This is a genomic window from Mesorhizobium amorphae (assembly GCF_014843845.1).
In the GTDB taxonomy this organism is placed as follows: domain Bacteria; phylum Pseudomonadota; class Alphaproteobacteria; order Rhizobiales; family Rhizobiaceae; genus Mesorhizobium; species Mesorhizobium amorphae_A.
Genome location: NZ_JHQS01000017.1, coordinates 114353 through 172023 on the forward strand (window position 1 = coordinate 114353; position 57671 = coordinate 172023).

General features: G+C 63.7%; 51 protein-coding genes and 1 tRNA gene (2 of these 52 running past the window's edge). 29 read left to right on the forward strand and 23 right to left on the reverse strand.

Translation table 11 applies throughout. The features are described 5' to 3' along the window. The 4 genes in view from DH08_RS10880 to DH08_RS10895 are tightly spaced (at most 18 nt apart) and all read left to right on the forward strand, a layout consistent with a single transcriptional unit that may run on beyond the window. A protein-coding gene (locus DH08_RS10880) for a carbohydrate ABC transporter permease (protein ID WP_192179311.1) crosses the window boundary here: on the forward strand, positions 1 to 126 show its 3' portion. The gene continues 804 nt to the left of window position 1, outside the view; 126 of the gene's 930 nt are visible here — the last part of the coding sequence; its start codon lies beyond the left edge, outside the window; it ends in the stop codon at positions 124 to 126. 10 nt (positions 127 to 136) lie between these two features. Next, entirely contained in the window at positions 137 to 976 is an 840-nt protein-coding gene (locus tag DH08_RS10885; protein ID WP_192179312.1) for a carbohydrate ABC transporter permease, read from the forward strand. Continuing rightward, the gene (locus tag DH08_RS10890; RefSeq protein ID WP_192179313.1) at positions 973 to 2034 is read left to right on the forward strand and encodes a Gfo/Idh/MocA family oxidoreductase; all 1062 of its coding nucleotides are present in this window, start codon (positions 973 to 975) and stop codon (positions 2032 to 2034) included. The genes DH08_RS10885 and DH08_RS10890 overlap by 4 nt, the downstream gene beginning before the upstream one ends. Before the next feature lie 18 nt (positions 2035 to 2052). Then, a complete protein-coding gene (locus DH08_RS10895; RefSeq protein ID WP_192179314.1) occupies positions 2053 to 3051 on the forward strand; it encodes an ATP-binding cassette domain-containing protein in 999 nt (332 codons plus the stop codon). Positions 3052 to 3258: 207 nt separating this feature from the next. On the opposite strand, the gene DH08_RS10900 is transcribed toward DH08_RS10895, so the two are convergent. The 5 genes from DH08_RS10900 to DH08_RS10920 all read right to left on the reverse strand — a co-directional run bounded on the left by DH08_RS10900 (position 3259) and on the right by DH08_RS10920 (position 9653). Then, the gene (locus tag DH08_RS10900; protein WP_192179315.1) at positions 3259 to 4104 is read right to left on the reverse strand and encodes a fumarylacetoacetate hydrolase family protein; all 846 of its coding nucleotides are present in this window, start codon (positions 4102 to 4104) and stop codon (positions 3259 to 3261) included. Between the two features lie 160 nt (positions 4105 to 4264). Then, positions 4265 to 4996, reverse strand: coding sequence for an SDR family oxidoreductase (locus tag DH08_RS10905; RefSeq protein ID WP_192179316.1), 732 nt, complete (start codon positions 4994 to 4996; stop codon positions 4265 to 4267). Positions 4997 to 5186: 190 nt separating this feature from the next. Then, on the reverse strand, positions 5187 to 7559 hold the full coding sequence (locus DH08_RS10910) for an aldehyde dehydrogenase family protein (RefSeq protein ID WP_192179317.1): 2373 nt from the start codon (positions 7557 to 7559) through the stop codon (positions 5187 to 5189). 51 nt (positions 7560 to 7610) lie between these two features. Then, entirely contained in the window at positions 7611 to 8660 is a 1050-nt protein-coding gene (gene deoC / locus DH08_RS10915) for a deoxyribose-phosphate aldolase (protein WP_192179318.1), read from the reverse strand. A 165-nt stretch (positions 8661 to 8825) separates the two neighbouring features. Continuing rightward, positions 8826 to 9653 (reverse strand): ferredoxin--NADP reductase, encoded by an 828-nt coding sequence (locus DH08_RS10920; RefSeq protein WP_192179319.1) that lies wholly within the window; start codon positions 9651 to 9653, stop codon positions 8826 to 8828. Between the two features lie 210 nt (positions 9654 to 9863). Between DH08_RS10920 and DH08_RS10925 the strand changes: the two genes are divergently transcribed. After that, positions 9864 to 11936: a hydantoinase/oxoprolinase family protein gene (locus DH08_RS10925; protein WP_192179320.1), complete on the forward strand. Its 2073-nt coding sequence runs from the start codon at positions 9864 to 9866 to the stop codon at positions 11934 to 11936. Position 11937: 1 nt separating this feature from the next. Beyond that, positions 11938 to 13635 (forward strand): hydantoinase B/oxoprolinase family protein, encoded by a 1698-nt coding sequence (locus DH08_RS10930; protein WP_192179321.1) that lies wholly within the window; start codon positions 11938 to 11940, stop codon positions 13633 to 13635. 464 nt (positions 13636 to 14099) lie between these two features. Here DH08_RS10930 and gyrB read toward each other — a convergent pair whose 3' ends face one another. The 4 genes from gyrB to DH08_RS10945 form a co-directional block, all read right to left on the reverse strand. Then, complete coding sequence (gene gyrB, locus DH08_RS10935) at positions 14100 to 16571, reverse strand: DNA topoisomerase (ATP-hydrolyzing) subunit B (protein ID WP_192179322.1); 2472 nt, start codon at positions 16569 to 16571, stop codon at positions 14100 to 14102. 287 nt (positions 16572 to 16858) lie between these two features. After that, a complete protein-coding gene (locus DH08_RS10940) occupies positions 16859 to 19180 on the reverse strand; it encodes a caspase family protein (protein ID WP_246800772.1) in 2322 nt (773 codons plus the stop codon). Beyond that, positions 19165 to 19320 (reverse strand): hypothetical protein, encoded by a 156-nt coding sequence (locus tag DH08_RS36185; RefSeq protein WP_246800773.1) that lies wholly within the window; start codon positions 19318 to 19320, stop codon positions 19165 to 19167. The genes DH08_RS10940 and DH08_RS36185 overlap by 16 nt, the downstream gene beginning before the upstream one ends. 86 nt (positions 19321 to 19406) lie before the next feature. Continuing rightward, positions 19407 to 19976, reverse strand: coding sequence for an NADPH-dependent FMN reductase (locus DH08_RS10945; RefSeq protein WP_192179323.1), 570 nt, complete (start codon positions 19974 to 19976; stop codon positions 19407 to 19409). Between the two features lie 201 nt (positions 19977 to 20177). On the opposite strand from DH08_RS10945, the gene DH08_RS10950 reads away from it, so the two are divergent. Next, positions 20178 to 21545: a cytochrome P450 gene (locus DH08_RS10950; RefSeq protein WP_192179324.1), complete on the forward strand. Its 1368-nt coding sequence runs from the start codon at positions 20178 to 20180 to the stop codon at positions 21543 to 21545. 158 nt (positions 21546 to 21703) lie between these two features. Here the strand turns inward: DH08_RS10950 and DH08_RS10955 are convergent, their stop codons facing one another. From DH08_RS10955 to DH08_RS10985, 7 genes are all read right to left on the reverse strand, one after another. Further along, positions 21704 to 22678: a complex I NDUFA9 subunit family protein gene (locus DH08_RS10955; protein WP_192179325.1), complete on the reverse strand. Its 975-nt coding sequence runs from the start codon at positions 22676 to 22678 to the stop codon at positions 21704 to 21706. Between the two features lie 186 nt (positions 22679 to 22864). Then, positions 22865 to 23317, reverse strand: a complete 453-nt coding sequence (locus DH08_RS10960) for a DoxX family protein (RefSeq protein ID WP_192179326.1) — start codon at positions 23315 to 23317, stop codon at positions 22865 to 22867. A gap of 387 nt (positions 23318 to 23704) precedes the next feature. After that, positions 23705 to 24706, reverse strand: coding sequence for an Ldh family oxidoreductase (locus DH08_RS10965; protein ID WP_192179327.1), 1002 nt, complete (start codon positions 24704 to 24706; stop codon positions 23705 to 23707). Between the two features lie 91 nt (positions 24707 to 24797). Next, positions 24798 to 25607 carry an ABC transporter permease gene (locus DH08_RS10970; RefSeq protein WP_192179328.1) on the reverse strand — a complete coding sequence of 270 codons (810 nt, stop codon included), beginning with the start codon at positions 25605 to 25607 and terminating at the stop codon, positions 24798 to 24800. Then, positions 25607 to 26317 carry an ABC transporter permease gene (locus DH08_RS10975; protein ID WP_192179509.1) on the reverse strand — a complete coding sequence of 237 codons (711 nt, stop codon included), beginning with the start codon at positions 26315 to 26317 and terminating at the stop codon, positions 25607 to 25609. Before DH08_RS10975 ends, DH08_RS10970 begins: the two co-directional genes overlap by 1 nt. Before the next feature lie 168 nt (positions 26318 to 26485). Further along, the gene (locus DH08_RS10980; protein ID WP_192179329.1) at positions 26486 to 27280 is read right to left on the reverse strand and encodes a transporter substrate-binding domain-containing protein; all 795 of its coding nucleotides are present in this window, start codon (positions 27278 to 27280) and stop codon (positions 26486 to 26488) included. A 56-nt stretch (positions 27281 to 27336) separates the two neighbouring features. Beyond that, positions 27337 to 28149 carry an ABC transporter ATP-binding protein gene (locus tag DH08_RS10985; RefSeq protein WP_006204010.1) on the reverse strand — a complete coding sequence of 271 codons (813 nt, stop codon included), beginning with the start codon at positions 28147 to 28149 and terminating at the stop codon, positions 27337 to 27339. 222 nt (positions 28150 to 28371) lie between these two features. On the opposite strand from DH08_RS10985, the gene DH08_RS10990 reads away from it, so the two are divergent. The 3 genes from DH08_RS10990 (at position 28372) to DH08_RS11000 (ending at position 31682) form a co-directional block, all read left to right on the forward strand. Continuing rightward, positions 28372 to 29220 (forward strand): dimethylarginine dimethylaminohydrolase family protein, encoded by an 849-nt coding sequence (locus tag DH08_RS10990; RefSeq protein ID WP_192179510.1) that lies wholly within the window; start codon positions 28372 to 28374, stop codon positions 29218 to 29220. After that, positions 29217 to 30797 carry a 5-guanidino-2-oxopentanoate decarboxylase gene (locus DH08_RS10995; RefSeq protein ID WP_192179330.1) on the forward strand — a complete coding sequence of 527 codons (1581 nt, stop codon included), beginning with the start codon at positions 29217 to 29219 and terminating at the stop codon, positions 30795 to 30797. Before DH08_RS10990 ends, DH08_RS10995 begins: the two co-directional genes overlap by 4 nt. 177 nt (positions 30798 to 30974) lie before the next feature. After that, complete coding sequence (locus tag DH08_RS11000) at positions 30975 to 31682, forward strand: SDR family NAD(P)-dependent oxidoreductase (protein ID WP_192179331.1); 708 nt, start codon at positions 30975 to 30977, stop codon at positions 31680 to 31682. Positions 31683 to 31758: 76 nt separating this feature from the next. Here DH08_RS11000 and rpsA read toward each other — a convergent pair whose 3' ends face one another. The 3 genes from rpsA to aroA form a co-directional block, all read right to left on the reverse strand. Continuing rightward, positions 31759 to 33456 carry a 30S ribosomal protein S1 gene (rpsA, locus tag DH08_RS11005; RefSeq protein ID WP_006204006.1) on the reverse strand — a complete coding sequence of 566 codons (1698 nt, stop codon included), beginning with the start codon at positions 33454 to 33456 and terminating at the stop codon, positions 31759 to 31761. Positions 33457 to 33662: 206 nt separating this feature from the next. Further along, positions 33663 to 34313, reverse strand: a complete 651-nt coding sequence (gene cmk, locus DH08_RS11010) for a (d)CMP kinase (protein WP_192179332.1) — start codon at positions 34311 to 34313, stop codon at positions 33663 to 33665. A gap of 260 nt (positions 34314 to 34573) precedes the next feature. Next, positions 34574 to 35932, reverse strand: a complete 1359-nt coding sequence (gene aroA, locus DH08_RS11015; protein ID WP_192179333.1) for a 3-phosphoshikimate 1-carboxyvinyltransferase — start codon at positions 35930 to 35932, stop codon at positions 34574 to 34576. 193 nt (positions 35933 to 36125) lie between these two features. On the opposite strand from aroA, the gene DH08_RS11020 reads away from it, so the two are divergent. From DH08_RS11020 to DH08_RS11035, 4 genes are all read left to right on the forward strand, one after another. Further along, positions 36126 to 36518: a TIGR02300 family protein gene (locus tag DH08_RS11020; protein ID WP_192179334.1), complete on the forward strand. Its 393-nt coding sequence runs from the start codon at positions 36126 to 36128 to the stop codon at positions 36516 to 36518. 172 nt (positions 36519 to 36690) lie between these two features. After that, a tRNA-Ala gene (locus DH08_RS11025) sits at positions 36691 to 36766 on the forward strand. Between the two features lie 150 nt (positions 36767 to 36916). Beyond that, a complete protein-coding gene (locus DH08_RS11030; RefSeq protein WP_246800774.1) occupies positions 36917 to 37252 on the forward strand; it encodes a hypothetical protein in 336 nt (111 codons plus the stop codon). Between the two features lie 133 nt (positions 37253 to 37385). Beyond that, positions 37386 to 38405 (forward strand): LLM class flavin-dependent oxidoreductase, encoded by a 1020-nt coding sequence (locus DH08_RS11035; protein WP_192179335.1) that lies wholly within the window; start codon positions 37386 to 37388, stop codon positions 38403 to 38405. Between the two features lie 81 nt (positions 38406 to 38486). Here the strand turns inward: DH08_RS11035 and DH08_RS11040 are convergent, their stop codons facing one another. After that, complete coding sequence (locus tag DH08_RS11040) at positions 38487 to 38894, reverse strand: Ros/MucR family transcriptional regulator (protein ID WP_192179512.1); 408 nt, start codon at positions 38892 to 38894, stop codon at positions 38487 to 38489. A gap of 581 nt (positions 38895 to 39475) precedes the next feature. On the opposite strand from DH08_RS11040, the gene DH08_RS11045 reads away from it, so the two are divergent. The 6 genes from DH08_RS11045 to DH08_RS11065 all read left to right on the forward strand — a co-directional run bounded on the left by DH08_RS11045 (position 39476) and on the right by DH08_RS11065 (position 45193). Then, entirely contained in the window at positions 39476 to 40345 is an 870-nt protein-coding gene (locus tag DH08_RS11045) for a DUF6502 family protein (RefSeq protein ID WP_246800775.1), read from the forward strand. Continuing rightward, entirely contained in the window at positions 40342 to 41424 is a 1083-nt protein-coding gene (locus DH08_RS11050; protein WP_192179336.1) for a DUF5666 domain-containing protein, read from the forward strand. Before DH08_RS11045 ends, DH08_RS11050 begins: the two co-directional genes overlap by 4 nt. 441 nt (positions 41425 to 41865) lie before the next feature. Beyond that, positions 41866 to 42075 carry a hypothetical protein gene (locus tag DH08_RS35795; protein ID WP_210328631.1) on the forward strand — a complete coding sequence of 70 codons (210 nt, stop codon included), beginning with the start codon at positions 41866 to 41868 and terminating at the stop codon, positions 42073 to 42075. A 27-nt stretch (positions 42076 to 42102) separates the two neighbouring features. Beyond that, positions 42103 to 43542: a glycosyltransferase gene (locus DH08_RS11055; protein ID WP_192179337.1), complete on the forward strand. Its 1440-nt coding sequence runs from the start codon at positions 42103 to 42105 to the stop codon at positions 43540 to 43542. Between the two features lie 31 nt (positions 43543 to 43573). After that, positions 43574 to 44392, forward strand: a complete 819-nt coding sequence (locus DH08_RS11060) for a hypothetical protein (protein WP_192179338.1) — start codon at positions 43574 to 43576, stop codon at positions 44390 to 44392. Positions 44393 to 44479: 87 nt separating this feature from the next. Then, positions 44480 to 45193 (forward strand): DUF2161 family putative PD-(D/E)XK-type phosphodiesterase, encoded by a 714-nt coding sequence (locus DH08_RS11065; RefSeq protein ID WP_192179339.1) that lies wholly within the window; start codon positions 44480 to 44482, stop codon positions 45191 to 45193. A 499-nt stretch (positions 45194 to 45692) separates the two neighbouring features. Here the strand turns inward: DH08_RS11065 and DH08_RS11070 are convergent, their stop codons facing one another. Then, positions 45693 to 46637, reverse strand: coding sequence for a GlxA family transcriptional regulator (locus tag DH08_RS11070; RefSeq protein WP_192179340.1), 945 nt, complete (start codon positions 46635 to 46637; stop codon positions 45693 to 45695). Between the two features lie 88 nt (positions 46638 to 46725). Between DH08_RS11070 and DH08_RS11075 the strand changes: the two genes are divergently transcribed. The 7 genes from DH08_RS11075 (at position 46726) to DH08_RS11105 (ending at position 53811) form a co-directional block, all read left to right on the forward strand. Beyond that, the gene (locus tag DH08_RS11075) at positions 46726 to 47433 is read left to right on the forward strand and encodes a DJ-1/PfpI family protein (RefSeq protein WP_192179341.1); all 708 of its coding nucleotides are present in this window, start codon (positions 46726 to 46728) and stop codon (positions 47431 to 47433) included. Positions 47434 to 47555: 122 nt separating this feature from the next. Further along, on the forward strand, positions 47556 to 48287 hold the full coding sequence (locus DH08_RS11080) for a FadR/GntR family transcriptional regulator (protein WP_192179342.1): 732 nt from the start codon (positions 47556 to 47558) through the stop codon (positions 48285 to 48287). Continuing rightward, positions 48284 to 49486 (forward strand): PLP-dependent transferase, encoded by a 1203-nt coding sequence (locus DH08_RS11085; protein WP_192179343.1) that lies wholly within the window; start codon positions 48284 to 48286, stop codon positions 49484 to 49486. The genes DH08_RS11080 and DH08_RS11085 overlap by 4 nt, the downstream gene beginning before the upstream one ends. A 29-nt stretch (positions 49487 to 49515) precedes the next feature. Continuing rightward, positions 49516 to 50793, forward strand: a complete 1278-nt coding sequence (locus tag DH08_RS11090) for an ABC transporter substrate-binding protein (RefSeq protein ID WP_192179344.1) — start codon at positions 49516 to 49518, stop codon at positions 50791 to 50793. Positions 50794 to 50968: 175 nt separating this feature from the next. Then, on the forward strand, positions 50969 to 51892 hold the full coding sequence (locus DH08_RS11095) for a carbohydrate ABC transporter permease (RefSeq protein ID WP_192179345.1): 924 nt from the start codon (positions 50969 to 50971) through the stop codon (positions 51890 to 51892). Continuing rightward, positions 51892 to 52740 (forward strand): carbohydrate ABC transporter permease, encoded by an 849-nt coding sequence (locus tag DH08_RS11100; RefSeq protein WP_192179346.1) that lies wholly within the window; start codon positions 51892 to 51894, stop codon positions 52738 to 52740. The genes DH08_RS11095 and DH08_RS11100 overlap by 1 nt, the downstream gene beginning before the upstream one ends. 3 nt (positions 52741 to 52743) lie before the next feature. Further along, positions 52744 to 53811 (forward strand): ABC transporter ATP-binding protein, encoded by a 1068-nt coding sequence (locus DH08_RS11105; RefSeq protein ID WP_192179347.1) that lies wholly within the window; start codon positions 52744 to 52746, stop codon positions 53809 to 53811. A gap of 1 nt (position 53812) precedes the next feature. Here the strand turns inward: DH08_RS11105 and DH08_RS11110 are convergent, their stop codons facing one another. Further along, positions 53813 to 54664 (reverse strand): TIGR01459 family HAD-type hydrolase, encoded by an 852-nt coding sequence (locus DH08_RS11110; RefSeq protein ID WP_192179348.1) that lies wholly within the window; start codon positions 54662 to 54664, stop codon positions 53813 to 53815. Beyond that, positions 54661 to 55935 (reverse strand): FGGY-family carbohydrate kinase, encoded by a 1275-nt coding sequence (locus DH08_RS11115; RefSeq protein ID WP_192179349.1) that lies wholly within the window; start codon positions 55933 to 55935, stop codon positions 54661 to 54663. Before DH08_RS11115 ends, DH08_RS11110 begins: the two co-directional genes overlap by 4 nt. Before the next feature lie 218 nt (positions 55936 to 56153). On the opposite strand from DH08_RS11115, the gene DH08_RS11120 reads away from it, so the two are divergent. After that, on the forward strand, positions 56154 to 56930 hold the full coding sequence (locus DH08_RS11120) for a DeoR/GlpR family DNA-binding transcription regulator (RefSeq protein ID WP_192179350.1): 777 nt from the start codon (positions 56154 to 56156) through the stop codon (positions 56928 to 56930). After that, positions 56927 to 57671, forward strand: the 5' portion of a protein-coding gene (locus tag DH08_RS11125) for an FGGY-family carbohydrate kinase (protein WP_192179351.1). Its footprint extends 596 nt past the window's final position; the window shows 745 of its 1341 coding nt (coding positions 1-745); its start codon is at positions 56927 to 56929; its stop codon lies off the right edge, out of view. Before DH08_RS11120 ends, DH08_RS11125 begins: the two co-directional genes overlap by 4 nt.

The following is a 57671-nucleotide window of genomic DNA, read 5'->3' on the forward strand; positions in this document are numbered from 1 at the left end:
CAGCTCCAGATCGGCGATCCCAACATGGGCGCAGCGATTGCCACCATGATGTTCCTGATCATCCTCGGCGGTGTCTGCGTCTATCTCTTCCTCGTGCAGACGCGCCTGCGTCGCTATCAATTCTGAGGAGCGAGCGATGAGCACAGCAACCCGTTCGCTGCCCCGCACTATCGGCGCCCACGCGATCCTGCTGACCTATACGGCGATCGCGCTGTTTCCGGTCATCATCGTGATCATGAATTCGTTCAAATCCCGCGCTGGCATCTTCGGCGCGCCGCTGACGCCGCCGACGCCCGAAACCTTCGACCTGATCGGCTATACGACCGTTATCGGCCAGGGCGACTTCATCCACTATTTCCAGAACAGCCTCGTCGTCACCGTTGCCTCGCTGTTCTTCGTGCTGTTGTTCGGCGCCATGGCCGCCTTCGCGCTGTCGGAATACCGCTTCCGCGGCAATACTTTGATGGGGCTTTATCTGGCGCTCGGCATCATGATCCCGATCCGCCTCGGCACCGTCGCCATCCTGCAATTGATGGTGGCGAGCGGACTGGTCAACACGCTGACGGCGCTGGTCCTGGTCTATACGGCGCAAGGCCTGCCGTTGGCCGTGTTCATCCTGTCGGAGTTTATGAAGCAGGTGTCCGACGATCTGAAGAACGCGGGCAGGATCGACGGCCTATCCGAATACACGATCTTCTTCCGGCTGGTGCTGCCGCTGGTCAGGCCATCGATGGCGACGGTCGCCGTCTTCACCATGATCCCGATCTGGAACGATCTGTGGTTCCCGCTGATCCTGGCGCCGTCCGAGGAGACCAAGACGGTGACGCTCGGCGCGCAACTGTTCCTTGGCCAGTTCGTCACCAACTGGAACGCCATCCTGGCAGCACTCTCGCTGGCGATCATGCCGGTGCTGATCCTCTACGTCATCTTCTCGCGGCAGCTGATCCGCGGCATCACGTCTGGAGCCGTCAAGTGAGTTCGCAAAAACCCCTTCGCGTTGTCGTCGCCGGCCTCGGCAATATGGGCCGCAGCCATGCGCTCGCCTATCACAACAATCCAGGCTTCGAGATCGCGGCACTGATCAACCGCTCCGACGTGCCGCTGCCGGAAGGCCTTTCCGGCTATGGCATCAGGCGCTCCTTCGACGAGGCGCTGCGCGACGAAAAACCCGATGTCGCCTGCATCGCCACCTATTCCGACAGCCATGCCGACTATGCGGTGAAGGCATTCGAAGCCGGTTGCCACGTCTTTGTCGAAAAGCCGCTGGCAACGACGGTCGCCGATGCCGAGCGTGTCGTCGCCGCCGCCAAGGCCAACGGCAAAAAGCTGGTGATAGGCTACATCCTTCGCCATCACCCGTCCTGGATCAGGCTGATCGCCGAGGCGCGCAAGCTTGGCGGCCCCTACGTGTTCCGCATGAACCTCAACCAGCAATCCTCGGGCCATACCTGGGGCACGCACAAGCAGCTGATGCAGACGACCTCGCCGATCGTCGACTGCGGCGTGCACTATCTCGACGTGATGCTGCAGATCACCGACGCCAGGCCGGTCGAGGTGCGCGGCATGGGGGTGCGGCTGACCGAAGAGGTCGCGCCGACTATGTACAATTACGGCCACCTGCAGGTGCTGTTCGATGACGGCTCGGTCGGCTGGTACGAGGCCGGCTGGGGGCCGATGATTTCGGAGACCGCCTTTTTCGTGAAGGACGTCATCTCGCCAAACGGCTGCGCGTCGATCGTCATGAAGGAAGGCGTCAAATCCGATGACATCGACACCCACACCAAGACCTCGACCATCCGCCTGCACAGTGCCGCGACCGGGCCGGACGGCAAGTTCGCCAGGCCCGACGAGATGCTGTCGATGGAAGGCGAGCCGGGCCATCAGGACCTGTGCGATCTCGAGCAGGCCTTTGTGCTGAAGGCGATCCGCGAGGATATCGATCTCAACAGGCATATGGACGACGCGGTGAAGTCGCTCGCCGTCTGCCTCGCCGCCGACGAGAGCGTGCGCAGCGGCGCCGCCGTCAAACTCTAAAAGCTAGGAACCAATATTGTGGGCTCGCTGAAGATCGAGAATGTGAAGAAGGCTTTCGGGCCGGTCGAGGTGCTGAAGGGCATTAACCTCGAAGTGACGGACGGCGAGTTCGTGGTCTTCGTCGGCCCGTCCGGCTGCGGCAAGTCGACCCTGCTCAGGGTCATTGCCGGGCTGGAGGATTCGACCTCGGGCCGTGTCGTCATCGACGGCGAGGACGTATCAGTCACACCTCCGGCCAAGCGCGGCATCGCCATGGTGTTCCAGACCTATGCGCTCTACCCGCATCTGACGGTGAAGAACAATATGGGCCTCGGTCTGAAGCAGGCCAGCACGCCGGCGGCCGAGATCGACCGCCGCATCGGCATTGCCTCCTCGATGCTGTCGCTGGAGCCCTATCTCGAAAGGCGGCCCGCCGAACTCTCCGGCGGCCAGCGCCAGCGCGTCGCCATCGGCCGCGCCGTGGTGCGCGAGCCCAAGCTGTTTCTCTTCGACGAGCCCTTGTCCAACCTCGACGCCGCGCTGCGCGTCAACACCAGGCTGGAGATCGCGCAACTGCATCGCCGGTTGAAGGCAACGATGATCTACGTCACCCACGACCAGGTCGAGGCGATGACGCTGGCCGACAAGATCGTCGTGTTGAATGCCGGGAGAATCGAGCAGATCGGCGGTCCGATGGAGCTCTACAATTCGCCGGCGAACGAATTCGTCGCCGGCTTCATCGGCTCGCCGAAGATGAATTTCATCGACGGCGCGAGGCTGGGCGAGACAGCCAAGACCATCGGTGTGCGGCCCGAGCACCTGACCGTCGACACGAAATCCGGCGCCTGGAAGGGCACGGTGGTGCATGCCGAGCATCTCGGCGCCGACACCAATCTCTATCTCGACTGCGAAAAGGCCGGGCTGATCACGGTGCGCATCTTCGGCGTCTACAATGCCGAACCGGGTGCAACGCTTTACGCAACGCCCGAGCCGGGGAAGACGTACCGGTTTGGGGCGGATGGGAAGGTGTTGAAGTAGCTTCGCATTGGCCGGCGCTGCCCCTCATTGCCCTGCCGGGCATTTCTCCTCGTAAACGGGGAGAAATAAGCTGGCCGCATCCTCGGCGCTTATTCTGCAACGTCGGTGTTTGGCGAACGCTGCGATAATAGCGTCCTTCTCCCCGTTTACGGGGAGAAGATGGCGGCAGCCAGATGAGGGGCGGCGCAGCCCTTCGTTTTGATTCGCCTATTCGTCCGCCTTGAACGTCTGCTTCTGCTGCCCCAGCCCTTCGATGCCGAGCTCCACCACATCGCCTGCCTTGAGGAACACCGGCGGCTTCATGCCCAGACCGACGCCGGGCGGCGTGCCGGTGGAGATGATGTCGCCGGGATGCAGCGACATGAACTGGCTTAGATAAGAGACCAGATAGGCGACACCGTAGACCATGGTCTTGGTCGAGCCGTTCTGCATCGTCTTGCCGTTGACCGTCAGCCACATCTTGATGTTCTGCGGGTCGGCCACTTCGTCCTTGGTGACTAGCCAGGGGCCGATCGGACCGAAAGTGTCGCAGGACTTGCCCTTGGTCCACTGGCCCTGCCGCTCGGCCTGGAAGGCGCGCTCGGACACGTCATGCGAGACGCAGTAGCCGGCAACATAATCCAGTGCGTCCGCTTCGCTGACATATTTCGCCGTCTTGCCGATGACCACGCCGAGCTCGACCTCCCAGTCGGTCTTGACCGAGCCGCGTGGGATGAGCACGTCATCATCCGGTCCAACGATGGCCGAGCTTGCCTTCATGAAGATGATCGGCTCCGGCGGCACCGTGGCGCCGGTCTCGGCGGCGTGGTCGGAATAGTTCAGCCCGATGCAGATGAATTTTCCCGTGCCGGCGACGCAGGCGCCGATGCGCGGGCTACGGGAAACCGCCGGCAGCGATTTCGGGTCGAGCTTCGACAGCATGTCCAGCGAGGCCGGATGAAGCACCGTGCCGGCGATGTCGGCGACATAAGCGGAGAGGTCGCGGATCGTCCCATCCGCATCGAGCAGGCTGGGACGTTCGCTCCCCACCTCGCCATAGCGCAGCAGTTTCATGGAGTCTTTCTCCTAACTTGCGGCCAGAGGCCATTTGCAAATTCGCTCCGCCGAGGCGAGTGACGTGGTTTCGGAAACCGGACGGAACGTACCGAATGGGTCTATCCCGGGGCAAGCACGGAAGCTGGCCAGATGCCCGGGGGCGTTGCTTTTCAGACTGCTAGATCGACCAGCCCCCGTCGATATTGTAGGCCTGTCCCGACGTGTAGGTGGCACCGGCGAGATAGACGGCGAGGTCGGCGATTTCCTCCGGCGTGCCGAGGCGGCCCATCGGCTGGCGGGCGATGAAGGCCGCGCGGGCTGCCTCATAGTCGCCCTGCGCATGCATACGGTGCTGTAGCGACGGGCTTTCGACGGTGCCGGGGCAGATGGCGTTGCAGCGTATGCCCTTGCCGACATAATCGGCGGCGATCGCCTTGGTCAGGCCGATGACCGCAGCCTTGGTGACGCCATAGGCGAAGCGGTTGGGCACGCCTTTGCCGGCGCCGGCGACCGAAGACATGTTGACGATCGATCCGCCGCCACGCTCCAGCATTCCCGGCAGCACGGCGCGGATGGTGCGGATCATTGCGCGCACATTGAGGTTGAAGGCGAAGTCGAGATCGGCATCCGCCATTTCGAGGATCGAGCCGGAATGGACGAAGCCGGCGCAATTGAACAGCACATCGACAGGGCCGATCTCGGCGAAGCCCGATTTCACCGCCTCGTCGTTCAGCACATCGAGCTTGCGGGTGTTGATCCCGCTTGTCTTGCCGAGCTCGGCCAGCAGCACCTCGTTGATGTCGGTGGCGTGCACCACCGCACCCGCCTTGGCGAAGGCCAGCGCACTTGCCCGGCCGATGCCTTGCGCCGCTGCGGTGACGACAACCACCTTGCCCGCCAGATCCGCCATGCTGTTCTCCTCGACTGTCTATCGCCGCCCGGATTTCTAAGGGCATTCGGCCAAGCTGCAATGTGCCAGGCAGGCACTATCGTGCCGCCTGTGCGGGCGCTTACCTGCAGGCCAATTGTTTTTTCTCGTTAAAGAACATCCATTGACCCGTCAAGCCCGAACGTCGCCTGCTGGACGCTCGGGTGGACCGTCAGTCGCCGTAAGGCACCCAGACGTTCTTGACCTCGACGGCCCGGCGCAGGAAGGCGTCCCCCGCGGCTTCGCTCGAAGCCCAGTCGAGGCTGCGGCCATTGCCGGTCCACACGCGCTTGAGGTTGCCGATCGAGTCGGCTTCCGCCTTGGCGCAAGTCTCGGCATCGGCGAACACCCAGAGCCCGTCGACGTCGTCATGCTTGGCCAGCACACCGGCAAGCTCGGCGCTGCGGCCGGTGACGATGTTGATGGCGCCGGCCGGAACGTCGGAATATTCGATGACCTGATAGAGATCGGTGGCAAGCAGCGGATATTTTTCCGAAGGCACCGCCACCACCGTATTGCCCATGGCGAGCGCCGGTGCGATTAGCGAGATCAGGCCGAGCAAGGGTGCCGCGTCGGGTGCGACGATGCCGACGACGCCGACCGGCTCGTGCAGGGCAAGGGTCACGGCGCGGGCAGGCGGCTGGTGCACCCGGCCCTCGAACTTGTCGGCGAGGCCAGCATAGAGAAATAGCCGCTCGATCGACTGCTCCACCTCCTCGCGCGCGGCTTTTGTCGCCACACCCGTGAGCTGGACGAGGCGGGCGGCGAACTCGTCGGTGCGGCCGGAAAGGTTCTCGGCCATATAGTAGAGCACCTGGCTGCGGTTGTAGGCGGTCGCTTCCGGCCAGCCCTTGCAGGCGCGGGCAGCAGCGACGGCGTCGCGGATGTCCTTGCGATTTCCAAGACCGATCTCGCCGGCAAGCCTGCCCTTGGCAGTGGCAATACCAAGCGAATAGTTGCCGTCCGGCCTGACCTGCTTGCCGCCGATGAACAGCTTTGCCGTCCGGTCGATGGCGTCGCCTTCCGATCGCTCGACAGGCGGCGCGGAAGATGTCGCAGGTTTGATCACAGGGCCGAGCGGCAGCGTTGCCGCGAGATATTCGAACATGCCCTCGCGGCCGCCTTCGCGGCCAAAACCGCTCTCGCGATAGCCGCCGAAGCCGCAGGCGGCATCGAACATGTTGGTGCCGTTGACCCAGACGACGCCGGCCTTCAGCTGTGGCGCGACATGCAGGGCCAGATTGACGTTCTCGCTCCACACCGAGGCGGCGAGACCATAGCGCGTGTTGTTGGCGAGCTCGATCGCTTCCTCGGTGTTGCGGAAGGTCATGGTGGCCAGCACCGGGCCGAACACCTCCTCCTGCGCCAGGATATTAGCCGGAGAAACACCAGTCGCGAGCGTCGGCAAATGGTAATAGCCGGAGGACGGCAATGCCGCGTCCGGCTGCCAGCAGACGGCGCCCTGCTTTGCCCCTTCCGCGACCAGACCCTTGACGCGCTCCAACTGCGTGAGGTCGACCAGCGGGCCGATATCGGTGTTCTTGTCGAGCGGGCTGCCGACGCGCAGCCGGCCCATCCTGGTCTTGACCTTGGCGATCAAGGCATCGGCGACGCCTTCCTGCACCAGCAGCCGCGAGCCGGCGCAACAGACCTGGCCCTGGTTGAACCAGATGCCGTCGACCAGGCCCTCAACGGCGCTGTCGAGATCGGCGTCCTCGAAGACGACGAAGGCCGACTTGCCGCCAAGCTCCAGCGACAGTTTTTTTCCAGATCCGGCGGTGGCCTTCCTGATGATCTTGCCGACCTCGGACGAACCGGTGAAGGCGATTTTCTGGATGCCGGGATGGTTGACGATGGCCGCACCAGCCTCCGATCCGCCCTGGACGATGTTGACGACGCCCTTCGGTACCCCGGCGCGTTCGCAGATTTCGGCGAACAGGATGGCGGTCAGCGGCGTGAACTCGGCCGGCTTCAGCACCACCGTGCAGCCGGCGGCGAGTGCCGGCGCGATCTTCCAGGCCAGCATCAGCAGCGGAAAATTCCACGGGATGATCTGGCCGACGACGCCGACGCCCTTGTGATCAGGAAAATCCTTGTCCAGCGCCTGTGCCCAGCCGGCATGGTGGATGAAATGGCGGATCGCCAAAGGCACGTCGATATCGCGGCTTTCGCGGATCGGCTTGCCGTTGTCGATCGATTCCAGCACCGCGAACAGGCGCTGATGGCGCTGCATGGCGCGGCCGATGGCGTAGAGAACCTTGGCTCGGCTGTAGCCGGAGGAAGCACTCCATTTTGGCAGTGCCTTGGCGGCGGCCGATACGGCCGCATCAATATCGGCAGCACCCGCATCGGACATCTTGGCCAGCAGCTTGCCGGAGGCGGGGTCGCTGGTGTCGAAGGTCTTGCCGCTGCCGGCCGCCTTCCACTCGCCGCCGATGAACAGCGCCTTGCCGAAATCTCGCGCGGCAAGCCACGCATCCGCCTCGTTGCGAGCCTCCGGCGCCGGGCCGTACTCCATGGCGTGATAGCGTTCGAGAATGTTCATCGGGCGTCTCCGCTAGGAGGAAATTTGTTCTGAGCGGCGCGACGTAGCGCCTCACGCCATCGCGTGGCGATGATTGGCCGAATAATGGCCGGTCAGATGATGCTCGAGTTGGCGCTCGATGTCGGTCAGCAGGCTCGATGCGCCGAAGCGGAACAGGTCGGGCTCCAGCCATGGCCGGCCCAGCTCTTCCTTCATCAGCACCAGCCAGTCGAGCGAAGCCTTGGCGGTGGATATGCCGCCGGCCGGCTTGAAGCCGATGAGATAGCCGGTCTCCTCGAAATAGGCGCGGATGGCGCGCACCATGGCGAGGCCGACGGGCAGCGTCGCGTTGACGCTTTCCTTGCCGGTCGAGGTCTTGATGAAATCGGCGCCCGCCATCATCGCCACCATGGAGGCCAGCATAACGTTTCGCAGGGTGGCTAGGTCGCCAGTGCCCAAAATGACCTTGAGATGCGCCTCGCCGCAGGCTTCGCGCATCGAGACGATCTCGTTGTAGAGTTCCTGCCATTTCGCCCCGAAAACCAGGCCGCGCGGGATGACGACGTCGATCTCGTCGGCGCCATCGCGCACCGAAGCCTCGATCTCCTGCAGGCGCGTCGACAGCGGCGCGAGACCGTGCGGAAAGGCGGTCGAGACGGCGGCGACATGGATGCCGGTGCCGCGCACGGCATCGACAGCGGTGGCGACGAAGGGATGATAGACGCAGACCGCCGCCGGGCGGATGGTCTCCCCCGCTATGCCCAGGCCTTCGACGATGTCGCGGCGGAACGGCGAGATCGCCTTGGCGCAGAGCCGGCGCACGCGTTCCTCGGTGTCGTTGGAATTCAGCGTCGTCAAATCCATGCAGGCGACGGCTCGCAACAGCCAGGCGGCCTGGTTGTCGGCCTTGATCGAGCGCCGCTTGGTCAGGCTGGCAACGCGGCGCTCCAGCGCCGAGCGGTTCACGCTGCGCACCGATTCCATGAAGCCGAGATCGAGCCGCATGCCGGGATTACGGGCAATGGCATGGTCCGGCAGTACGGGCGTGTTGGCGGCGGTGCGCGCCGGCAGCGGCGTGACCTTGGACGCGCCGACGTCGGCTTCACGGATGGTGCTGCTCATCTCCTGCCCTCTTCATTCAGCGGCGTGCGCCGAAGATAGCCCGTGAAGATGCACTTCACGAGTCCTCAAGCGGCTCATAGCGGAAAAAGGTAGCGAAAGCAGCAGATTTTTGACCGCGTGGTCAAAACATGCGTGCGGAGGCTGACGCCGAAGCGTCGCGACGTCTTAGCCGACGAAGGCGCGCTCGACGACGAAACTAGACGGATGATGCAGCGAGCCTTCCTCGAAGCCCAGGCTTTCGGCCAGTTCCTTGACGTCCTTGAGCATGTGCATCGAGCCGCAGATCATGATGCGGTCGGTCTCGGGGTTGAGCTTGTCGATGCCGAGGTCGGAATAAAACTTGCCCGAGCCGATCAGCGCGGTGATGCGGCCCATGCGATCAGAGTCTTCGCGCGTCGTCGAATTGTAGAGGGTGACGCGGCCGCCGGTCAGCTCGCCGATCAGCGGGTCGTCCTCAAGTGCCGCTACCAGTTCCTGGCCGTAAACCAGCTCGGCATTGTCACGGCAGGTGTGGGTCAGGATGACCTGCTCGAATTTCTCATAGGTGTCGGGATCGCGCAGCAGGCTGGCGAAGGGCGCGATGCCGGTGCCGGTCGAGATCATGAACAGGCGCTTGGCGGGGGTCAGCGCGTCGAGCACCAGCGTGCCGGTCGACTTCTGGCGCATGATGACGGTGTCGCCAACCTGGATTTTCTGCAGTTCCGAAGTCAGCGGGCCTTCCGGCACCTTGATCGAGAAGAATTCCAGTTCGTCGTCCCAGGACGGGCTGGCGACCGAATAGGCGCGGTACACCGGCTTCTCGGCATTGGGCAGTCCGATCATGACGAACTCGCCGGAGCGGAAGCGCAGCGACTGCGGCCGGGTGATGCGGAACGAGAACAGGCGGTCGGTGTAATGCTTCACCGAGACGACCGTTTCGGCATAGACATTGGCCGGAATCGGAAACTGCAGCGGTCGGGCGCCAGCGGTGTTGAACGCGGATGTGGTGTTCATCAAACCTAACCTTCTAGGACGCCGACGCCAAACTCTCTCCTGCGCGCCCGAACCAGTCAGGTTCCGGCGTGCCCTTTGCACACTGCGAAGCGGTAAGCTCTTGTGTCCCGAATTTATTAGTATACAAATGATATTTGCGTCAAGAGACCAGCGTAAAACACCTTTCCAAACTGAGACATATCCGTAGTCCGGGCATTTCGGGTTTCGACAATGAAAGAGAATTTTTCGGCGTTGCCGGGCAATGTCGTCGCCGGCATCGATGTTGGCGGAACCTTTACCGACCTGCTTCTGATCGACGGCAAAGACGGTGGCAGGGTGCATATCGCCAAGACCCCGACCACGGTCGACAACCAGGCCTTCGGCGTGGTTTCAGCGCTTGGCGCCACCGGATTTCCCATCGACGGCATCGACCTCATCGTGCACGGCACGACTACCACCACCAACGCCGTGCTGGAGCGCCGGCTGGCGAAAACCGGCATGATCACCACGCGCGGCTTTCGCGACGTGATCGAGCTGGGCCGCCGCACGCGGCCGCAGCCCTATGGCATGACGGGAACTTTCGTGCCGGTCATTCCGCGCAATTTGCGGCTTGAGGTATCGGAGCGGGTCGAGGCCTCAGGCGCGGTTCGGGTTCCGCTCGACGAAGCCGAGATGCGCACGGCCGTCTCACAGCTGATCGACGCCGGCTGCGAATCCCTCGTCATCCATTTCCTGCACTCCTATGCCAATCCGTCGCATGAGCGTCGCGCCGCCGAAATCGCCGCCGAACTTTGGCCGAACGGCTACATCACCACGGGCCATGCGCTGCTGTCGGAAGCGCGCGAGTTCGAACGCGGCGTGACGGCTTCGGTCAACGCCTCGGTGCAGCCGATCCTCGAGCGCTATGTCGAGCGCCTGCGCAAGGAACTCGCGGCAAAGGGCTATGCCCGCGATTTCCTGATCATGAACGGCAATGGCGGCATGATCTCGGCCCGCTTCGTCACCCGTGAATCGGCAAAGACGGTGATGTCGGGACCGGCCTCGGGCGTCATCGCCGCCGCCTACACGGGCAAGCGTGCCGGCTTCGAAAACCTCGTCACCTACGACATGGGCGGCACCTCGACCGACGTGGCGCTGATCCGCAACGCAGAACCGGCCGTGTCGAACGAGATCGAGATCGAATATGCGATGCCGATCCATGTGCCGATGGTGGCCGTGCATACAGTGGGCGCCGGCGGCGGCTCGATCGCCCGTGTCGATGCCGCGGGCCTGATCCAGATCGGCCCGGAAAGTGCGGGCGCCAATCCCGGCCCGATCTGCTACGGGCGCGGCGGCAATGAGCCGACCATCACCGACGCCAATCTGGTGCTCGGGCGGCTGGCGCCGAAGAAATTGCTGGCGGTCGAAAATCCGGTCACCGTCGAGCGCGTCACTGGTATTTTCGAGGACAGGATCGGCAAGGCCACCGGCCTGTCGGGTGTCGAAGCGGCCGGCGCGGTGCTGCGCCTCGGCAATATGAAGATGGCCGGCGCCATCCGCATGGTCTCGGTGTCGCGCGGCCACGATCCACGCGATTTTGCGCTGTTCGCCTTCGGCGGCGCCGGGCCGCTGCACGCGACAGCGCTGGCACGCGAGCTTGGTCTGCCCAAGGTGCTGGTGCCGGCGCGGCCGGGCATCACCAACGCGCTCGGCTGCGTCGTCGCCGACCTCAGACATGACTTCGTCAACACGGTCAACCAGCCGGTGGCGCTGCTCGATGAAGCCTTGCTTCACGAGTTACTGGAACGGCACCGGAACGAGGGCGAGGAGTTGATCGGCAAGGAGGCGGTGAAGCCGGAGACGATCCGCGTCACCCACTCCGCCGACATGCAGTTCGTCGGCCAGACCCATATCATCAACGTGCCGCTGCCTTCCTCTTCCGTCACACGTGAAATGCTGCAGCTTCTGTTCGAAAAGGCCTATTTCGCCCGCTTCAAGGTCGAGTTGCCGGAGATCCGCGCCAATCTGGTCAATCTCAACACTTCGGTGACCGGTGTCAGGCCAGCAATCGATCTTTCCCGCCTGATCGACCCGGCAGGGCGCGCGAGAACACTCGACGAGGCACGGCGCGAAATTCGGCCGGTCTGGTATGCCGGTACCTGGTACGACACGCCGGTCTACGCACGCGAAAAACTGCCGTTCGATGCGGTGATTGAAGGTCCGGCGATCCTCGAGCAGATGGACGCCACCACGGTGCTCGAACCTGGCGACTGGGCGCGTTCGGACGCCGACGGCAACATCATCATCGATATCGGCGAGGCCTGAGATGGCAAAGCTCGACACCATTACGCTTTCGGTACTTCAGGCCGCCCTGCAGCAGGTCTGCGACGAGATGGACCTGACCTTTTCGCGCGCCGCCTTCTCGCCGGTCATCGCCGAGGCCAACGACCGCTCCGACGGCATCTATTCGGCGCTCGACGGCTCGCTGATCGCGCAAGGCAGCCAGGGCCTGCCGGTGTTCGTCGGCGTCATGCAGTATTCGACCAAGACGGTCATCGAGATGATCGCCGACGGCCGCTGCCTGCCGCCGGAGCCAGGCGACATCTACATCGTCAACGATCCCTATCTCGGCGGCACCCACCTGATGGACGTCCGCTTCGCCATGCCGGTCTACAGGGAAGAAAAGATATTCTGCTGGCTGTCGAACACCGGCCATTGGCCCGACATTGGCGGTTCGGTGCCGGGCGGCTTCTCGGCCTCGGCAACCGCCGTCGAGCAGGAAGGGCTGCGATTGCCGCCTGTCAAGCTGTTCAAGAAGGGCGTTCTCGATCCGGAAATCTACGCCATCATCTGTTCGAATATCCGTGTCGCCGACCAGCGCATCGGCGACATCAGGGCGCAGGCCGCGGCACTGCTGATCGGACAGGACCGCCTCAATGGAATCCTCGATCGTTACGGCGATGAAACGGTTGTCGAGGCGATCGCCGAATTGCGCCGCCGCGCCGCCGAGCAGATGCGCGCCAACATCGCCGCCATCCCGGATGGAACCTACAGCGCAAAAGCCTTCGTCGATTCCGACGGGGTGGTGAACGAACCGCTGACCATTGCGCTCGCTGTCGAGAAGCAAGGCGACACGCTGACCTTCGACTTTACCGGCTCATCAAAGCCCTGCGCCGGGCCGATGAACAGCGTGCTGGCGACGACCTTGTCGTCGGTCTATCTCGCCATGCGCCACATCTTCCCGGATGTGCCGATCAGCGCCGGTGCCTTCGAGCCACTCATCGTCAAGCGGCCGGAGGGCACCTTCCTCGACGCCCGATATCCGCGCCCGGTGTCGGGCTGCGCCGCCGAAGTGTCGCAGCGCATCGCCGAGGCGGTGTTCGCGGCCATGGTGCAGGCGCTGCCGGACAAGGTAACGGCGGCTCCCGCCGGCTCCAGCGGCAATTTCGCGCTTGGCGGCAACGACCCAGTGCGCGGCCGCGACTACGTCATGTACCAGATCTCCGGCGGTGGCTATGGCGGCAATTCAGGCCATGACGGACTGACCAATGGCTGCTCGACGATTGGCATCTCCAAATCGCCGCCGGTCGAGATCATGGAGCAGGCCTTCCCGGTGCTCTACCGGCACTATGCCTTGCGCGAGGGCTCGGGCGGCGCCGGCAAGCAGCGCGGCGGTTTCGGGCTCGCCTATGAGGTTGAGATACTGCGCGGCGACGCCCGCGCCTCCTTCGTCATGGATCACGGCCGCTTCGGCCCGCAAGGCGCGCTCGGCGGCAAGGACGGCGCGGTCAACACGGTGACGGTGTTCCGCAGCGGCGAGGAACATGTGCCGCCGCACCTGTCCAAGGAACAGGACATCGCGCTCAAGGCCGGCGACCGCGTCCGCGTCGGCACGCCGGGCGGTGGCGGCTATGGCGATCCGTTTGAACGCGACCCGGCGCTGGTCGCGCGCGACGTGGCGCTCGGCTACTATACGCCAGAACAGGCCAAAGAGCTGTTCGGAGCCACCGTCGATGCAGGATAGCTCCAGGTGCCGTGTCTGCGGGCTGGATCAATTCCCAGATTTGCCTTGGGGCGAATCCGGCGAAGAACCCAGCCATAGCATATGCGTCTGTTGCGGCGTCGAGTTCGGCTACGAAGATGACGGACTTGAAAACTGTCTGTTGATCCGGCGCCACTGGGTGGAAGTCAACCGGTGCAAATGGTTCGCACCGAAGCATCGTCCAACCGATTGGGATATGGCGGCCCAAATCAGAGGCATCCCGAGAGCATACAAGTCCGACGATGATGATGAGAGGCTGATCCAAGCCTATCTTCAAGCAGGTGAGCCGCCTCCACAAGGCTTGGCGGCCTTGAGCGCAGTCGAGAGGCCGGACCGCTAATCAGTCCGCCATGGCGGGGGCATTTTGCCGACAGCGTCACGCCGGCCCTTCATGGCTTGATGAAGCAGGATGGCTCCATCAAGGCGTGGCTCTAAGCCGGCTCTAGCTAAATATCCAGATTGGCAACCGACAGCGCATTGTCCTGGATGAATTCGCGCCTCGGCTCCACCTCGTCGCCCATCAGCCGCGAGAACAGGCTGTCGGCATCGGTGGCGTCGTTGACCTTGACCTGCAGCAACGAGCGCACATTCGGGTCGAGCGTGGTTTCCCAGAGCTGTTCGGCGTTCATCTCGCCAAGGCCCTTGTAGCGCTGCATGGTCAAGCCCTTGCGGCCGGTCGCGAACACCGCGTTGAGCAGCGCCAGCGGTCCCGAAATGGTCTCGGAGACATCCTTGCGGCGCAGCACCGGCGGCGTGTCGTAGACTTCGGTCAGGCGCGGCGCATAGCGATCGAGCTGGCGGGCGTCGGCCGAATTGATCAGCCCGAGATCGAGCTGCGCGAATTCCTTGACGCTACGCACCGTGCGCTCGAACACATAGCCGCCGACGCCTTCGTTCGAGGTCGACATGCGGCCGGTCCAGCCGCGCTCGGTGTCCTCGGCGATGATGTCGAGGCGCTTGGCGACGCGCTCGGCCATGGCGTTGGCACGGCCAAGATCGCCAAGAACATCCGGGTTGAGCGCGCCGGCGATCGCCGCTTGCTCGACCACGCCGCGGTTGTAGCGCGTGTGCAGCCCGTTGATCAGCTGCCGCACCGCCAGTGCGTCGTCGATGGCGCTGCGCAGATCCTGTCCGGCCCGCACCTCGCCGGAACCCAGCGAAAGCGACGCTTCCTCAAGCCCCGAGCCGATCAGGAATTCCTCGAACGCGCCTTCGTCCTTGATGTATTGCGAACTCTTGCCGCGCGTCACTTTGTAGAGCGGCGGCTGGGCGATGTAGAGATGGCCGCGCTCGATCAGCTCCGGCATCTGCCGGAAGAAGAAGGTGAGCAGCAAGGTGCGGATGTGGGCGCCGTCGACGTCGGCGTCGGTCATCAGGATGATCTTGTGGTAGCGCAGCTTGTCGGCGTTGAACTCGTCCTTGCCGATCGAGGTGCCGAGCGCGGTGATCAGCGTGCCGATCATGTCGGAGCCGAGCATGCGGTCGAAACGCGCCCGCTCGACATTGAGGATCTTGCCGCGCAACGGAAGAATCGCCTGGTTCTGACGCGAACGGCCGCCCTTGGCAGAGCCGCCGGCCGAGTCACCCTCGACGATGAAGATTTCGGACTTGGCCGGATCGCGTTCCTGGCAGTCCGCCAGCTTGCCGGGCAGCGAGGTGACGCCGAGCGAACTCTTGCGGGTGATGTCGCGCGCCTTGCGCGCGGCTTCACGCGCCGCTGCGGCCTGGATCACCTTCTCGATGACCACCTTGCCCTCGGTCGGGTGTTCTTCCAGCCAGGTGCCCAAAGCCTCGTTGACCAGCCCTTCCACCACCGGGCGGACCTCGGACGAAACCAGCTTGTCCTTGGTCTGCGAGGAGAATTTCGGGTCCGGAACCTTGACCGACAGGACCGCGGTCAACCCTTCGCGGCAGTCGTCGCCGATCAGCGACACCTTCTCCTTCTTGGTCTGGCCGGAGGATTCGCCGTAGCCGGTGATCTGGCGCGTCAGCGCACCGCGGAAGCCGGCCAGATGCGTGCCGCCGTCGCGTTGCGGGATGTTGTTGGTGAAGGCCAGCACGTTCTCGTGGTAGCTGTCGTTCCACCACATCGCTACCTCGACGGTGATGCCGTCGCGCTCGGCCTTGATGGCGATCGGCTTGTCGATCAGTGGTTTCTTCACGCGGTCGAGATATTTGACGAACTCCTCGAGCCCGCCGTCATAGTGCAGCTCGTGGCGCACGATGTCGGCGTGGCGGGCATCGGTCAGCACGATGCGCACGCCGGAATTCAGGAAAGCGAGTTCGCGCAGCCGGTGCTCCAGCGTGCCATAGTCGAACTCGACCATGGTGAAGGTTTCGGACGACGGGAAGAAGGTGATCTCGCTGCCGCTGCGTCCGTCATAGGTGCCGGCGGTCTTGTTCTGCTCGTAGCTGCCGGTGACCTTCAGCGGCGCGTCGGCATTGCCATGGGTGAAGCTCATCTCGAAGATCTGGCCGTTGCGGCGGATCCTCAGTTTCAGCCATGCCGACAGGGCGTTGACCACCGACACGCCGACGCCGTGCAGGCCGCCCGACACCTTGTAGGAATTCTGGTCGAATTTGCCGCCGGCATGCAGCTGCGTCATGATCACTTCGGCCGCCGAAATGCCTTCGCCGGTGTGGATATCGGTCGGAATGCCGCGGCCATTGTCGATGACGGTGACCGATCCGTCGGGATTGAGCGTCACCGTGACGAGGTCGGCATGGCCGGCCAGCGCCTCGTCGATGGCGTTGTCGACCACCTCGTAGACCATGTGATGCAGGCCCGAGCCGTCATCGGTGTCGCCGATATACATGCCTGGCCGCTTGCGGACGGCATCCAACCCCTTCAAAACCTTGATGGAATCGGCGCCGTATTCGGCTTCCGCGCCATTGGCGCTTTCAGTCTGATCGCTCATGAAAACCTGTCTGATTGATGGCGCTGGCCCGGTGCCGGAAATTGGCTCCGAATCGCGCCGTTTTGATGTCCTAGATATAGGCGCAAAAGGCGGTTTTTCCAAGGTTTGCGGGGATTTCCGGGGCGCAAGAGCCGGCTATCGGCGGCGGGCCTCGGCCAGGCCTATTTCACGCGGGCCAATCGATCCTTGAGAAACTTGATCATGAACTTGTAGCGCGGCGCCAGCCGGCCGCTGCGGTCGAGCTCCAGCGTCATCTCCAGCGCCTCGGAAAGAACCGCCTTAGGGTTCTAGGCGACCTGGGAATAGTCGATCATCGCAACCACCAGATCGCGCTGCCAGGTGGCGTTGTCGGGGTCGGATCGGGCAAGCTGCTGGCGGATGTCCAGGCTGTCCTGGAACGCCTGCCGCGCACCCTTGATGTCGCGCTGCTTGACCTTGAGCATGCCGATCTCCGACAGCGTTATCGACAGGTCGCGCTGCCAGTCGAGATTGGCCGGGTCCAGCTTCGCCAGCCTGTCGACGATGACGAAACTGTCGAGATACAGTTTGAGCGCGCCCTTGCGGTCGCCCTGGATGGCAAGCACGCCTGCGACCTTTTCGAGGCTGACCGACAGGTCGCGCTGCCACTCCGTGTTTCCGGGGTCGCCGTCCGCGAGCTGACGGGCCTGCGCCAGCCCTTGTTGATAGGCCGCAAGCGCAGCCGGCCAATCCTCCTGATCCTTTAGCGCATTGCCGATCTTGGTGTTGCCGACCGACAGATCGCGCTTCAGCTCGGTGTTATCGGGATCGCGGCTCAGCAGCCGTTCGACGATTCCTAGGCCTTCGCGGTAGGCGGCAAGCGCGCCGGCGGCGTCGCCCCGCTCGCGCTTGAGGTCGCCGATCGTGTCGTGGCTGACCGAGACGTCGCGTTGCCTTTGCGCGTCGTCGGGCGCCTTCACGGCCAAGGCAAGGCGGATCGTCAGGCTTTCTTCAAAGGCCGCCTGCGCATCGTCCAGCTGTCCCGCGGCACGCGCAAGGCGGGCGATCTCGTCATAGGAAATGGTCAGGTCACGCTGCAGGTCGGCGCGCTCCGGCTCGTTGGCGGCGAGCACTTTCTTGATCGACAGGCTTTCCTGGTAGACTCGTGAGGCGCCGGCCAGATCGCCGTTCGTCACCAGCACGTCGCCGATCTTGTCGTCGTTCATGGCCAGATCGCCGAACCATTCCAGCCGGCCCGGGTCGGCCGAGGCCACCTCATGCAGCATCGCGCGCGCCGTCTGGTAGTTCTGCAGGGCCGCCGGCAGATCGCCTTGCGCCATCCTGATGTTGCCGAGCTTGGTGTGGCTGATGGCGAGATCGCGCCGCACGCCCGGATCGGTTTCCTGCCGCGACCTCTGTTCGAGATTGGCCCGCAGCGCCTCGAAGGCACGGCCGGCGGCGGTGATGTTGCCAACGGTGGTGTAGAGTTTGCCCAGCTCATCCTGGGTGCGGATCTGGCGGTCGAAATCGTCGGGCTCGAGCGCCGACTGCCCGGCCTCGCCATAGAGTGCCAGCACCGCCTCATAGTCCTTGATGGCGGCGGCATAGTTGAGGTCGGCGCGGGCCGCACCGCCCGACAGAAAGCGCGTCGCGGCTTCGGACAGTGTGCGACTGGCGAAATTGGCCTTCAGCGCCTTGCGCGACACACTGTCGATGCCGGCGGCCTCGGCGAGTTTTGCCCGCGCGGCATTGAAAGCGCCGAGCGAAAGCTGCTCTTGCGCCTGCTGGCGCAGCGCGCTCACCTGCGGATCGCTGACGCCGAGAACCTTCATTTCGCTGCGCACCTTGACGAAGGCGTCGGCGGCCTCGCGCAGCTTGGTGTTCAGGCTTTCCGCCGAAAGATGGCTGGCATCGGCGCTGATCAGCGCACCATAGAGCGGCGCCAGCGGCATGTCGGCATCGCTGGCGATCCGCTCGACCTCGTCGCGCATTTGTGGTGTCACCTCGGCCATGGCCAGCAGCAGCCGCTCGCGCTCCGGCAACTGCTCTCTGGTGGATGCGGCGAAGAACAGTTGCGGCAGGCCGCTCTCGACATAGGGCAGTTGCTTGCCGCGCGTCAGGTCGTAGACCTCCTGCTGCACCAGCGTCAGCACCGAGCGGATTTCGAGCCCGTCGGTGCCGAGATATTTCGCCAGCGCCGCCGCAAAGGGCGAGTTCTGGCCCGTGCCGTCGGCGGCCGTCTCGCCGGGCGCGGCGGAAAAGGCAAACAGGGTATTTTCTGCCTTCCCGATACGGCCGAGACCGGGCCGCACCTTGTCCGAGACATTCTTGGCCAGCGCTGTCGCGCCACGGCCTTCGCCGGCACTTGCCGTGAACGGATCGCTGCGGCAGGCGTTGAGCACGATCAGCCCGACCTTGGCCGTTGCGGCGACGGCCTCGCGCACCTCTTCCAGCGGCAGGCTGGTCCTTTCAGCGCATCGAGCGAGGAAGCGTCGGCATCGACCGGCAGCAGCCGGTTGTCGCCGGAGATTTCGACGCCATGGCCGGAAAAGTACACCAGCGCCGCGTCGGCGCCCTTGGCGCATGCGGCGCAGATCCCGGTTGGTTTCGACGACGACCTCGAAGCCGAGCTTCTTCAGCGCCGCTTCCATCCCTCGCCGTCATTGACGGGATTGGCCAGCGGCCGGATCAGCCGGTAGTCGTCATCGGCGAAGATCAGCGCCACGCGCCGCTCCGCCATGGCGGCGGCGGCCGTCGACAGGATCAGCAGTAGCGCAAACAGAAATCGCAAGTCGAACCGCCCCGGCCCGGTCAATGCCGGAGCATTTCATCTCTTTATGGCGTGAACAAGCCGGGTTGTTCGGCCAGAAGTCAGTCCTATCCGGCGCGCAGCGGCTTCAACGCCTCGCTCCAGCGCAACAGTTCGTCCAGCATGGTCTTGGTTCCGCTCTGCACCTGTTCACTAGGCTGGAAGGAGCCGTCATTCTCGAGCAGTTTCTGATACAGCGGCAACGAAACACCCTCGGGGATTGGCATCACGCCGACCGAGGTCAGCAGCGGCTTGAGCGCCTGCGCGGCGCGCAGGCCGCCGGAGACGCCGCCATAGCTGAAGATGGCGGCAGGCTTGTATTTCCATTCCCAGAGCAGGTAGTCGACCGCGTTGACGATCGCCGGCGCCACGAAATAATTGTACTCCGGCGCCACGAAGACGAAGGCATCTGCGGCGTCGATCGCCTTCGACCAGGCCTTGGTGTGGTCCTTCTCATATTTGGCGAGCTTCGGATGGTGCGGCTCGTCCAGCACCGGCAGGTCGAACGCGGCGATGTCGGTCAGGACGGGCTCGAACTTGCCGTGCTCGCGAGCAAAGCCATCCAGCCACTTGGCAAAGACCGGTCCGGCGCGGCCGGGTCGCGTGCTGCCGATGATGACGTTCAACCGGTGTTTCAAGGCGGGCTCCTGGAATGGCGGGATTGGAGTGGTGGTATCTGTTGGTGACTGCCCCCTAAGCCACACTCCACCCGGCGGCAAGAAGGCATGGCGAGGGGGCCGGTCACATTCCGGAGAGCGGATGCCCGGTGCCCTGCCGTTCAGCCGCATGGACGCCGGCATTGCCGCTCACTACATTGGGGTATCAGCGGAGCATCTCCCATGGACACGCAGCCCGCGCCTTTCGTTCCGCCCGCGCCGAAGCCGCGCACGACGCCGCCGTCGACGCTGGAGATGATGCGCATCGTCTACCGCAATCCGCTTGAGCTGTGGGGCGAGCATACCTACAACGAACCTTGGATCTCGGTAAACGGCATTGGCGGACCATTGGTCGTCGCCAACGATCCCGGTCTTATCCGCCACGTACTGGTCGACAATGCCAGGAACTACAAGATGGCGACGGTGCGCCAGATGATCCTGCGCCCGATCCTGCGCGACGGCCTGCTGACCGCCGAGGGCGAGGTGTGGAAGCGCTCGCGCAAGGCGATGGCACCGGTGTTCACGCCGCGCCACATCTTCGGCTTTGCCCAGCCGATGCTGAAACGCACGCTGGACTTCGTCAGCCGCTACGAGGCCGGCGGCACCTCCGACATCGCCCACGACATGACGCTGCTCACCTACGACATCCTGGCCGAGACGCTGTTTTCCGGAGAGATTTCGGGCGAGCCGGGCAGCTTCGCCAGGGAGATCGACCGGTTGTTCGAGACCATGGGCCGCGTCGATCCGCTCGACCTGCTGCGCGCACCCGAATGGCTGCCTCGGCTGACCCGCATCCGTGGCCGCAAGACGATGGCCTATTTCCGCAAGATCGTCACCGATACCGTCCGGATGCGCGAGGAGCGGCTGAAACGCGATCCCGATGCTGTGCCGCAGGATTTTCTTACCCTGCTGCTCAAGGCCGAGGGGCCTGACGGGCTGACGCGCGCCGAGGTCGAGGACAACATCATCACCTTCATCGGCGCCGGCCACGAGACGACGGCCCGCGCTCTGGGCTGGACGATCTATTGCCTCGCCGAGGCGCCCTGGGAGCGCGAAAAGGTCGAGCGCGAGATCGACACTGTCTTGGCGCGCGAGCCCGATCCGACGAAATGGCTCGATGCCATGCCGCTCACCCGCGCCGCCTTCGAGGAGGCGCTCAGACTCTATCCGCCGGCACCATCGATCAACCGTGAGCCGATCGAACCGGAGACCTGGAACGAGCTTTACATCCCCAGGCGCGCCGCGGTGCTGGTGATGCCGTGGGTCGTGCATCGCCACCGAAAGTTGTGGGACAGGCCCGACGCCTTCATGCCGGAACGCTTCCATCCAGGCAATCGTGAAAAAATCGACCGCTACCAGTATCTGCCGTTCGGCGCCGGCCCGCGCGTCTGCATCGGCGCCAGCTTCGCCATGCAGGAGGCGATCATCGCGCTGGCCATCATGCTGTCGCGCTTCCGCTTCGACACAACGCCTGAGACGAAGCCCTGGCCGGTGCAGAAGCTGACGACGCAGCCGCAGGGTGGTCTGCCGATGCAGGTCACGCCGCGTTAGGCGTGCTGATATTCAGGTGATGCCGGCCTGCGAACGATGGCTTCCTGCGCTTCCGGTACTGACGTACCAAAAGTACGCTCCGTTCCGGTTCTCGGAATCCACCGTTCTCGACTCGGCCTGACCTGAATCTCAACACACCTTCAGGCAGCTACGCTGAATTAAGCTGCCGACTTGCGCTGGAACTGGCCTGCGGCGCGGAAGCGCCAGAGGTAGCTTGGCAGGATCGTGCCGATCGACTGCGGCTGGATGCCGAGGCCTGCAAGCGTCCTGTTTTCCCTGGCGGCCGCCTCCGAGACGATGTTGTGCGAGCGCAGCTGCAGCACCTGGTCCTTGGTCAGCATTGGGTTGGGCAGCATGCCGAGGACCGACGCCTGCATGTTCGCCATCCACCACGGCACCGGCACCAAAATCCGCTTCCGTTCGATCACGGTGAGCAGTTCTTCCATGCACTCCTTGAAGGTGAGCACCTGCGGCCCGCCGAGCTCATAGATCCGGCCGCCTTCGACCTTGCCTTCGACCGAGCGCGCCACCGCTTCGGCGACGTCGCCGACATAAACTGGCTGGAACTTGGTCAGCCCGCCGCCGAGCAGCGGCAGCATCGGCGAATAGCGCGCCATGCTGGCGAAGCGGTTGAAGAAGGCGTCCTCGGGTCCGAAATTGATCGAGGGACGGAAGATGACGGCATCCGCGATCGTCTCCAGCACCGCCTTTTCGCCGAGCGCCTTGGTGCGGGCATAGTCCGATTGCGCGTTGAGATCCGCGCCCAGCGCCGAAATATGGGTGAGGCCGGCGCCGACAGAGCGCGCGGCTTCGGCGATGGCGCGGGAGCCGAACTCATGCACGGCAGAAAATTTCTGCCGGCCGCTCTCATGCAGGATGGCGACCAGGTTGATAACATGGTCGGCGCCCTGCACGGCACGGTCGACCGACCAGCGCACGCGCACATTGGCCTGCACCGGCTGGATCTGGCCGACATTGCCGAGCGGCTGCAGATGGCCGGCGAGATCGGGCCGGCGGACGGGTACCCTGATGCGGTAGCCGCGCTTGGCCAGTGCCCGCACGACGTGGCGGCCGACAAAACCAGACCCGCCGAACACGACGACGAGCTTGGGGGTCTGCAGGATTTCGGTCATGGCTGGCTCCGGCGCTCGCAAGCTTGGCTGAAGCCGCTTCTTAATCCGTTTCGAGGCAAAGGCAAAGAGCGACCGGAGGTCGCTCATGACCTTGTTTCAGGGCAATTCCAGGAAAAGTGCGAAGCGGTTTTCCCGGGAAAAGCGCATGGCGCTTTCCCTTCGGAATTGCGTCTAGACAGACCCGCCTCAGAACGCCTTGCCGATGCGTGCGTCGACCGAATGGCGGTTGCCGCCACGGATGACGAAGAAGAGCAGGATCGCAGCCCACAGCAGTGACTTTTCGGCGCCGGAAAAACCTTGGCCGATGGTGACCCAGTGGAACCACACAGTCACCAGAAGCACGAACATCCCGGCGAAGGCAGCCGGGCGGGTGAGCAGGCCGATGGCGATGAAAATGCCGCCGAAGAATTCGGTGCAGGACAGAAGCAGCGACCAGAACGCGCCGGGATAGAAGCCGAGGCCCTCGACCATCTCGGCGGCGCCGAACGGATCGGCGATCTTCTGTGAGCCATGGATGGCCAGGAAGATGCCGGCGACGGCCCGCAGCATGGTTTCCGCGGCATTGTTCAGTGTGGCGTAGAGGCCGCCAAGGGCGGGAATGAAAAGGCTTTTGCTGGTGTTGTCGGTGGTTGCGGACAAGGCGGTCTCCCTCTGTTGCTGTCATCCGCAGACGCCCGATGGGGTCGGGCGGTGTCAAATAAACAAAAGTTGACCATTGCGACATGTTTTTCTTTGACAGCAGACGAAACGCAGAAAACCCCGCCGAAGCGGGGTTTTCCGGGTGACGTTCGTGCCGAAACCAGGGTCCAACGAGGCGGCCTGACCTGAGACGGTATCAGCTTGGCGTAAGACGCCCGCCCCAGCCCTGGACGCATCCGACAGTAGGCACCGACCGGGCAAACCCAACCCGGACAAGCATTGGTCGCCGGGGTTGACCGGAAGGTTCAGCGACGGACGCAAAAAAATCCACGCCTGCCCCACAGCCTCGCGCGAGAGGTCAGCTATTTATTTGAAAAGAAAAGGATTTCAGGCCGAGTAGCGCTCGGCGAATTCGGAAATGCGTTGCACCACCGCCTTGGGCGCGTTTATGCCCCGCGCTTGCGCCTTCTCCGCCGCCTCTGCCCGGGCGCGTCCCGGCACGTGCACGCCGTAGCGCCGCCGCAGCCGGTCGAGCTGGTCTCTCATGCGCTGCTCGAAATCCGGATCGAGCAGCTTCGGCTCGATCGCAAGCACGAACAGGCCGGTTCCCGGGCTGTCCGGCCCGCCGCTGAACCAGGGTGCGTCGAGCGACCAGTTGGCGCCGGACAGACCGGCCGCCAGCACCTCGACCATCAGCGCGATGTTGGCGCCGCGCTGGCCGCCGAAGGCAAGCATGGCGCCCTTCATGGCCGCCGCCGCATCGGTGGTCGGATTGCCGCTGGCGTCCAACGCCCAGCCTTCGGGGATCTTCCTGCCGTCCTCGGCCGCCTTGCGGATGTTGACGAAGGCAGTAGCACTCGACGACTGGTCGATGACCAAAGGCGATCCGTCGGCGGCGGGTGCGGCAAACGACATCGGGTTGGTGCAGTAGACCGGCTTGACCGAGCCTGAGCCGGCAAGCACCGCCGGCCCGTTGGTGGCGGCGAAGGACACCAGCCCAAGTGCTGCCAACCGGCCGGTGAAATAGCCGAGCGCGCCGCACGTATAGGCGTTCTTCTGCGAGAAGATCGAGACGCCGAACAGTTTTGCGGCCTTGGCGAGATCGTCGATCGTGCGGTCAAAGCCGGTATGGGCAAGGCCGCCACGCGCGTCGGAAAGATAGACGGCGAGCGCCGGCCTGGTGATGACGGGATCGGCATTGCCGTCAATGCGGCCGGCTTCGATCGCTTCCAGATAATCGATGAAATGCGTCAGCCCGACGGAGGTCAGCCCTTCTGCCTCGGCCGCGACGATCGAAGCGGCGAGCGACTGCGCTGCTTCCTCATTGGCGCCGGCGCCCAGCGCCGCCATCCGGCACAATCCGGTTGCCTGCTCGAGACTGAGTTGCATGGCGATGGGTTCCTAAGTGAGTAGGGAGTAGTCAGTAGTGAAAACGAGTCAGCGAATGGCCGACTACACCCTATTCGCTACTCACCACTCACTAGCCAATCTTGTTCGGGATCCGCGCTTCGATCCGGCTGAAGGCGAAAACGAGAATGCCGGTGATCGCCATATAGATCAACGCCAGCAGCAGCAAGGGTTCATAGGTGAGGTAGGTGTCCTGTCGCACCTTGGACGAGACGGCGAAGATGTCGATGACGCTGATCGTCGCCACCAGCGGCGTTGACTTCAATTGCAGCACGGTTTCGCCGGTCAGCGTCGGCAGCGCCCGATAGATGGCCTGCGGCAGCCAGATGCGCCGGAAAATCTTCCAGCGACTCATGCCAAAGGCGCGGGCGGCCTCGAGTTGGCCCTTCGGCACGCCGGCAAAGGCCCCCCGCATCACCTCGCCCTCATAGCCGGCAAAAGACAGTGTCAGCGCCAGCACGCCATAGGGCCAGGCCTGGCGGAGATAGGGCCACATCCAGGATTCGCGGATCCAGGGGTATTGTGGAAACAGCGAGCCCAGCCCGTAATAGAGCAGCCAGAGCTGGATCAGCAGCGGCGTTCCCCGGATCACGGTGCAGAAGGCCTTGGCGGGGGCGGAAAACCAGAACGGGCCGGCGGCCTGCGCCAGCCCGAGCGGCACCGCGAGCAGGAAGCCCAGGAAGCAGGTGACGGCCAGGATCCACAGCGACCGCCAGATGCCCAGCAATCCCATTTCGTAATATCGCGGCAGCCAGTCCCAGCGCATGAAGAAGGCGGCGCCGAGGACCAGCGCCAGCGCGATCAGGATCAGCACGATGCGATGCGGCTGCAGCCACAGCGACGTGCGCGCGGCGGCGTTGACGATGGTCGCTTCACCGGCCATCAGCGTGCGTCCTTGATAGAAGGCATGCCGCGCCTTGCCCGCGCTTCGACGCGACCGATGAGGAAGTTCGAAACCAGCGACACGATGAGATAGAGAACGCCAGCGGCCAAAAAGAAAGTTAAATAGGCTTTGGTCACGCCCCCAGCCTGCCGCGTTGTCAGCGCCAGTTCTTTGAAGCCGACCACTGCCAGAAGAGCCGTGTCCTTGGTGGCGATCAGCCACAGATTGGCGAGCCCGGGTAAGGCGAAAGGCAGCATGGCCGGCAGCGTTATGCGCCGCAGCATCAGGCCGGGCGGCATGCCGTAGGCGCGAGCGGCCTCGATCTGCCCCTGCGGGACGGCCAATATCGCGCCACGGATCACTTCGGTCGAATAGGCACCCTGCACGAAGCCGAGAACTGCGATGCCGGCCGCGAGCCCACTAATGTCGATGAGTTGGTAACCGAGTGCCGCCAGCAGCTGGTTTATCAGATCGGTGCCGGCATAGTAGAGCAGCAGGATCAGCACCAGTTCGGGCACGGCGCGCACGACGGTGGTGTAGACGGCGAGTAGGTCTCGCACCACAGGACCGCCATAGAGCTTTCCAAAGGCGCCGGCCGTGCCGATCAGAAGACCGAGGCAAGTGGCGCCGAGCGCGATCTCGAGGGAATGCAGAAGCCCGATCAGAAGCGCTTCGCCCCAGCCCGGCGGGTAGGGCGAAAGAAGCTCCATGATGCCGGCCGCCGAGGCCGGAAGAAGTGCGTCGATCAGCTTCGCCCCCAAATGGCTGGCGCCGGCCGCGGGCTGCGCCCGTCAGCGGAAAGCATGCGTGGACAGATTTCGGCGAGACTGCACGGCGCGCATTACGCGCCGTGCAGTCATTCGCTCGTGCACGGGCCGTCAGTTCGACTGGCTGTCTTCGCCGTAGATGTCGAAATCGAAGTATTTCTTCGAGATCTCTTCATACTTGCCGTTGGCGCGGATGGCCTTGATGCCGGCGTTGATCTTGTCCTTCAGCTCGGTGTCTTCCTTGCGGATGCCGGCGCCGACGCCGGGACCCAGAACTTCTACGTCCGGAGCCACCATGCCCTTCAGGTCGCAGCATCCCTTGCCTTGATCGGACTTGAGGAACTCGCCGAGTGCGATCGAATCGGCCTGCACCGCGTCGACACGGCCGGCTGCGAGGTCCTGGTTGGCCTCGTCCTGGGTCTGGTATTCCTTGATTTCCGCCGCACCGGTGAAGTGCTTCTTGGCGTAGACGGCATGCACGGTCGACACCTGCACCCCGATGACCTTGCCCTTGAGGTCATCCGGCGTGGCGCCGAACTTCTGGTCCTTCGGCCCGATGATGGCGGTCGGCGTGTTGTAATACTTGTCGGAGAAGTCGATCGTTTTCTTGCGCTCGTCAGTGATCGACATCGAGCTGGCGATGACGTCGATCTTCTTGGTGGTCAGCGCCGGGATGATGCCGTCCCAGGCGACGGGGGTGATGACACAGTCGAGCTTTTCTTCAGCGCAGACGGCGTCGATGAAATCGATCTCCCAGCCGACCCATTTGCCCGAGGCGTCGGGCGACGTGAAGGGCGGGTAGGGCTCGGCGGCGACGCCGATCTTGACCGGATCGGCCTTGGCCACGCCCATGGCGGCGACGCCGAGCAGCAGCGCCGCGGCGAGTGTCTTCAGAACAGTCTTCATGTCAGAACTCCCAGTTTGTTGTTGGTTCCCGGATCTTCGCCCACTTTCGGTCTGATCTAGCCGATGTTGCGGATGAATTGTTTGAGCCTTTCGGATTTCGGTGCACCGAAGATCTGCTCCGGCGGCCCTTCTTCCTCGACCAGCCCGTTGTAGAGGTAGACGACATGCGTCGCGACTTCGCGGGCGAACTTCATCTCATGGGTGACCAGCACCATGGTGCGGCCTTCGCGCGCCAGGTCGCCGATCACCTTCAGCACCTCGCCGACCAGTTCCGGGTCGAGCGCCGAGGTCGGTTCGTCGAACAGCATGACGCGCGGATTGATCGCCAATGCGCGGGCGATCGCAGCCCGCTGCTGCTGGCCGCCAGACAGATAGGCCGGATAGACGTCGCGCTTTTCGGCGAGGCCAACGCGGGCAAGCAGCTTTTCGGCCTGGGCGATCGCCTCGTCACGCTTGACGCCAAGCACGTGCACCGGAACCTCGATGACGTTCTCGATCAGCGTCATGTGGCTCCACAGGTTGAAGTTCTGGAACACCATGCCGAGCTTGGAGCGGATGCGTTCGATCTGCCTGCGGTCGGCCGGAACGGTATGGCCGTGGCTGTCGGCCTTCAGCTTGATCTCCTCGCCATTGACGCGGATGATGCCACTGGTCGGATTTTCCAGGCAGTTGATGCAGCGCAGCAGCGTCGACTTGCCGGAGCCTGAGCCGCCGATGATGGCAATGACCTCGCCGTCGCGCGCCGACAGCGAGACGCCCTTCAGCACATGCAGTTGGCCAAATTTCTTGTGCAGGTTCTCGACATGGATGGCTTCGGCAGCGCCGTCTTGCGCCGTATGTTTCAGTGCGGGAGCCGTAGCCGACGCCATTACGCTTTCGGTGCTCCGCGGAGCGGCCGGACCCATCGCTGCTGCAATCGTTTACCCATTACCCGTCGCAAAACAGAAGTTCCCTGTCGCAAGATGGACCGTTCCGCTTGCCTCCGTCAACCACGGTTTTTGGACCATTGATCACAGCCTGTTGTGGTGGTTAGTGGCGGCAACGGACGTTTTAGGGAGAAGTTGGTGGGCAAAACATTCGGGTCGCAGTCCATGGCCGGGCAGCTTGAGCGCGTGCTGATGCGCTCCGCCACCAGTGCCATGCGCCATGCCAGGGCTTCGGAGTGGCACTATGGTCCAGGCTTCGATCCAGGCAAGGCCGCCGCCCAGCATGAGGCGCTGGCCAGGCTTGTGGCGGGCTCGGGCGCCGAGATCGAATGGTTGACCGACGCCGATGACGGGCTTGCCGATTCCGTCTTCACCCACGACCCCTCGCTGATGACCGACCATGGCGCCATCATCCTCGCCATGGGCAAGGCGCTGCGCCGTGACGAACCGGCATTGCACGAAGCCGCCTATAGGCGCATGGACATTCCCGTCCTTGGCCGCATCGAAAGCCCCGGCCAGGTCGAGGGTGGCGACTGCGTCTGGGTGGACAAAACCACGCTGGCCGTGGGCCGCGGCGTGCGCACCAACCAGGACGGCATCCAGCAGCTTGCGAACCTGCTGACGCCGAAGGGTATCCAGGTCTATGGCTTCGACCTGCCGTTGTGGCACGGCGAGGAGGCCTGCCTGCACCTGATGTCGGTGATCAGCCCGCTGGCCGACGATCTGGCGCTGGTCTACGCGCCGCTGCTGCCGGCTGCCTTCTACCAGATGCTGCGCGCCCGCGGCATTCGCCTGGTCGAGGGCGACGGCGACGAATTCTTCGCCTCCAACGGGCTCAGCCTCAACGTGTTGCCGACCGCGCCGCACCAGGTCATCGCGGTCGCCGGTTTTCCGAAGACCGCAGCCGCCATGCAGGCCGCCGGCTGCACGGTCTCGACCTTCGAGGCCGACGCTCTGTGCATCGCCTGCGAGGGCGGTCCGACCTGCCTCACGCGTCCGGTGCTCAGACAATGACCACGATCGGCGAAGCGCTCATCACCTTGCTCGAAGCCCATGGCGTCGACACCGTCTTCGGCATTCCGGGCGTCCATACGGTCGAACTCTATCGCGGCCTGGCGCGCTCGAAGATCCGCCATGTCACACCGCGTCACGAGCAGGGCGCCGGCTTCATGGCCGACGGCTATGCCCGCGCCAGCGGCAGGCCGGGCGTCGCCTTCGTCATCACCGGGCCGGGGCTGACCAACACCATCACCGCCATGGGCCAGGCGCGCGCCGATTCGGTGCCGATGCTGGTGATCTCGGGCGTCAATGCCATGCCGACGCTCGGCAAGGGTCTTGGCTATCTGCATGAACTGCCTGACCAGCGCGGCATGATGGAGAAGGTGGCGCTGTTCTCGCACCGTGTCACCGAGGCCGGCGAACTGCCCGGCGTGCTCGCCCGCGCCTTCGCGCTGTTCTCGTCATCGCGTCCCGGCCCGGTCCATATCGAAATCCCGACCGATGTCATGGTCAAGCCGGGCGACGGCATCGAAGCCTTGCTGAGCAATGTCGCGCCGCCAGTTCCCGACCCGGCGGCGATAGAGGAGGCAGCCAGGCTTTGCGCGGCCGCCCGCCGCCCGCTCATCCTTGCCGGCGGCGGCGTCAGGCGCGCCGAGGCGCCATTGCGGCGGCTGGCCGAAAGGCTCGTCGCGCCGGTCGTCGAGACCGCCAATGCACGCGGCCTGCTGCATCGTCATCCGCTTTGCGTGCCGGCAGGCCCTTGCCTGAAGGCGGTGCGGGCGCTGATGGCGGAGGCCGACCTGGTCATTGCCGCCGGCACCGAATTCGGTCCGACCGAGTATGACGGCTATAGCGATGGCGGCTTTGTCCTGCCGCCAAACCTGATCCGCATCGACATCGGCGCCGACCAACTCGCGCGCCGCCCGGCCACCGTCGCCATCCAGGCGGATTGCGCCGAGGCGATCGAGGCCCTGCTGGCTCGGCTTGGCGGCAGGCCGTCTGCATCGGCCGACGGCCCGGCCCGCGCCGCCGCGACCCGGCAGGCCGCCCTTGCCGAGCTTGGCCCGGCCATGCAGGCGCAGATGCGCGCGGTGGAAGTGATCCGCGATGCCTTGCCCGGATCGATCATCGTGGGCGATTCCACACAGCCGATCTACGCCGCCAACCTGTACTACGACCATGACCGGCCGGGCGGCTGGTTCAATGCCGCCACCGGCTTCGGCGCGCTGGGCTTTGGCCCGCCGGCGGCCATCGGCGCCGCGCTTGCCGTGCCCGAGGCGCCGGTCGTCTGCCTCACCGGCGATGGCGGCTTCCAGTTCACCTTGCCGGAACTGGGCGCAGCGCTCGATGCGGATGCGCCGGTCATCTTCGTCGTTTGGAACAATCGCGGCTATCGCGAGATCGAGACCTCCATGCTCGATGTCGGCGTCGAACCGGTTGGTGTGTCGCCGGCGCCGCCGGATTTCTGCAAGCTGGCCGAGGCCTATGGCATTGCCGCCGAGCGGCTTGCCGGCGTTGGCGGGCTGGAGGATGCGCTCAAGCGCGCACGCGCGACCGGACTGCCCTACGTCATCGAGATAACCGTGGACTGAGTTTGGCCGAGCAACGCGCTTCATGCGTCAGCCTGGCGAGGCTTCCGTCCGGCCGGCGGCCCGAGCGATGCAAAGACGCGACCCAGCCATGTCGATATTTCAGTTGAGTGATCGAGTGAAAGGCGCGACTTTCGCTGGCGGCGTGGCCTAAGCATAAGAACACTGGAGCAGTCGAATATGACGGAAACACTGGACGGCAGGCATATCGTGGTGACCGGCGGCACCGGGGCGCTGGGCGGCGCGGTTGTCGGCAAGCTCCTGGAGCAGGGCGCGGTCTGCCATGTTCCCAATGCCCATGCCGCCGCACCTTCGCATTTTCCTTTCACCACGCATGATCGCGTCAGGCTGGCGCACAATGTCGACCTGTCGGACTCCGCCAAGGTCGAGGCGTTCTACCACCAGCTTCCGGAACTCTGGGGTTCCATCCACCTGGCGGGCGGCTTCACCATGGCGCCGGTGGAGAAGATCGAGTCGGCGTCCTTCGCCGAGATGATGGACACCAACGCCCGCACGACCTTCCTGTGCTGTCGCGCGGCGGTGCGCTCGATGCTGGCGTCGAGCACAGCGGGCCGCATCGTCAACGTCTCGGCGCGCGCCGGGCTCGAGCCCAGACGCGGCTCCGGCATGGTCGCCTATGCCGCCAGCAAGGCGGCGGTCGCCGCGATAACGCTGGCCATGGCCGAGGAATTGAAAGGCAAGGGCATATTGGTCAATGCCGTGGCGCCCTCGACGCTCGACACGCCGGCAACCCGGACCGACATGCCGGACGCCGATTTCAGCAAATGGGTCAGCCTTGAGGCGGCGGCCGAAGCGATCACTTATCTCGCGTCGCCCGCCAATTTGGCAATGAGCGGCACACTGGTGCCGCTTTACGGCCGGGCCTGATCCTTCGGCATATCCCAAAGAAAAACCCCGCCGGATCGCTCCGGCGGGGTCTTGTTTTCAGTAGGTGCGAAGGGGCTTAGCTGCCCTGCTTCTTCAGCGCGGCACCCAGGATGTCGCCCAGCGAAGCGCCGGAGTCGGTCGAGCCGTACTGGGCGACCGCTTCCTTCTCTTCGGCGATTTCCAGCGCCTTGATCGAGACCTGCAGCTTGCGGGTCTTCTTGTCGAAGGCGATGACGCGGGCATCGACCTTCTGGCCGACGGTGAAGCGCTCGGGGCGCTGCTCGTCGCGGTCACGGCTGAGGTCGGAGCGCTTGATGAAGGTCTCGATGCCGCTGTCGACCAGCCGCACTTCCAGACCGCCATCCTTGACGCCGATAACCTCGCAGGTGACGACGGCGTTCTTGCGCAGTTCGCCCGAAGTCGCCGCTTCGCCGACCGTATCCTTGGCCAGCTGCTTGATGCCGAGCGAGATGCGCTCCTTCTCGATGTCGACGTCGAGCACCTGCGCCTTGACCATGTCGCCGCGATTGTACTCTTCGATGACCTGCTCGCCCGGACGGGTCCAGTCGAGGTCGGAGAGGTGCACCATGCCGTCCACGTCGCCTTCCAGGCCGATGAACAGGCCGAACTCGGTCTTGTTCTTGACCTCGCCCTCGACCTGGCTGCCGACCGGATGGGTGCGCGCGAAGGCTTCCCACGGGTTTTCCAGCGTCTGCTTGAGGCCGAGCGAAATGCGGCGCTTGGCCGGATCGACCTCGAGCACCACCACGTCGACTTCCTGGGTCGTCGACAGGATCTTGCCGGGGTGCACGTTCTTCTTCGTCCACGACATTTCCGAAACGTGGATGAGGCCTTCGATGCCCGGCTCCAGCTCGACGAACGCGCCGTAGTCGGTGATGTTGGTGACGGTGCCCTTGATCTTCTTGCCGATCGGGAACTTGGTGCCGATCTCGGACCACGGATCGCTCTCGAGCTGCTTCATGCCGAGCGAGATGCGGTGGGTTTCCTGGTTGATGCGGATGATCTGCACCTTGACCGTCTGGCCGATGTTGAGGATCTCGGTCGGATGGTTGACGCGGCGCCATGCCATGTCGGTGACATGCAGCAGGCCGTCGATGCCGCCGAGGTCGACGAACGCACCGTAGTCGGTGATGTTCTTGACGACGCCTTCGACCACCTGGCCTTCTTCGAGATTCTGCACGATTTCCGAACGCTGTTCGGCGCGGCTCTCCTCGAGCACGGTGCGGCGTGACACCACGATGTTGCCGCGGCGGCGATCCATCTTGAGGATCTCGAAGGGCTGCGGGTTGTGCATCAGCGGGGAAACGTCGCGGATCGGTCGGATATCGACCTGGCTGCGCGGCAGGAAGGCCACGGCGCCGTCGAGGTCGACGGTGAAGCCGCCCTTGACCTGGTTGAAGATGACGCCTTCGACGCGCTCACCCTTGGTGAACTTCTCTTCGAGACGGACCCAGCTCTCTTCGCGACGAGCCTTCTCACGCGACAGCATCGCTTCGCCAAGCGCGTTCTCGATGCGCTCGACATAGACTTCGACGGTGTCACCGACCTTGAGGGTGGTGTCCTTGCCCTTGACGCCGAATTCCTTCAGCGGCACGCGGCCTTCGACCTTGAGGCCGACGTCGATGATGGCCATGTCCTTTTCGATCGCGGTGATCGTGCCCTTGACGACCTGGCCTTCGCCGGAATGGCCGGCGGTAAAGGATTCTTCGAGCAGGCTCGCGAAATCATCGCGAGTGGGATTTGCAGCTGACATATTTTCTCCTGGAATGCCCCGCATCTCAAGCGGGACGGGCGCCGTGGGTTAGCGTTGCGTTGGCCTGCCGGCGTTCCGGGCTACAAAAGCCCTGGGCCGCTCTAAGCGGCAATTCCGGCGCATGAAGAATGCTGGCAGGCTGGTTCGTGCCCGATATGGGTATTTTCTTCACCGCCGGCAATCGGCAGCGCGAGGAAAAACCCGGATCAGGCCTTGTTTCTCTTGGCCAGCACGTCGTCGATGATCGCCATGGCTGCAAGAAACGCGGCTTCTATAGCCATTTCGCTCGTATCAAGCAAGTGCGCGTCGGCTGCCGGCTTCAGCGGCGAGTCGGCGCGACCCATGTCGCGCTCGTCGCGGCGCATGATGTCGGCGAGGATCTCGTTGAAATTGGCGCTGCCGCCGATGCTTTCGATCTCGGCCAGCCGGCGTCGTGCCCGCACCTCGGCGCTGGCGGTGACATAGAGCTTGATGTCGGCATCGGGGCACACCACCGTGCCGATGTCGCGTCCGTCGAGCACCGCGCCCGGCGGCCTCTTTGCGAACTCCCGTTGCTTCTCGACCAGGATGCGCCGCACGGTCGGATAAACCGCAACCTTCGAAGCTGCCTCGCCGACCGCATGCGCCGACAGCACCGCCCGGTCGAGTTTTGCCAGATCGACCTGACGCGCCGCGGTTTCGGCGGCCGAGACATTGTCGAGCGGTAGCGCGTGTTGAAGCAGTGCATAGGCAACCGCGCGATAGGTGAGGCCGGTGTCGAGCAGGTTCAGCCGGTAGTGGTCGGCGAGCCGCCGGGCAAGGGTGCCTTTGCCGGCGCCGGCGGGGCCATCGATGGCGATGGTGAAAACATGTGTCATTGGGGAGACACTATGACGGAACCAGACAAGTACGGCGATCCTTCGCGCCCCCCTCTGTCCTGCCGGACATCTCCCCCACACGGGGGGAGATTGGCAGCTTCGCCCTCGGCGCCTTTTCCACGCGGGAAATTGGCGAAAGCAAACGTGACGTCCGATCTCCCTCCTCGTGGGGGAGATGCCCGGTAGGGCAGAGGGGGGCGCTGTCCCTCCAACGTTTCAGTTTGGCCCCAATCTCCAACGTATGGAATTGCCATCGACCGCTATCCGATCTCCGCCCCAAGCCCCGTCATCAGCCCCATGAACTCAGGAAAGCTCGTTGCGATCATCGCCTGATCGTCGATGGTCACCGGCTTTTCCGTCGCCAGCCCCATCACAAGGAAACTCATGGCGATGCGGTGGTCGAGATGGGTCTGAACGATGGTGCCCTGGCCATTCGGGTGCTGGCCCAGACCCTTGCCGCCGGGCCTTCCGCGCACGGCAAGGGTCGCTTCGCCTTCGGTGCAGTCGACGCCGTTGAGCTTCAGCCCGTTGGCCACCGCCGAGAGCCGGTCGGATTCCTTCACGCGCAGCTCTTCCAGCCCCTGCATCAGCGTCTCGCCTTCGGCGAAGCTCGCCGCCACCGCCAGCACCGGGTACTCGTCGATCATCGACGGCGCCCGCTCGGGCGGCACGATGACGCCCTTCAGTTCGGAAAAGCGCACGCGCAGGTCGGCGACATCCTCGCCGCCGGCATTGCGCGGGTTCAGGATGTCGATCCGGCCGCCCATCTCCTGCAAGGTCAGCAGCAGCCCGGTGCGGGTCGGGTTCATAAGCACGTTTTCGATGACGATGTCGGAGCCCGGCACGATCAATGCCGCCACCAGCGGGAAACCGGCCGAGGACGGATCGCCCGGCACGGCGATGGTCTGCCCCGTGAGCTTGCCCTGGCCTTCGATGAAGATGTGGCGCACGCCGCGTTCGTCGGTCTCGACCGTCAGATTGGCGCCGAACCCCTTCAGCATTTTTTCGGTGTGGTCGCGCGTCATCACCGGCTCGATGACGGTGGTGATGCCCGGCGTGTTCAAGCCGGCGAGCAGCACGGCGGACTTCACCTGCGCCGAAGCCATCGGCACGCGGTAGGTGATGGGGGCGGCATGCTTCGGACCGCGCAGGGTGATCGGCATACGGTCGCCGGGCGTCGCCTTCAGCACCTGGACACCCATCTGGCGCAAGGGTTCGAGCACGCGGCCCATCGGCCGGCCGGATAGCGAAGCATCGCCGATGAAGGTGGTTTCCACGTCGTAAGTGCCGACCAGGCCCATGGTGAGGCGCGAGCCGGTGCCGGCATTGCCGAAATCGAGCGGGCCTTCGGGCTGCAGCAGCGCGCCGTTGCCGGTGCCGCGGATGATCCACTCGGCGCCATGCTTCTCGATATGCGCGCCCATCGCCTTCATGGCCGCACCCGTGCGCATCACATCCTCGCCCTCCAGCAGGCCGGTGATGCGGGTCTCGCCGGAGGCCAGGCCGCCGAACATGAAGGAGCGGTGCGAGATCGACTTGTCGCCGGGCACGCACGCTGCGCCGGAAAGAGCTGGTGATTTGCGGGCCGTGGCCGGTTTCGGGGCGGCAGCGTGAGACATGGTTTTCCCTGGATGGAATGCCGGCGGACCGGCCATTTTCTTTTGTTGCGGCGGTCTCGTATCACGGCGCACGGAAATGGTCATCCCCTTGTGCCGGGCCTTCGAAGCTGGGCTTTTGTGACGCCGGCTTTTGGCTTTGACAGCGCGGTAAACAGTGGTTATGGGGACCAACCTTTTATCTACGAGGCTTGCCGTGGCAAAACCCGAACTTGGCACCAAACGCATAGACCCGGAAACGGGTCGGAAATTCTATGACCTGAACAAAGACCCGATCGTCTCGCCCTATACCGGCAAGAGCTATCCGCGCTCCCATTTCGACGAAGGCAAGATCACCGCCATCGAGGAGGACGAGGAAGTCGCCGAGAAGGAAGTCGACGCCGAGGAGGAAGAGGGCGCCGAGATCGTCTCGCTCGAAGAGGCTGATGAGGAGGCGAAGACCGGCGACGATCTTCCCGATCTGGGCGACGACGAGGACGAAGTTGACCTCGGCGACGACGAGGACGACACCTTCCTCGCCGACGAAGAGGAAGAAGACGACGATGTCGCCGACATGATCGGCGTTGGCGACGACGACGACGAAGTCTGATCGGCTGCGGGCGCATGCGCCCGCAGGCTTTCTTGGGTTGTGACGAAAAAGCGGCTCCGGAAGGCTTGATATTGACGGAAGGCGGGGTTAGAAGCCGCCTGCACTAACGGCGCGGTCTTGAAACCCGCGCCGATCTCTTCGCCGGAAACGGCGCCGGCTGACTGCCGGGAGTGGGGCCATAGCTCAGTTGGGAGAGCGCTTGAATGGCATTCAAGAGGTCGTCGGTTCGATTCCGATTGGCTCCACCAAACAGTCCTTTTCCGATGCTTGGTTTCGCGGCATTCATGCTCGTCGCCTGCCAGTCGGCTCCTGAAGCACCGCCACCGCCTGCCCCGCAACCCGCCCTTCCCGCTGTTGCGGCGCCTGCTCCGGAGGGTTCGGCGGTTCTGGATCCCTCCGTGGTGATCACTCCCCCCGCCAAGGGCGTTCCGCGCAGATACGCCGCTTTTTCCGGCATCTGGGCCGGACGGCTGGATGGGATGTATGAAGGCAAGCTGGCTGTGCTGACCGTTTCTCCAGGCGGGAATGTGACAGTTACCTATGCGTGGGGCGATGTGGCCGACAACAGGCCGGGAGTGGCCGACGGCGCCGGGAAGATTGTCGGGCAGACATTGAAGCTTGGGCGCCTCCCCAATGGCGCGGATGCCAGCTTTGCGATGCAGCCGGACGGAACGCTGGCTGGGACCTATACGCTTGCCGGGCAGACCTACACGGGCGCGTTCGCCAGGCAATAGTCGAGGCAGACAAACGCCGTTCTCGGAACCTTGACAGTCTGTGTCATGGACGATGGGTGTGTGGACGCGCTACCCACGGACCCGACGTAATCCTGTCGCTCCGACGAGGATGTAGAATGAACGGGCTTGTCGCATGAAGAAGATCGGCTTCCTTTCCTTTGGCCATTGGTCGCCCTCGTCCCAGTCGCAGACGCGGTCGGCTTCCGATGCGCTTCTGCAGTCGATCGAGCTGGCCGTCGCCGCCGAGGAACTGGGCGCGGACGGCGCCTATTTCCGCGTGCATCATTTTGCCCGCCAGCTTGGTTCGCCCTTTCCGCTTCTGGCCGCGGTTGGCGCCAAAACCAGCCGCATCGAGATCGGCACCGCCGTCATAGACATGCGCTACGAGAACCCACTGTACATGGCGGAGGACGCAGGCGCTGCCGACCTGATCGCCGGCGGTCGCCTGCAGCTTGGCATCAGTCGCGGGTCGCCGGAGCAGGTGATCGACGGCTGGCGCTATTTCGGCTACGTGCCGCAGGAAGGTCAAAGCGATGCCGACATGGCACGTAGCCACGCCGAGGTTTTCCTCGAGGTGCTGCGCGGCGAAGGCTTCGCACAGCCCAACCCGCGGCCGATGTTTCCCAATCCGCCTGGAATGCTGCGACTTGAGCCCTTCTCGGCCGGTCTGCGCGACAGGATCTGGTGGGGCGCCGCCACCAACGCCACCGCGCAATGGGCGGGCAAGCTCGGCATGAACCTGCAGAGCTCGACGCTCAAATTCGACGAGGGCGGACAGCCGCTCCACATCCAGCAGGCCGAGCAGATCCGGGCTTTTCGCGCGGCGTGGAAGGAAGCGGGGCATGCGCGCGAGCCGCGGGTGTCCGTCAGCCGCAGCATCTTCGCGTTGGTGAATGACCGCGACCGCGCCTATTTCGGCAGCAACGGGAGCGAGGATCATTTCGGCTACATCGAGCCCGACAAACTTGCCGTCTTTGGCCGTACCTACGCCGCCGAGCCGGATGTCCTCGTCGATCAGTTGAGAGAGGACGAAGCGATCGCCGAGGCCGATACACTGCTGCTGACCGTCCCCAACCAGCTCGGCGTGGATTACAACGCGCATGTCATCGGGGCGATACTGAAGCACGTCGCGCCGGCCCTCGGCTGGCGCTGATGTTCCGACCTTGTTCGGCGCGGCTGGCGCGGCGCCTATGCGCTCGCGCAAACCGCCCACGCCGCCCTGCGGCGGCGCAACTTACTTCGGCTTTCGGCCGAGCCCCATCGATTTGGCCAGCGTCGAACGACGTGCGGAATAATTTGCCGCCACCATCGGGTAGTCGGACGGCAAGTTCCACTTCGTTCGATATTGATCCGGCGTAAGGCCATAATGTACCCCGATATGCCGCTTCAATGACTTGAAGCGCTTGCCGTCTTCGAGGCAGACGATGAAGTCGGGCGTGACAGATTTTCTTACGGGAACGGCAGCTTTAAGTTCGCCAGGCTGGACGGTGGGAGTTCCAGCTGAAATGACCTTAAGTGAGGTGTAGATCTGGCCGATGAAATTTGGAAGGTCGGCGGCAGGAAGAGGGTTGTTTGAAATGTAGGCCGACACGACATCGGCAGCTATCGATACAAGGGGGTCGAGATTGTCTTGATGCAGCATAGGGAGCGTCTCTTCGGCGATTTTGAGTGTTTTGCGGGGGGATTTTCCGAGGGCGGAATTTGTGTAAGGGGGAATCTCGGTCTGGCCTTTTTCGGGTCTGTCTTTGATCTTGCTTAAGGTCGGCTTTGTGTAAGGTTTCTTCAAAGATGCCTCTCATTGGCAAGGCTGCGGCGGTTACTGCCGTTCAGATTCCAGTTCCGGAAAGCAAAGTGTGGGAAAATTTCACACATGTCAACTGGGGCGAAGTTCTTTAGTCGAAGGCGAGGATTTCCGCTGCTGATTGCATACTGGACCGGTGACTGGCCCCGGGCTTTCGATCTTGATTGGGTGCAAATTTCGAGACTCAAGAGCATCCGAAAGATCGACCATTGTGTCACCCGAGTATGGTCCTCTTGTGGAAACATTTCCCACAAGCTATTTTCGGCCAGAGTTTTCGAGGGATGGATGGTCGATTTCGTGACGAGAGCAACTCCAGGAAAAGTGCGTAGCGGTTTTCCGTCCGGAATTGCGTCAAAACAAAGAGTTAGAGTGGTTCAACGGTTCTATTAGGCGTTGAACCGCTCTAGCTAGTGAGGACGGCGATGAGCAAATCGGGGGGACAACATCTGGACGCCACTGGGGTCCAGGGCGCGTTGAACCGGGCACTTCGCCCGTTGGTGCGATTGGCGATCAAGTGCGGGGTGACGTTTCCGACCTTCGTCGACCTGCTGCGTCAGCTTTACGTCAATGTGGCGGAGCATGAATTCGCCTTGCCCGACAAGCAGCAGACCGACAGCAGGGTCAGCTTGCTGACCGGCGTTCACCGAAAGGAGGTCAGTCGGCTAAGAGGCGCCGGGGCTCCGGTGCGGGTGGTGCCCGATTCCGTCTCCAGGACGAGTGCCATCGTCGCGCGCTGGCTTGCGGATCCGTCGTTTGTCGATGCCAAGGGCATCCCTTTGCCTTTGCCGCGAGCCAGCGAGGCCGGAGAGGCATCCTTTGCCGGCCTTGTGGAATCGGTAACGCGCGATTTGCGGCCGCGGGCCGTCCTGGACGATTGGCTCGATCGAAAGCTGGTTGAGATCGACGAGAACGATCGCATCGTCCTGATGGAAGGAGCCATGGTGCCGCGGGGCGACGGCGAGGTTCGGCTTTACTACTTTGCCCGAAATCTCGGGGATCATGCCGCCGCCGCCGTCCAGAACATCCTGGCCGACGATCCGCCCTTCCTCGAGCGCGCCGTCCATTATGACGGGCTATCCGAACAGCTTGCCAAATCGCTCGAGGCCTATAGCCGCAAACTCGCAATCGAGACGCTGCTCCATCTGAACAAGCATGCGAACCAGGCCATCCAAAGTGATACCGGCGGGACCAGCCGGTGGAATTGCGGCATCTATATCCTGACCTCCGATGGGACGTCGCTCGTTGCCGAAGAATCGCCCCAGCAAAGGGATGCTGGCGGGGAGACTTCATGAGCTGGAGGCTGACGAGGCGGGATTTTCTGACGCTTGGCACTGCCCTGCCGGCGGTGTTTTGCAGCATGGTTGCAAGAGCGACAGAGCAGCCGAAGGACCAGGGAATCGGCGGCACTGGCTGGACGGCGGGGACGGACAGCGATCAAGGCATCGGCGGCACCGGTATCGTAGGAACCATCCAGCGCTTCGGCAGTATTTTCGTCAATGATGTGCGCGTTGCGTATCAGCCGGACGTGCCGGTGGTGGTCGACGGAGTTCGTGTCGCCTCGAGCAACCTGAAGGTAGGGCAGGTCGTCCGGATCGCGGTGGAACAGCAGGCAGGTCAGCCCGTCACCCGCGCGATCCATGTCACCAGCGAAGTGGTTGGCCCTGTCGAGCGCGCAACTGCCGGCTCGATGTCGGTCCTGGGGCAGGACGTCGATACCAGTCAAATTCCTGAGGGATTGGCGGTCAGGACGGGCGATGTCGTGTCCGTCTACGGCATTCGTCGGCCCGATGGGAAGATTGTTGCGAGCCTGATCGAGGCTAGGCCCGACTTGATCGAGGCCAGACCTGATGAAGCGCACTATTCGGTTCGCGGCCTGGCAATCGTGAAGTCAGGCGAACTGCTGGTCGGGCGGCTCAAGATCGGACCAAGATCATCGGAGTTTGCAGATAGGCGCGTTCAGCTGACTCTGGCCACGGCCGACGGCGGATACAGGGTGGTGCATCTGGAGGCGGAAGCTCCGGTTCCGCAGGCCTATGTCGCACGCATCCTGTACGAGACTTTTCTGCAACGCCGGGGACACGTGCTCAAGTCAGGTTTGGGTGTCGCCATCGACGACCAAAACGGCGATTCGAAATCGACGGGCAATGTCCGGGCGTTTCTCGATGTCAGGTTTGACCGAGAGGGAAATATTGTCTCGGCGTCACGTCGAGACAATGCCGGCACGCAATCGCCAAACCAACCCAGCCCGCCGCCCGGTCGACATCCCCCTGGCCCTGGCGGTCCGGGTGGCCCAGGCGGGCCGGGAGGCCCTGGCAGGCCCGGTGGGCCTGGCGGTCCTGGCGGCGAACCCGGCGGCCCGGGTGGGCCTTAGCAGTCGATCGCCCTACCGGGCATCCGCTGTGGCGGCGAGGCCTGTTGGGTTCAGATGTCGGGCGTTAGCGCCGAGGGCACCAATCCTTCAAAAAAATGCTGCTGGCGAGGTCGTTTCAAGAAAAGCGATGATCCGGCCGGCCTGGCTTCGGGGATAGACGAAGACAGGCCGGCCGGGGCAGCCGTAAGACGGGCTCGCTCAAACGGGGGGAGCTCGCTCGAGCCTCCTTTTGTCGGCCGCTTTCGGCGGATCACATAGGACGGGGGATCCGCCGAGACTCGATCTCGGCACATTGCATGGCAGGGATCGAAGTACCTTGCTCCTCTTCTGCATCAGCATCGCTGACAATTCAGATTGTGGGAATTTTGCCCACGAGTCATTCCCGATGTTTCGTTTTTTATGAGGGTTCTCGCGAATGGCGACGGTCGGACTCCATCATTCATGACCGCAAACGAAAGTCCGCAGCGCCCTTCGCGCCGTCGGAAGCTCGGAACGCTTGACGTGGGCAATTTTCCCACGTATGACGAAGCCAGCTTGTGGGAGAGCATTTTGGAAAATCCGAAGCCCAGGGCCGAGATTAAACGAAAGCGGCCGCAGCAATACGGTCTGAACAGGCATGAGCTCTATTTCGGCAACTGGATTGCCCAATAGCGCGGAAGCTTCACCAAGGGTAAATCATTGAAAAAATTGTATATCGACGCCACCCTGCCGTTCCGCTGGGGGCCGCACCCGCCTGTCGGCATCCCTCGCGTCGAAACAGCGCTCATCCGTCAGGCTCTTCGATGGAAGACCTCGCCGGTCAGTTTCTTCTTTGTCGACTCGCAAGGGCGGGGTCAGACGTTGGGCGAAGTGGAACTTCGCTATCTAAGGCAGTTGGTCGACGGTGAACTGCCGCAACCTGTCGAGGGCGAAGAAAGCTCGTATCTGGCTCGCCTTTGGAAAGTGTTGTCGATCATGCGGGCCGCGCCGTTCGTTTTCGGGCGCGAGTTCGATCGTGTGGCGGCGATCTTCGTCGCGGGTTGCGAGAAGCGAAGCGGGGTCAAGTTTCAGCTGTCCAAGACGGCCATTCGCCTCTTCAAAGTCCTGAAATCATCCCTGCGCCCAAGAAGGGCAGAAACAAGAGATCCGCTGAAGGATGAAGGCGCCATATGCTTTCTCTCAAGCGCGAGCATCCACGAGATCGCCCCGAAGAAACTCACGGGAAACATCCAGAGCGGCGTTTTCACCTTGATGCACGACATCATCCCGATCGACTTCCCGCAATTCGTCGGTCCTCATCACGCCCGCAATTTCGTCCGCGATACGGCCTGGCAAATTGAAAATTCTCAACTGCTCATCTGCGTGTCGAAATACACCGCCGACAGGGTGAAGTGTCACGCAGCGACATCCGCTCCCGGCCGGGTTCCGGACGTCGCGGTTGCATCGCCCGGTGCCTTTCTCAAGGAGGGCGTTGCGGATCAACGGATGCCTTCCGAAAGGCAGCTCGAAGGCCGAAAGTTTGTTCTGTATTGCTCGACCATCGAGATCAGGAAGAACCACATCCTGCTCCTCAAAGTATGGCATCGCCTGCTGCCCGTCCTGGGTGACCGGCTGCCAATTCTCGTTTTTTGCGGACGATGGGGGTGGATGTATGAAGAGTTGGTTGCCTTCATGGCGGAGCATCCGGAGCTCAGCCAGTGTGTCCAGTTCCGCTCCAATGTCACCGACCGGCAGCTTGCGGAGCTCTATCGGGACGCTGAATTCAGCGTCTACCCTTCCGCGGTGGAGGGCTGGGGACTGGGAGCGGCCGAGTGCCTAGATTTTGGACTGCCGGTCCTGATCTCGGATGCGCCTTCGCTGACTGAGGCAACGCAAGGACTGATGCCGACTATACCGGCGCGCGATGTCGAAGCGTGGTGCGCCGCGGTCGCCAAAGCCTGCACGGATCCGGCCTGGCTTGCCGAACTGCGTGCAACGATCGCATCGCGGTACCGTCCGATCCGCGAGCGGGAGTTTTTCGCAACCATCTTCAACCATGTCTCCGCGCTCGATGATCTAAGCGATCTCGGGCACGAGTTCTCCTGGCCGGCTCCCATGGCGGCTGAGGCAAGGCGGCAACCCGAGCGAATTGGTGGCTGAACAGCGAGAGTCTTCGGTCACGGGAACCACTATGGATATTTCAACTATCGGCAGGTCGGAGACCCGGCCTGGGGACGATGCCGTCCAAGTCCGTGTCATGGGGACGCCGAGATCGGGCACAAACCTCGCGAAATATCTGGTCGAGCGCTATCTGAAGACACCGGTCGTTTTCGATCAGGGTTTTTGGAAACACGGGATTTTTCCCGCCCTCATGAGCGGGCGCGATCTACAATATGGGGAATTGCCCATCATTGTCGTCAGCAAGGATCCGGTTACCCAGATCCTCTCATGGTACCGCTATGCCAGGAACAATACTGTTTTCGAGCAGGGCAAATGTCTCGGGTCGTTTCTGAACCGGCCATTTGAAATCAGGCAGGATTTTACCGAACCGAAGCAAATGGAATACAGGTTCCGCAATCCATCGGATTACTGGAATCAGTTTTACTTCGCCATGGATGCCCTTCGCCGTACCGGCGCCCCGGTGCATTTCGTATGCTACGAGCAGCTCGTTTCATCTCCCGCTCTTGCTCTGAATTCGATCTCCCGTCTTCTAGGTCTTTCGTCGCCTTTCGACGTCGCCAGTGCTGTGGCAATTCCACAGCACGCACTCGGCGCGAGCAACGACATCGACCGGGCTGCGAGTTCGACGATCGATCAAACCGCATTTGATCCCGCACGTGCGGAACTGGCATCTGCTCTTGCCCGCATCGGATGGCGCAATGCGCGGACCATTCTTCGCGACATCGACGATGATGTCATCTGCGCAACGGGTCGAACCGGGTTTCGCAAGCTGTGCCGGGAAGCGGCCGGCCCTGCAGCGTTTCTGAGGTCTCTCGTCGGTTTCTGGTGAGGCTTGTCGGCGCCAGCACCGTAGATGTAGCGGGCATCACGCGGTCTTCACGGTGCCAGCCTGGCCCGAATCGGCTAAGCCTTGCTTATGCAGGAAACGTCACTCTACACGCCGGTAAAGCGGTTCCTTGAGAGCCAGGGCTTCACCGTGAAGGGCGAGATTGGCGGCTGCGATATCGTCGGCGTGTGCGATGGCGAGCCGCCGGTGGTCGTTATTTGCGAACTGAAACTGCAGTTCAACCTCGAACTCGTGCTCCAGGCGGTCGATCGGGCCGCGGCCTGCGACGAGGTCTGGCTTGCAGCGCGCATGTCGGCACGCGGCAAGGGCCGCGAGCACGATCGCCGGTTCAGGGCGTTGTGCCGGCGCCTCGGCTTCGGCCTGCTGGGCGTTGGCGGCAAGGGCGAGGTCGAACTGCTGCTCAGCCCTGCCGCGCTGCCGCCAAGGCGCGACCCGAGGCGACGGTCTCGATTGATGGACGAGCATCGGCGCCGGCGCGGCGATCCCGCACCCGGCGGCAGCACGCGCGTGCCGATCATGACCGCCTACCGGCAGGACGCGCTGGCTTGCGCCGCCGCCATGGCCGATGGCCCGAAGCGGCCGCGAGATTTGAAAACCGTTTCACCACGCGCGGCCAGCATCCTGCTGCACAATTACTACGGCTGGTTTGCGAGGGCCGAGCGCGGCGTCTATGCGCTGACCGACCTCGGTCACGCCGCCATGCAGTCACATGGGATCCTTCAGGCTTCGCAACTGGGCTCCCCGTATGAGGCCGATCAACTCGGAATGAAGGTCGGCACGTGACCGGCTGCCGCCGTCCTCGCAGATCGGGTCGACCTCCCCGAGCGATTTGAGCAGTTCGGCGCCACCCGGCTTGCATTCCGGCAGAAAACTGAAAGTGCACGGCGCCCGCGACGGTGGCGTATGTTCCTTGCGGCGTCAACGCAGCCAGTTTGTCGGCGATCACCGCCTCGGGAATGGTGTCGGCGCTGCCCAGATTGATGAAGCTCATCGGCACCGCGAGATCTTTCAGGGTCCGTGCCTGGTAGGCCTGAGCGAGACCTGGATCGATCAGCACCGTCGATTTGATGCGGCGATCGAGGTTCGATCGTTCGAAACGCGCTTTGTCGATTGTGCGCAGATCGACCTTGCCGACCCGTACCGGCTGGTCATCGACATAGGCCTGTCCGCCCGCATACCAGGCGCAATCCCATTTGGCATAGGTGTCGCAAATAGCGCGCATAGGCTTGGGGAGCGCGCTTTCGCGCCCGGCGATACATTCGCTTCTCTACAGGTTGGTGCATCAGAAACGCTCGCGATAGTCGCGCGGGTTCGTGCCGAGGACGCGCAGAAAGCCGCGCCGCATCGTCTCTTCCGAGCCGAAGCCACAGCGCCGAGCCGTCTGGTTGACGGCCAGGCCCCGTTCCAGCATCCGGCGCGCCGCCTCGATCCGGATCTCTTCGATCGCACGGGCGGGTGTCCGGCCCGTTGCGTCCCGATAGTGCCGCGAGAAGCTGCGCGGGCTCATATTGGCCCGGTCGGCCAAGTTCGGCAACGACAGGTCGCCGTCCAGATTGTCCAGGATCCAGCCATGCAGCCGGTCGAAGCGCTCGTCGCCTTCCTGCAATTTGAGGGTCTGGCTGAATTGCGCCTGGCCGCCGGGGCGTTTCAGGAAAACAACCAACTGGCGAGCCACCGCAAGAGCCATGCGCCGGCCAAGGTCGGCCTCGACGAAGGAAAGCGCGAGATCAATTCCCGCCGTCACGCCTGCGGACGTCCAGATATTGCCGTCGCGAATGAAGATCGGGTCGGGTTCGAGCCGGACTGCCGGAAAGCGCTGGGCGAACTCGGCGCAGCGTCCCCAATGGGTGACGGCGCGACGGCCGTCGAGGAGGCCTGCCGTCGCCAGCAGGAAGGCGCCGCTACAGACCGAAGCCGTTCGCGTGGCGCTGCGCGCGCGACCGATCACCCAATCGATCAGGCTCGGATCCTCGCAGGCTGCGTTGACACCCCATCCACCAGGCACGATCAGCGTGTAGATCTCGAGCTCATGCGGCAGCGCGGCGGTCTCGAGCACGAGACCGGCCGATGTGCTAGTCCGCGGTGAAGCGGCGACGACAACGACCTCATAGGCAGCCGGCTCGCCGGCCTGCAGCTTGAAGTCGTTGGCACTGGCGAAAACCTGAAGTGGCCCGCTTACATCGAGGAGCTGGACGTCGGGATAGGCAAGGATTTCGATGCGGCGCATAGCGATTTGGCTCGAAATGAGGGATGATTGGCGATCGTGCCAAAGCATGATCCCCTAGATTGGCCGGAGTCAACCTGCGGAGATTCCCATGGCCCTTCGTTTCGGCATCCTCGTATTCCCCAATATCCAGCAGCTCGACCTCACCGGTCCTTACGAAGTCCTGGCCTCGGCAAAAGGCGCCGAGGTGGAACTGATCTGGAAGGACCGCAATCCGGTTATGTCGTCGACGCGACTGTCCCTCAGCCCGACGGTGACCTTCGACGATTGCCCGCCTCTCGATGTGCTGTGCGTTCCAGGCGGAGGCGGCGTCAACGCGCTGCTGGAAGATCAGGCAGTCCTCGATTTCGTACGGGAGCGCGCGGCGCAGGCCCGTTACGTCACGTCTGTGTGCAGCGGCGCCCTGGTGCTCGGCGCGGCCGGGTTGCTCAAGGGCAAGCGGGCGACGACGCATTGGTATGCGCATGACTTCCTGCCCGAGTTCGGCGCAATTCCTGTCGACGAGCGCATTGTGGAGGACGGAAACCTGATTACCGCAGGCGGCGTCACCTCGGGGATCGATTTCGGTCTCCTCTTGGTTGCCAGGCTCCTCGGACAGGCTGAGGCCGAAACAGTGCAGCTTTCGCTCGAATATGCCCCGGCTCCTCCCTTCCGATCCGGCACGCCCGCGCAGGCTTCGCCTGCTGTGCTGGCGCAGGCAAAAGAGCGGCTTGCGGCCTCGAGGCGGGCTCGCGAGGACATGTTTGCCCGTTGGCGCGGCGCCGGTGCCGATCCTGCGCCGTCGCGCGCTCACGGCTGAATCGACTCGGCCGAATTGCGCATCGTCGCGCTGTTCGGCCCTGCCTCGTTTCAGCGGTTGACTCGGGCTTCGGTTTGTGCAGAAATTGGTTGGACCATTGAACCACTTTAGGCTCAGCCTGCGTGACCGATTTCCTTCCGCCGATCCAGACGACGGCCCGCGACGATGCGGTGCTGAAGGCTTTGGCCGGCTTCGTCATGCAGGAAAAGCTGGAGCCCGGTGAGAAGCTGCCGACCGAGCGCATCCTCGCCGAGCGCCTCAAGGTCAGCCGCAACACGGTGCGCGAGGCGCTGACGCGCTGGGAGGGGCTGGGCCTGGTCGAGCGACGCCAGGGCAGCGGCACCTATCTCAAGGCGGCCGTGTCGCTCGACATGCTGCACATGCCGCTGACACTGGCCGGCGGCAATGATTTCACTGGCCTGATGCGCACGCTGGAAATCCGCCGCGCGCTCGAGGCCGAAGCCGCCGCCCTTTGCGCCATCCGCGCCGGCAAGGCCGACCTCGCCGAGATCGAGCGCAAGCTCGACATCATGGAAGAGGCCTTCCAGACCCGCGCTGGCATGTCGTCGGAGGAAGACTGGGAGTTCCACCAGGCGGTCTACCGCGCGTCCGGCAATCCGCTGTTCGAGCAGATCATCAGCGCCATGCACGAACTCTTCCACCGTTTTTGGGAGCATCCGCTCGGCGTGCGCGATTTCGGCCATGCCAGCTTTCCCTATCACCGCACCATCTTCAATTGCATCGCCGCCCACGACCCGGAGGGAGCCCGCGCCGAAGCGCTGAAGCTCATCGCCACCGTCGAGAACGATCTGAAGCGCGGCGCCGCCAATCTCAAACTTTCGGACCGAAAATGAACGAGCATCCCACCGGCTTCGACCCAGGCACTTTTGGCAGCGACTACCTCGCCGAAGCGGCAACGCTTCTGGCGCATGACGATCCGTTCCCCGGCGGTGCAGTGGTGCCACCGATCTACCAGACCTCGCTGTTCACCTTCGCCAACTATGCCGAGATGGCCGACACCTTTGCCGGTCGCCGCCGCCAGCCGATCTATTCGCGCGGCGACAACCCGACGGTGATGGAATTCGAGGCGCGCGTGGCCGCGCTTGAGGGCGCGGAAGCCGCACGCGGCTTTTCCAGCGGCATGGCGGCGATCAGCGCCACCGTGCTTGCCTTCGTCGGCGCCGGCGAGCGCATCGTCGCCGTGCGCAACTGCTATGGCGACGCCTACCGGCTGTTCGAGCGGTTGTTCCCGCGCCTCAACATCAAGGTCGACTATGTCGACGGTTCCGACCCGGATGCGGTCGCGGCGGCACTGCCCGGCGCCAAGCTGCTCTACCTGGAAAGCCCGACCTCGATGCTGTTCGAGCTGCAGGATATCGCCCATCTGACGCGGCTGGCCAAGGAACAGGGCATCGTCACCAGCATCGACAATTCCTGGGCGACGCCGGTGTTCCAGAAGCCGATTTCGCACGGCGTCGACCTCGTGCTCCATTCGGCCTCGAAATATCTCGGCGGCCACAGCGATACCGTCGCCGGCGTCGTGGCGGGCTCGGCCGCCCATATCGGCCGCATCAACGAGCAGACCTATTCCTCGCTCGGCGGCAAGCTGTCGCCGTTCGAGGCGTGGCTCTTGCTGCGCGGCCTGCGCACGCTGCCGCTGCGGCTGCCGCATCACATGAAGAGCGGGCTCATCCTCGCGGAACGGCTGAAGGCGCACGGCCAGGTCGAGCGCGTCAACCACCCGGCCTATTCCAACCATCCGGGCAAGGCGACGCTTGCCGGCTACGCCGGACTGTTCTCCTTCGAGGTGACGGAGGATGTCGACATTCCGGCCTTCGTCGACGCGCTGAAATTCTTCCGCATCGGCGTCAGCTGGGGCGGTCACGAGAGCCTGGTCGTCCCGGCAAAGGCCTCGCTCGAGCAGACGCCGGGCCTGAATTCGATGGCGCGCTTCGGCGTCAGCCCCCGAACCATCCGCTTCAACGTCGGATTGGAAAGTGTCGAGGATCTCTGGGCCGACATAGCCCAGGCCTTCGACAAAGCAAAAAAATAACGAGGCAGTTCAAAATGGGAGTACCGAACATGAAAAGACTGACATTCATGCTTGCCGCCGTCGCTGGACTGGCGATCTCCGCCGGCAGCGCGATGGCCGAGTCCACCCTCAAGATGGTCGAGGTCATCACCAGCCCGCCGCGCACCGAATTTTTGAAGAAGCAGATCGCCGATTTCGAGGCGGCCAATCCGGGCGTCAAGGTCGAGCTCGTCTCGCTGCCCTGGGGCCAGGCGTTCGAGAAATTCCTCACCATGGTGCAGGCCGGCGACACGCCCGACATCGTCGAGATGCCGGAACGCTGGATGGGCCTCTACGCCACCAACGGCCAGCTCGAGGACCTTGGCCCCTATATGGCCAAGTGGGACGACGCCAAGACGCTCGGCGACCGCGCCAAGCAGTTCGGCTCGACGGTCAACAACACCCAGTTCATGATCCCTTACGGCTACTATGTGAACGCGCTGTTCTGGAACAAGAAGCTGTTCAAGGAGGCCGGTCTCGAAGGCCCGCCGGCGACGCTCGATGAATTCGTCGAGGATTCCAAGAAGATCTCGGCCATTCCCGGCAAATATGGCTACTGCCTGCGTGGCGGCCCCGGCGCCTTCAACGGCATGCACATGTTCATGAACATCGCCGCCGGCAAGGGCGGCTACTTCAACGAAGACGGCACCTCGACCATCAACGATGAAGGCTCGGTCAAGGGCCTCCAGATGCTGGCCGACATGTACAAGAACGGCCTGGCGCCGAAGGATGCGGTGAGCTGGGGCTTCAATGAAACCGTCACCGGCTTCTACTCCGGCACCTGCGCCATGCTCAACCAGGATCCGGACGCGCTGCTCGGCATCGCCGACAAGATGAGCGCCGACGACTTCGCCGTGGCGCCATTGCCGGTCGGACCGAGCGGCAAGTCCTATCCGACGCTCGGTTATGCCGGCTGGGCGATGTTCGCCAATTCCCAGCACAAGGACGATGCCTGGAAGCTGATGGCGACGCTGCTGTCGCCCAAGGGCAATCTGGAATGGGCCAAGGAAGTCGGTGTCGTCCCGATCCACAACGGCGCCGACCAGGACGCCCATTTCAAGACCGAGCAGTTCAAGGGCTGGTTCACGGAGCTGAGCGACAGCTCCAAATATGAAATGGTGACCCCGCCGACGCATCTGGAGAACCTCGGCAACTTCGTCGACCAGGTGGCGATCAAGAACTTCCAGGAAGTACTGCTCGGCCAGAAGACGGCCAAGGAGGTCGCCGACCAATGGGCCGCGTTCCTGACCAAGGAGCAGCAGGACTGGATGGCCAAGAACAAGAAGTGATCCTTATTCCTTCTCCCCGTTCACGGGGAGAAGGTGGCCCGAAGGGCCGGATGAGGGGCAGCGCCGTACTTTCGTGAGTTCGCGCCGCCCCTCATCTGCCTGCCGGCATCTTCTCCCCGTGAACGGGAGAAGGAAGCTGTTGCCACGTCGACACCACCTCCACCGCGAGCACCGTATGACCTACGCAGTGTCCGAAATCCGATCCGCCGGCCGGCCGCGCAAGAAGCGGCTGAGCAAAGCCGCCATAGAGCCTTGGCTCTATCTTTCGCCGGCTATCGTTCTGCTGGTCGTCGTGCTGCTGGTGCCGCTGATCATCGGCATCAGCTACTCGTTCCGCAAATTCTCCGCCTTCAGGTCGGAATATGTCGGCCTCGGCCAGTACGAAACGATGCTGTCCGACCAGGTGCTGGGGCAGGCGCTGGTCAACACGCTGTGGTGGACGGTCGCCAGTCTGTTCTTCCAGTTCTTCCTCGGCCTCGGCCTGGCGCTGCTGCTCGACAAGCCGTTCATCGGCCGCAAATTGGTGCAGGCGGTGGTGTTCCTGCCGTGGGCGGTGCCGTCCTTCCTGTCGGGCCTGACCTGGGCCTGGCTGTTCAACCCGATCATCGGGCCCTTGCCGCACTGGCTCTTTGCGCTGGGGCTGAAGGCAGAGCCGACCAACATCCTGTCCGATCCGGCTACCTCCATGTGGGGGCCGATCATCGCCAACATCTGGTTCGGCATCCCGTTCTTCGCCATCACGCTGCTGGCGGCGCTGAAGTCGATCCCGTCGGAACTGCATGAGGCGGCGGCGATCGATGGCGCCTCGCCCTGGCAACGCTTCACCAAGGTGACACTGCCTTTCCTGGCGCCCACCATTGTCATCACCGTCATGCTGCGCACGATCTGGATCGCCACCTTCGCCGACTTGATCTTCGTCATGACCGAAGGCGGACCGGCGGGTTCGACCAGCACGGTGCCGGTCTACATCTATGTCAGCGCCTTCAAGTCGCTGGACAAGGGCTACGCCTCGGCGGTGGCGGTTCTGCTTCTGGTGCTGCTGATCGCCTATGCGGTGGCGCTGATCGCCATCCGTCGCATGCTGGTGAGGCACGTCTGATGATCGCCGGACGCTCCACCTCATCGCGCATCGTCGGCGGCATCGGCCTCTACGGCACCATCGCGGCTTACATGATCTTCGCGCTGTTCCCGATCTTCTGGACGCTGAAGATCTCGGTAACGCCGGAACGCCTGCTCTATTCCGAAGGCATCACCCTGTGGCCGTCGCAGACGACGTTCCGGAATTTCGTCACCGTTCTCGAAGCCTCCGATTTCCCACGCTATTTCATGAACAGCGTCATCGTCTCGGTGTCGACGGCAGCCTTCGTCACCGTCATCGCCACGCTTGCTGGCTATGCCATGTCGCGCTTCACCTTCCGCGGCAAGGCGACGCTGGCGATCCTGCTCCTGCTCACCCAGACCTTCCCGCTGGTCATGGTCATTCCGCCGATCTATCGCGTCATGGGAGAGCTCGGCCTCACCAACAGCCTGGTCGGGCTGATCATCATCTACACCGCCTTCAACACCGCCTTCGCCACCTTCCTGATGCAGTCCTTCTTCGACGGCATCCCCAAGGACCTCGAGGAAGCGGCGATGATCGACGGCTGCACGCGCGCTCAGGCCATGCGCAAGGTGATCGTGCCGCTGACGCTGCCCGGCATGGGCGCGACGCTCGGCTTCGTCTTCACCGCCGCCTGGAGCGAGCTTCTGTTCGCCCTGATGCTGATTTCCAGCGACGACCAGAAGACCTTCGCCGTCGGCCTGCTCACCTACATTGGCAAATTCGCCGTCGACTGGGGGCAGATGATGGCGGCGTCCATCCTGGCGCTGATCCCGGTCTGTATCTTCTTCGCCTTCCTGCAACGCTATCTCGTCACCGGCCTCACCGCCGGCGCGGTCAAAGGATAATCGATGGCTTCCGTCACGCTGCAACATGTCGAGAAGGACTACGGCTCGCTGCGCATCCTGCACGGCGTCGATCTCGAAATCGCCGACGGCGAGTTCGTCGTGCTGGTCGGCCCGTCCGGCTGCGGCAAGTCGACCTTGCTGCGCATGATCGCCGGGCTGGAGGAGGTTTCGGGCGGCGAGATCCGCATCGGCGAGCGGCTGGTCAACGACGTCGCACCAAAGGACCGCGACATCGCCATGGTGTTCCAATCCTACGCGCTCTACCCGCATATGGACGTGTCGTCGAACATGGGCTTCAGCCTGCTCTTGAAGAAGGCCGAAAAGACGACGATCGACACCAGGGTGGGTGCGGCCGCCAAGCGGCTTGGCCTCGACAGTTTCCTCGGCCGCCTGCCGCGCCAGCTGTCCGGTGGCCAGCGCCAGCGCGTCGCCATGGGCCGCGCCATTGTGCGCGACCCCAAGGTGTTTCTCTTCGACGAGCCGCTCAGCAATCTCGACGCCAAACTGCGCGTCCATATGCGCGCCGAGATCAAGGCGCTGCACCAGCAGCTCAAGACCACATCGGTCTATGTCACCCACGACCAGATCGAGGCGATGACCATGGCCGACCGCATCGTCGTCATGCATGACGGTTTTGTTCAGCAGGTCGGTCATCCCTTGGAACTCTACGACCGGCCGATCAACACATTCGTCGCCGGCTTCATTGGCTCGCCCGGCATGAATTTTTTGCCGGCAAAGGTCAGCAAGGGTGGCAAGGTCGACGCCGTACTGGCTGACGGCCAGAAGTTGAGACTGCCCGATGGCCTGCCGTTGAAGGATGGCGATGCGCTGACCGTCGGGCTCAGGCCGGAACACATCCAGCTCTCCGAAAATGGGCCGCTCAAGGCCGAGGTCGAAGTGGTCGAGCCGCTCGGCCTGTCGACACAGTTCTACGTCAAGTTCGCGGGACAGCAGGTCTGCGTGTTCGTCATGGGGCGCAGCAATGTCAGGCCCGGTGACAAGGTGCGGCTGTCCGCCGAACCGGCTGCGCTGCATCTCTTCGATCCGGCGAGCGGCAATCGCATCGGCTAGTTCAGCGCCAGCGGAACGCGTCCAGCGTGTAGTCCGGATACGCGCCCTCCCGGTCGAAAACCCCGGCCAGGTAGGCGACATCAGCCAGTATGCCCGACAGCACCAGCGCGGTGGCGACGCTCACGCCGGCGCCGCCGGCGATGTCGTGCTCGACGCTGTCGCCGACGCAGACCACGCTGGCTCGGTCCGGATTGCCGGCGAGCGCCAGCGCCGCATCGTAGATCGCGGGGTAGGGCTTGCCGATTCGGGTGACGCTGCCGCCGAGGCCCTCGTAAAGATCGGCAAGCTCACCGGCGCCGAAGCGCGGTCCGACCGCCGTCAGCATGATCCTGTCGGGATTGGTGCAGAAGCACGGCACCTGTCGCGCCGCCGCCGGGCCGAGCAGCTTTCGATAGTGGTCGAGATCGTAACGATCGCCTTCGCTGGCCGAGATCAGCACCAGCTCGGCATCGTCGCCGCTGTCGGTCAGGGTCAGGGGCAGGCCGTCGATTGCCGAGCGGTCGCTATCGCGGCTGATCAGCAGGCATTTCGTGCCGGGCCGCAACTCTCCCGATGCTGCCATGCCGTGGAAGGCGCGCCACGCTACCTCGCCGGAAGAAACAAAATGATCCCAGCTTCCTGCTTCGAAGCCGAGCTTCAGCAGGCGCCGCTCGTTGGGTTCCGCCCGCTTGCCGGAATTCGAGATCAGGACCACGGATTTGCCGGTGCGCTTCAGGCCCGACAGCGCTTCCACAGCGCCCGAATAGGGCTGCTGGCCATCATGCAGCACGCCGAACTGGTCGAGCAGGAACACTTGGTAACGCTCGGCCAGCGCTCCGACCCCGTCGAGGTGTTTTGCCTGTTTCGCGCTCACAGCAGCCCCGCTTCGCTTGCGCCCATCAGCGCCAGCCGCGCCGTGCCGGCGGCGGCCTCGTCGGAAAGCGCCGGCAGGAAATCGACCCCGAGTTTGCGCTGGCGGATTGCCGTCCAGGCGGCATTGGCGGCACCACCGCCGACACTCCGGATCGAGGTCAACCTGGGCGCGCCGAGCTCGGCAAGCCTTTGATAGCCGAGCGCCTCGATTGCCGCGATACCTTCCAGCATCGCCTTCAGATAGTCGGCTTCGGACTGAGGCCGCGGTTCGAGGCGCGGCGGCAACGCCGGATCGGCGATCGGAAAACGTTCGCCGGCCGTGCCGAGCGGATAATAGTCGAGGCCGGTCCCCGTCGCCGGATCGATCGCTGCACTCAGTTCAATGATGCGCGCGAGCGAAAAATGCTTAGCCAGAACCTTGCCGCCGGAATTCGAGGCGCCGCCGGCCAGCCAGGCGTCACCCAGCCGGTGGCTGTAAATGCCGTAGCGCGGCGCCGAGATCGGCCGGTCGGACAGGATCTTGATGGTCAGCGACGATCCGAGCGCGGTGACGCCGTCGCCGGCTTCTGTGGCGCCCGTCGCCAGAAACGAGGCGCAGCCATCCGTCGTCCCGGCGACCACGGCCACGTCAGGCGACAGACCGAACAGGCCGGCGGCGCTTGGCGTGAGCCTGCCAGTCACGCTGCCTGGCGCAACGACATCAGGCAGCAGATCCATGCGCATGCCGGTGGCAGCGATCCAGTCCGGCCAGCGGCGGGCTTCGGGGTCGTAGCCGGTCTTCAGGCTGTTGTTCTCGTCGCTGACGACGAAGCGGCCGGAAAACTGTCCGGCCATCCAGTCGGCCTGGTGCAGCATTCGAACGACGCCGGGCAGGCGCTGAAACCACAGCGCCTTGGCGAGGCCCGATGTGGCCCCGTGCGCGGCGCTCGTCTCCGGGGCCTCGCGAGCGACCGCGGCGAGGATGGCGTCGTCCGAAACCTTGTCGTTGTACATCAGCGGTTCGGCCAATGGCCGCCCGGCACTGTCGACCGGCAGCAGCGTGCCCGACGTGCCGTCGACGGCGATCGAGCGCACCGCCGCGCGATCGATCCCCGCCAGCAGTTCCGCCAGCGCTGACGCGACCGCTTCCCACCACACGGCAGGGTCGCGGCCGTTCGCGCCAAATCGTCCGAGGGCAACGGTGGACTGCGCGGCAATGGAAAAATCCGGACGCATGGCGACGGCACGCGCACCGGAGGTGCCGATGTCGATGCCTATGGCAAGTGGCGCCATGTCATCCGTCCTCTGTTGGCTGCCGACTGCGTTGAGCTTTCTCCAGCGCCTCGGCCGGTTTCGCCCAAATCCCGTCGCCGGGACCGGAGTTGATATCGCAGATGCGAGTGATCTACGTCAACTGTGATCTACAATCGTCAAATCGGCTTTGAAATCCGACCTGTTTTGAGTAAGTTAGACCAAATGTTGTGCCTGAATGGCATCCCAGGAGCAAAAAATTGAGCGACTCCGGCCGCCAGCGACAGATTGTCGAACTGCTGAGGGATCGCCCGTTCGCCTCGGTGCGCGAGTTGCAGGAGCGGCTTGGCGTTTCGGCCGCGACGGTCAGGCGCGACATAGACAAGATCGCTGAAGCCGGCGAGGCGCGGAAGGTCTATGGCGGCATCTCGGCGCTCGATGGGGCTGCGCAGGCCAGCGTCGCCTACGCCAGGCCTTACGATGAGAACCGGGATCTCGCGGTCGAGGCCAAGCGGCGGATCGCAGCCCTTGCTGCGACCATGGTGAGCGATGGCGACGCGGTCATCGTCCATGGCGGCTCGACCTGCTTCCATCTCGGCGTCAGGCTCGCCGACCGCAACATCCGCCTCTACACCAACTCGATGCCTTTGGCGGCCTATCTCAGCGACCATGGTCATTGCAGCCTGACGATTGCCGGCGGCGACCTGCACCGCGAGCCCGGCATCATCCATTCGCTCACCCAGGCCGTGCCCTTCTATGCCTCCAAATTCTTCATCGGCGCGCAAGGCCTCTGCCAGGAAGGCGTGCTGGAATCGCATCCGCTGCTGGTGCGCTCCATCGTCGACCTCAGCCCCTGCGCCGACCAGATCGTGGTGCTGGCCGACAGCCGCAAACTGTCGATCCACGCCCGCAACGTGGCGTTGCCGCTGTCGCGCATCGGCACGCTGGTGACCGATGACGGCATCTCCGACGCGGATGCACGTATGCTGGAGGACGCCGGCGTGATGGTGCGGATCGCCCCGGGAGCCATCCAGTGAAGGTGGCGGTGCTCGACTTCGGCAAGACCAATTCCAAGCTGTTCGTCTTCGATCAGGATGGGCGAATTCTCGACGAGCGCAGGACCAAGCCGGCCTGGGCGCGCAAGGGCGGTTTCAGCGTGCTCGATGAGGCGGCGTTGCATGACTGGGCGGTTCGTGCGCTTGCCGACGCTGTCGACCACCACCGTGTCGAGGGGCTGATGGTGTCGGGCCATGGCTGCACCTTCGCTTTGGTCGATCAGACGGCGCTGACGCATCCGATCCTCGACTACGAGCAGGAGCCGCCGGCCGACATCGCCGCCCGGATCGACCGCGGCATCCCGGATTTCGCCGAGACCTTCTCGCCGCGCCTGCCGCTCGGCTTCAACTACGGCCGCCATATGCTGTGGCTGAAGGCGGTCGAGCCGCGCGCCTTCACGGCCGCGACATCGATCCTCGGCTATCCGCAATATTGGAGCTGGCGCTTTGGCGGCCGGGCGGTCTCGGAAGTTTCCTATCTCGGCTGCCACTCGCATCTGTGGGCGCCGCGCCAGCGCGACTTCTCCTCGCTGGTCGATGCCGAAGGCTGGCGCGGCCAGATGCCGGCCTTCGCGCGCGCCGGTACCGTTATCGGCGAGCAGCGGTTCGGCGAAGCCGCGCGGCCGATCGCCATCCACAATGGTGTCCATGACTCGAATGCCGCGCTCCATGCCTATCGACGGCAGCAGCTCGGGCCGCTCACCGTCGTGTCGACCGGCACCT

Bases quoted from the DNA above. Each gene is read 5' to 3' on its own strand.
- DH08_RS10975 (WP_192179509.1), bottom strand. From the start codon at position 26,317: ATGGAGCTTCTTTCGCCCTACCCGCCGGGCTGGGGCGAAGCGCTTCTG.
- DH08_RS10910 (WP_192179317.1), bottom strand. From the start codon at position 7,559: ATGAACATTCTCGAACGCTATCACGCCATGGAGTACGGCCCGGCGCCG.
- DH08_RS11040 (WP_192179512.1), bottom strand. From the start codon at position 38,894: ATGCTGCATCAAGACAATCTCGACCCCCTTGTATCGATAGCTGCCGAT.
- DH08_RS11115 (WP_192179349.1), bottom strand. From the start codon at position 55,935: ATGGCGCCACTTGCCATAGGCATCGACATCGGCACCTCCGGTGCGCGT.
- DH08_RS10955 (WP_192179325.1), bottom strand. From the start codon at position 22,678: ATGACCGAAATCCTGCAGACCCCCAAGCTCGTCGTCGTGTTCGGCGGG.
- DH08_RS11065 (WP_192179339.1), top strand. From the start codon at position 44,480: ATGCAGGAAACGTCACTCTACACGCCGGTAAAGCGGTTCCTTGAGAGC.
- DH08_RS10885 (WP_192179312.1), top strand. From the start codon at position 137: ATGAGCACAGCAACCCGTTCGCTGCCCCGCACTATCGGCGCCCACGCG.
- DH08_RS11050 (WP_192179336.1), top strand. From the start codon at position 40,342: ATGAGCTGGAGGCTGACGAGGCGGGATTTTCTGACGCTTGGCACTGCC.
- DH08_RS10965 (WP_192179327.1), bottom strand. From the start codon at position 24,706: ATGCAACTCAGTCTCGAGCAGGCAACCGGATTGTGCCGGATGGCGGCG.
- DH08_RS10940 (WP_246800772.1), bottom strand. From the start codon at position 19,180: ATGGAAGCGGCGCTGAAGAAGCTCGGCTTCGAGGTCGTCGTCGAAACC.
- DH08_RS11095 (WP_192179345.1), top strand. From the start codon at position 50,969: ATGACCTACGCAGTGTCCGAAATCCGATCCGCCGGCCGGCCGCGCAAG.
- rpsA (WP_006204006.1), bottom strand. From the start codon at position 33,456: ATGTCAGCTGCAAATCCCACTCGCGATGATTTCGCGAGCCTGCTCGAA.
- DH08_RS10920 (WP_192179319.1), bottom strand. From the start codon at position 9,653: ATGAACACCACATCCGCGTTCAACACCGCTGGCGCCCGACCGCTGCAG.
- DH08_RS11060 (WP_192179338.1), top strand. From the start codon at position 43,574: ATGGATATTTCAACTATCGGCAGGTCGGAGACCCGGCCTGGGGACGAT.
- DH08_RS10995 (WP_192179330.1), top strand. From the start codon at position 29,217: ATGACCACGATCGGCGAAGCGCTCATCACCTTGCTCGAAGCCCATGGC.
- DH08_RS11105 (WP_192179347.1), top strand. From the start codon at position 52,744: ATGGCTTCCGTCACGCTGCAACATGTCGAGAAGGACTACGGCTCGCTG.
- DH08_RS11035 (WP_192179335.1), top strand. From the start codon at position 37,386: ATGAAGAAGATCGGCTTCCTTTCCTTTGGCCATTGGTCGCCCTCGTCC.
- DH08_RS10930 (WP_192179321.1), top strand. From the start codon at position 11,938: ATGGCAAAGCTCGACACCATTACGCTTTCGGTACTTCAGGCCGCCCTG.
- aroA (WP_192179333.1), bottom strand. From the start codon at position 35,932: ATGTCTCACGCTGCCGCCCCGAAACCGGCCACGGCCCGCAAATCACCA.
- DH08_RS11075 (WP_192179341.1), top strand. From the start codon at position 46,726: ATGGCCCTTCGTTTCGGCATCCTCGTATTCCCCAATATCCAGCAGCTC.
- DH08_RS11070 (WP_192179340.1), bottom strand. From the start codon at position 46,637: ATGCGCCGCATCGAAATCCTTGCCTATCCCGACGTCCAGCTCCTCGAT.
- DH08_RS11045 (WP_246800775.1), top strand. From the start codon at position 39,476: ATGAGCAAATCGGGGGGACAACATCTGGACGCCACTGGGGTCCAGGGC.
- DH08_RS11100 (WP_192179346.1), top strand. From the start codon at position 51,892: ATGATCGCCGGACGCTCCACCTCATCGCGCATCGTCGGCGGCATCGGC.
- DH08_RS11000 (WP_192179331.1), top strand. From the start codon at position 30,975: ATGACGGAAACACTGGACGGCAGGCATATCGTGGTGACCGGCGGCACC.
- DH08_RS10990 (WP_192179510.1), top strand. From the start codon at position 28,372: ATGGCCGGGCAGCTTGAGCGCGTGCTGATGCGCTCCGCCACCAGTGCC.
- cmk (WP_192179332.1), bottom strand. From the start codon at position 34,313: ATGACACATGTTTTCACCATCGCCATCGATGGCCCCGCCGGCGCCGGC.
- DH08_RS10925 (WP_192179320.1), top strand. From the start codon at position 9,864: ATGAAAGAGAATTTTTCGGCGTTGCCGGGCAATGTCGTCGCCGGCATC.
- DH08_RS10905 (WP_192179316.1), bottom strand. From the start codon at position 4,996: ATGGCGGATCTGGCGGGCAAGGTGGTTGTCGTCACCGCAGCGGCGCAA.
- DH08_RS10900 (WP_192179315.1), bottom strand. From the start codon at position 4,104: ATGAAACTGCTGCGCTATGGCGAGGTGGGGAGCGAACGTCCCAGCCTG.
- DH08_RS10980 (WP_192179329.1), bottom strand. From the start codon at position 27,280: ATGAAGACTGTTCTGAAGACACTCGCCGCGGCGCTGCTGCTCGGCGTC.
- DH08_RS11085 (WP_192179343.1), top strand. From the start codon at position 48,284: ATGAACGAGCATCCCACCGGCTTCGACCCAGGCACTTTTGGCAGCGAC.
- gyrB (WP_192179322.1), bottom strand. From the start codon at position 16,571: ATGAGCGATCAGACTGAAAGCGCCAATGGCGCGGAAGCCGAATACGGC.
- deoC (WP_192179318.1), bottom strand. From the start codon at position 8,660: ATGAGCAGCACCATCCGTGAAGCCGACGTCGGCGCGTCCAAGGTCACG.
- DH08_RS10970 (WP_192179328.1), bottom strand. From the start codon at position 25,607: ATGGCCGGTGAAGCGACCATCGTCAACGCCGCCGCGCGCACGTCGCTG.
- DH08_RS10985 (WP_006204010.1), bottom strand. From the start codon at position 28,149: ATGGCGTCGGCTACGGCTCCCGCACTGAAACATACGGCGCAAGACGGC.
- DH08_RS11090 (WP_192179344.1), top strand. From the start codon at position 49,516: ATGAAAAGACTGACATTCATGCTTGCCGCCGTCGCTGGACTGGCGATC.
- DH08_RS10950 (WP_192179324.1), top strand. From the start codon at position 20,178: ATGGACACGCAGCCCGCGCCTTTCGTTCCGCCCGCGCCGAAGCCGCGC.
- DH08_RS35795 (WP_210328631.1), top strand. From the start codon at position 41,866: ATGACCGCAAACGAAAGTCCGCAGCGCCCTTCGCGCCGTCGGAAGCTC.